Raw genomic sequence first — 56584 nt, 5'->3', positions numbered from 1 at the left:
TCCTTCTTGTAGGCGTCCAGCACGATGAGGTCGTAGGTCCGGTTGGTCTCGCGGAGGTACTTGCGGCCGTCGGCGTTGTGGATACGCAACTGGTCGGACTCCTCGACCTCGAAGTACTCCTTCGAGACGCGGATGACTTCGGGATCGATCTCGACGACGTCGACGGTCGCGTCGTACTCCTCGGCGAACCGTTTGGGGCCGGTGAAGCCGCCGCCGCCGACGAACAGGACGCGGTCGATATCGTCGGGGTCCTCGGCGTAGAGGTAAGGCAGGTGGAAATACCGGGTGTACTCGAAGACGTGGCGGGTCGGGTCGGACTTGTCCATGGCGCTGTGGCGCTGGCCGTCCAGGAACAGCGTCCGGGTGCCGCCCGCGTCGGCGACTTCGAGTTCCTGGTAGGGCGTCTGGGTCTGGTAGACGACGTTGCCGCCGGTCGAGACGCCGACGAAGCCGCTCCCGAACGCACCGACGAGCAACAGCGTGACGCCGGCACAGGCGTACAGGGGCTCCCGGGGCATCGCCGGCACCAGGAGGCTCACCGCCGTTCCGACGAGCAACAGGCCGAAGACGAAGCCGATCTGTTCGATGCTGAGCGACGGAATGAGCAGGAACGTCGTCCCGAACGCGCCGAGGATGCTCCCGACCGTGCCGACCGCGTAGACCCGGCCGGAGGCCTGCCCGACGGCGTCGGTCGGCGAGAGTTCCGCGGCGTAGGGGCTGATGAACCCGAGCAGGTACGTCGGCGGGCCGAAGAGCAGCGTCACCGCGGGCAGCGACGCGAACCGGCTCGGGAGGGGAACGGCCGTCGCCGCCGAGAGTAACAGGTCGCTCGCGAAGATCAGGACCGCGACGTACGCCGCCGTCCCCAGCAGCAACCAGACGAGCCGTTCCGTCGTCGCCCGCTCTGCGGCCCGTTTCCCGCCGTAGTGATAGCCCAGCGAGAGCGCCGCGAGGAAGACGCCGATGATGCTCCCCCACGTGTAGATGCTGCTGCCGAACTGCGGGGCCACCATTCGACCCGCGAGGATCTCCAGGCCCATGCTCGCGACGCCGGAGACGAACACCGCGAACTCGACCCCGTTCACCCGGCCGACCGATCGGTCTGCCAGTGCTCCCATCTACCACTCCCTTCCGTGTGTTCGGACTTTACGTTGACGGGCCCCTCTCCGCCGCCGATCGCCTCCTCGCCACTCCTGTTTTCATTCGTGATATTACGACGCGTAACTTTATACCGGGAATTCGCCAATCGATGGGTAACAGGGATCTTCGCGCTATGTCGACCTCACGAGCCGGAATCGAGTTCGGGAACGGGTTCTTCGGGGCTCAGCGGCTGGGCTACGCCGAGTTGGTCTTCGCCCAGATGTTCGTCTGGGGTCTCGGGGACGCGGCCTCGACGCTGCTGGCGTTCTCGATCTCGGGCAATCTCGCACTGGAGGCCAACCCCATCGCGCGGACGGTGTTGCTCCACGAGCCGCTGCTTCTGCTGGTGTTGAAGGGGGCCGTCGCCGCGGTCGTCGGCATCACGCTCATCGAGTTCCGGGACACCGTCACGGGGGTCCCGCTCTGGCGGGCCTGGATGTTCGGCGTCCTCGCGCTGGGGACTGCCGTCGTCTTCTCGAACTTCTACGTCGGCTTCTCGATGCTGGCCTGATGCGGGCCGTTCTCACTGTACGGCGACGATCTCCTGTCTGAACCGCTCGCCCGTCCAGCGCCAGGACCCGACGTAGGGGGCGGTTCCGTCGAGGACGACGATAACGTAGCTGTACCCCTCCCAGGTCGCCCGCGCCCGGTCCGTCGGACTCGGTTCCGATGGTCCCGACGGATGCGAGTGGTAGAACCCGACGACCTCCCGACCGTCGTCCTCGATGCGATTCATGACCGCGAACTGCTCCTCGGGGTCGACGGCGTACTCGGTTCGGGGGTCGCTGGCCGCGTTTTCGGTCGGGTGGCTCCGGACGGCAGTGCTCTCTTCGGCGTCGAACTCCCCGCCAAGAATCCCGCACGCCTCGTCGGGGCTCCCCTCGCGGGCGTGGTCGACGACCTCGTCGTAGACTGACTGGGACAGGACCAGCATCTACGCGACGAGTTCGGCCAGCGGCCGGGCAGTGTCGGTCGGCGGTGCCTCGAACAGGTCGGGGTGGATCAGCGCCGCCAGGTACTCCAGGGTCTCGACCAGCCGCGGCCCCGGCCGGTTGACGTAGTGGTGGCCGTCGAGCGCGTAGGCCCGTCCCTCCCGGACGGCCGTCAGGTCCGCCCAGCCCGGGCGGTCGGTCAGGTCGGCGAGGTTCTCGACGGTCTGGTCGAGTTCGAAGCCACAGGGTGCGGCGACGAGCACCTCAGGGTCGTATTCGCGGATCTCGGCCCACTCGCGGGGTTCTGACCGGTCGCCCGGAGCGGCCAGGCCGTACTGCCCGCCGGCCAGTTCGACCATCTCGGGGATCCAGTGGCCCGCGACCATCACGGGGTCGAGCCAGTCGAGCACGGCGACACGGGGCCGCTGGTCGACGCGGTCCTCGACGGTCCGCTCGACGGCCGTGACCCGCTCTCGCAGGTCGGCGACGAGGGACGCAGCCTGGTCGGTGTGTCCGATCGCGTCCCCGATGCGACGGATGTCGGCGAACACGTCGTCGAGACTATGGGGGTCGGTCGTCAGCACGGCGGCGTCGATGCCCGTCCGCTCGATGGCGTCCTCGACGAGCACCTCGTCGACGGCACAGACGTCACAGATGCCCTGGGAGACGACCAGATCGGGGTCCAACGTTGCGAGCGTCTCCGTGTCGATCTCGTAGACGCCGTCGTCGTCCTCGGCTTCGGCGACCTGTTCGTTGATCTCTTTGCTGGCGGCCTCGGCGTCGACTCGCGAGCGGTTGACGGCCGGTTTCTCGGCGGCCTCGGGCGGATAGTCGCACTCGTGGGAGACGCCGACGGGCTCGGCCCCGAGCGCGTAGACGATCTCGGTCGCCGAGGGGAGCAAACTGACCACGTCGGGTGCGTTGTCAAGTGACATTGTCGGAGCTCGGTCGTATGCACGTCCGGGCGCTCGGGGCATGAATCTGCTGGGGGCGCGCCGACGTGACGGGGGCCTTCGGGGGTCACCAACCCATGCGTATTTATCGTCCCCATCTGTACCCATGCTATCGTGTCGTGGCAATTCACGGTCTATGCCTACCCGCTCGTGTTTGCCACGGTCGTTTCCGCCGCGCTCGGTGGGTACACTGTCCGATACATCGCCAGACACGGCCGGGACGACACGACCGTCGTCTTCCTCGCCGTGAACGTGGGGCTCGTCCTCTGGTCCGGCTTCTCGACCCTCAAACTGCTGAGCACCGACCCGACGATCAAACTCCTCACGTACAGGCTGCTGTACTTCGGCGTCTCGCCGCTCGGTGCGCTGGCTCTCCTGTTCGCGCTCGCGTACACCGACCGCAGGCAGTGGCTTCGCCCCTCGGTCGTCGCGGGCCTGTTTCTCGCCCCGGTCGCCTACTGGGTGCTTCTGTTCACCAATCCCGCTGATCTCGCCATCGAGGCGACACGGTTCGTCGAGGTCGACGGGCTCACCGTGCTCCGGGTCGACACCGGCCCTGCCCATCTGCTGTTGCAGTACGGGTACAGCGCAGTGCTCGCCGCGCTCGCGCTCGGACTCATCGGCACCGAGGCCGCTCGCCTCGGGCGGACGTACCACTCGCAAGCGGTCCTGCTGGGTCTCGGCGTCGCGGCACCGATACTCTTCGAGTTCCTCTCCGGCGCAGCGGTCCCGCCGTTCGATCCCGATGGGGTGAACCTGATCCCGAGTTCGGCCGCCGTCACGTCGATCACGCTCGGCCTCGCGATATTCAGGTACCGACTGCTGGACCTGCCGCCGATCGCTTACACGACGGCGATGGCGGACTCGCCCGACGGGGTACTGGTCCTCGACTCGGCACACGGGATCGTTCACACGAACCGGAGCGGCCGTGAGATACTGGACCTGCATGGCGAGTCCGATCCGTTCGACGTCTCGTCACTCGGCATCGACCTCGAGGCCGAAGCGAACGACGTCGTCGCCGTCGACGCGGCTGATGGGTCGCGACTGTTCTACAGCGTCCGGTCCCAGCCCCTCGAACGGCATCGGCGACTCGACGGCTGGGTCCTCGTCTTCAGGGAGGTCACCGCACAGCAAGAGCGCAAGCAGGAACTCGAAGCCAAAACCCGGAAACTCGAACTGCTCAACCGGATCGTCCGGCACGACATCCGCAACGACATGAGCGTCGTCCTCGGGTACGCCCCCTCGATCGCCGAGGAGATCGAGGACGAGACCGCCCGTGAGCGATTCGACAGCCTGGTGACGCACGGCGAACACGTCGTCGAACTCACCGAAATCATCCGGGACCTGATGCAGACGATGCTCGACGACGACGAGACGGTCAAACCGATCCAACTCGCGCCGGTGTTGGGGCGCGAACTCGACTCCATCCGCGGAATGGACGGGGCAGTCACCGTGCACTCGCCGGCGGAACTCCCGACGGTGACGGTCCAGGCCGACGAGATGCTCGGGACGGTGTTCCGGAACCTGTTGACCAACGCCGTCCGCCATACCGACACCGAGTGCCCGGCGGTGACGATATCCGTGACCGAACACGAGGACGACGTGGTCGTCGACGTCGCTGACGACGGGCCTGGCGTTCCCGACGAGCACAAGGAGCGGGTCTTCGGTCGCGGTGAGAAAGGGCTCGAGAGTCCGGGGACCGGCGTCGGTCTGTATCTCGTGGACACGCTCGTCGAAAGCTACGGCGGCGACGTCTGGGTGGCCGACAATACGCCGCGCGGAGCCGTCTTCTCCGTTCGACTCCAGAAACCCGACGCCGTCGACTCTCCCTGGGGCGAGTACTGACCGGGCGCACGCTCCGCGACGGCTGTCGTATCCACGGGGCTTTAGGTACCGCCCGTCTACGTGTCGGGCATGGCAGCGACAGAGTCCGGGACCTACCGGGTGTTCGAGAGCGACCGCGGGGGTGAGGGTGAGGAGCTCCTCCTCGTCGAGAAGGGCGACGAAGAACCGATCTACGTACAGAGGTCGGGGTACTACGAACCGCTTCAGTCGACGGTCCAGGAGCTCGAGCCGGGCTATCTCGTCGACGCGACCCTGGCCTGGAGCGGCGAAGGGGACCCGTCCTTCGCCGAACTGGACATCGAGACCCGCACGCTCTTCGAGTTCGTCGACGGCGTCCCGGACATCTTCGAGCAGGCCAAAGAGACCTTCGAGCAGGGGAAACGCGAGGGGATGCCCATTTACTCGAACGTCACCTACGGCACCGACAGCGAGGCCAACGGCGTCATCTACACGTTCGCCAAACAGGGCGACGAGAAGGACATCTTCGCCGAGTTCAAGGACGGCCGGATGACCCTGGAACCGATGATCGACAAACTGGGCGACGGGGACGAGGAGCCACCCTTCGAGGTGTTCGTCATCCGCCCCGAGTCGACGCAGTTCCTCGTGGTGTACCTCACCCTGGAGAAAGACGGCCTGCTCGCAAACACCATCCGCGACGAGTACGACTGTCCGCGTCCCGAGTGAACAGTACATAAGACACAAACGGTCGCCGATTCTATTGCGTTCCATGTCCGTCCCGGACGACCAGTACGAGCGCATCGAGAACCGGCTGATGAGCCACGGCATCTACGTCACGGCCCTGGACCGGGACGAGGCCGCCGTCGAGATTACATACGAGACGGTCCACGCGACCGACGGAGTGCCACACCGCGACATCGGCCGGGTCGTGAACGTGCTCCGGGACTTCCGCGAAGAGGGCTGGGAGCCCGTCGACGTCCGGGGCGTCGTGACCGACCTGGACGGCGAGCAACTGGGCTCGTGGCACGCCGAGGCCGAGTGGTTCCACGAACTGGCCGCCGGGGAGATCACCGAGACGGAGTTCTCAGGGCGGGTCCTCGACACCATCGAGGAGCGGTGAGCGACACGAACGGTTAACTCCCCTGCCCGCGCCTTCCCGGCATGGACGAACTGCCAGTCGTCTGGGAGAACCGCGTTCGCTTCGAGGAGACCGACCAACAGGGCGTCGTGTTCTACGGCAACTACGTCACCTTCCAGGACGAGACCGTCTCGGCGTTCTTCCGCGAGATCGGCTACGACTACGAGGCCATCGCCGACGCCGGGTGGGACATCCACGTCGTCAACGTCGACCTCGACTACCGCGGCCAGGCGACCTTCCAGGACGAACTCGAACACGGCTTTCGCGTCGCGACCATCGGCGAGTCCAGCATGACCTCCGAGTATGCCGCCTTCCGCGCCGACGACGGCGAACTCCTCGCCGAAGGCACCGTCACTCACGTCGCCGTCGACGACGAGACTGGCGAGCCGACCCGGATCCCCGACGAGTTCCGCGAGGCGGTCTCCGAGTTCCAGGAGCGACCGCCCGAAGGGTCCCAGCCGTAGCCACGCGCCTCAACAGACCGGCTTCGGGTCGATCCCCATCTCGCCCAATCGCTCGACGTACTCGCCGTAGGCGGCTTCGACCACGTCCGCGATAGCGGTCTCGGCGCGCCCCCAGTCCTCGTCGGTCTCACAGAGCGAGGTGAGGAGGACTGCGCCGTCGTTGATGCGGTTGTTGACGTCCGTCCGAACGTCCCGGAGGACGTCGGCCTGTCGCTCCGCCCCCTCGTTGACGAAGAAGTTGATGCCCTGGAGCAGCGTGCCGTCGAGGACGAGCGACTGCCCGATGAGACCGCCCGCGACCGCCTCGACGGTCTCATCGAACGCCACTGTCGTCGTGATCGGCGCGCCGGTCGCCTCGTCGTCGAGGTCCGCGGCGAGTCGGTCGGCGTTGCCCCTCGCCGTGTCGGCCGCTGTCGTGAACGTCGCCATCGCGTCCTCGATCGCCGTCTGCTCGCCCCACTCGGCGTACAGCGTACCCACCGCTCGCTCGCTCTCGGCGATGATCCCGAGGACGGCGCTCGCTTCGAGCGTCGCCTCGGTCGCCGCGATGAGTGCCTTGTCCGAGGCGAGGCGGTCCAGTTCAGTCCGTTTTTGCTCTCGCACGCGCTCGACGAGTGTCTGGCCGTTCATGGGGTCCGCTTGGGACGCGGCGGGTATATCGGTTGCCGTGGCGATGGCCCCGGCGGACGCTTTATTCGCCCGCCGGTCCTACCGGCGTCCATGAGCGACGATCCTGATTCCGGGACCGGGGCGGACGCGCTCTCGCCGGCCGGCCTCGCCGACCGCCTGGCCGCCGGGGAGTCCGTCCGCCTGCTCGACGTGCGCAACCGCGACGAGTTCGAGACCTGGCACGTCGACGGCCCCTCCGTCGAGGCGACGCTGATTCCCCACATGAACTGGATCCAGGCCGACGTCCGGGACTCGGTGGCCGACCTCGCCAGCGATATCGACGGCGAGGGACCGATCACCGTGGTCTGTGGCCGGGGCGAGGCCAGCGCCGCCGTCGCCGAGATGCTCACGGAGGCCGGCATCGAGGCCCACAACCTCGCCGAGGGGATGGAGGGCTGGGCGCGCGTCTATCGCGCCCGCGAGATCACGGACGCCGACCCGACCGTCGTCCAGTACCAGCGCCCGGCGAGCGGCTGTCTGGGCTACATGGTCGTCTCGGACGGCGAGGCCCTGGTGGTCGACCCGCTGCGTGCCTTTGTGGACCGATATATCGAGGACGCCGCAGAACGGGACGCCGAGATCACGACGGTCGTGGACACGCACGTCCACGCCGACCACGTGAGCGGCCTTCGTGACCTTGCCGGGGCGACCGGTGCGACTGCGGTGATGCCCCGGATGTCCGTCCAGCGCGGCGTGACCTACGACGTGGAGACGGTCATCCACGGCGAGGAACTGACCGTCGGGGACGCGACCCTCGACGTGTTCCACCTCCCGGGCCATACGACCGGGATGACCGCCTTCCGGGTCGGTGACGTACTCCTGTCGGGCGACAGCCTCTTCGTCGAGAGCGTCGCCAGACCCGATCTGCAGCAGGGCGACAACGGCGCGGAGATGCTGGCCGGCCAACTCTACGAATCGCTGACCGACCGCACCGCCGACCTGCCCGACGAGACGGTCGTGGCCCCCGGCCACTACAGCGAGGGCGTGCAGCCGGCCGACGACGGAACCTACACCGCACGGCTGGGCGAGTTGCGCGAGCGCCTGCCGGTCTACGACATGAGCAACGCCGAGTTCCGCGCGCGCATCCTCCGGGACATACCGCCCCGCCCCGCGAACTTCGAGCGCATCATCGCCGCGAACCTCGGTCGCGAGGACCTCGCCGACGAGGACGCCTTCGAACTCGAACTCGGGCCGAACAACTGCGCGGCCAGCCCCTCGTTGGCCGACTGACCCTGCTCCTTTTCGAGTCGCTGCAGAAGACATTTATCAGGGCCAACAATTCCTTTGCCTGTTAACGGTCGCTGTCCGGCGGTTCCACTACAGCGGACATCGGCCGTCGCCCTGAATCCATGACTTGGACACGCGCTGCTATCCGTCGGCTCGCACTGCTGGGGGTATTGGTCGCTCTCGCCGTCGGGTTGTTCGTCCCGACGGGCGGTGCCACCGCTCCGGACACGGTGAATCAATCGGCAAACGAATCGGCGAACGAGTCCGTCGAGATGACTGCCTGGGTCGCGCCGGCGGCGCAGTTCGACTCGTTCGACACGTCGCGCGACGTTCACGCGGCGATGGAGAACGGGACGCTGACGCGGACGCGGACCCGATCGACGCGGTATCTCGATGGCCCGGTGATAGCTGATCAGGACGTCCTCGTCCTCGCCCTGGAGTCTCCGGGTGCCGTCGAGACGGTCCGCCACGCACGCGAAGGGAATCAGACCGCAACCGGAGCGTTCGCGGATCTCGTGACCGACTCGAACGGCTCCGAGTTCACGATGGTCCAGACGAATCCGACGGCGTCCTTCCACGCGAAACGAATGAACCGCTCCGGAACTGCGGCCGCGGACGCGCTGCGCGTCGTCCCGGACGAACGCAACGGGACACTGTACCTCTTCGTGGCGACCGAGCGCGCCGTGTTCGAGCGTGAATCCGACCCCGAGATGACTGCGGACCGAGGGGACGTGTTCAACGCGACGCTCGTCCTCGACGATCCGGGTCTTGGCGCCAGCACGGAGTGGGGCGTCGTCGAGCGGACGCTCGAATTCGAGGAGCCAGTCCACGGCGACCGACTGGTCTTCGGCGTCAATGCACCGTGTCACCGACTCGCCGGCCGGACCTCGGTCGCACCCGGGACGGAACTCGCGATTCGAATGGTCGCGTCGGCCGAGTACCGCCCGCTCGAAACCACGGCCGTCGTCGACCCCGATGGGACCTTCGCGACGACGCTCGATACCTCCGAACCGTACCCCTCCAACGAGTCCGTCGACGTGACCGTTTCCGGCGTCCAGCCCGACATCACTGAGGGGGTTTTCGGCCACGACGGCGGGCCGGTCGGTCTCACGTCGGTATGGGTCGACGACCAGCAGTCCAACGGGAGTGCCGTCGTGGTCGAACGCACGACCATCGGCTCGGGGAAGGGTGGCTTCGTCGCGCTCTATCCGGCGTCGGTCGCGGACGATATCGCGACTACGAAGGAATCCAGGGGCTGTGGACTGACGCAAATCAATCGCAGTCTGGCCTCCGAGCACATACTGGGCGTCAGCGAGTACCTGGTGCCCGGCGAACACGAGGACGTGACGATCCGCCTCGATGCTCCCCTCGACGAGAACCGGACGCTGGTCGCGGTTCCCCATCTGGACACGAACGGGAATGAGACGTTCGACTTCCCGGTATCCGACTCGGACGTTCGGCAGTCGGCCCTCGTGACGACCGACAGGCCGGCGACGCTGAACGGATCGCTCGTCCGGAATCGGGCTTCGGTGACGGTGGACTCGCACAACGAGACCACGACACTGGAACCGACCGCGACGGCGACAGTCACACCGAATACTTCGACCGCGACGACCGAATCGAACACCACGACTGCACCGACGACCGGAACGACAACTGGGGACGGCCCCGGCTTCACTCCGGTAGTCGCGACCCTCGCCGTCCTGGCGGTCGCGCTCCTGTGCTCCCGACAGCGACGTCAACGTCGGTAGCACCTGGGGCTAGCTTTGCTAATTCTGGAAAGTATAGCACTGATCTAGCTAATACTGGTAGATTTATTGTGCTGGCGTGTCACGGTCTTCCCATGCGACTGGAAGACAAGACAGTGTTCATCACGGGCGCGGGGTCGGGGATCGGTCGCGCGACCAGCATCCGATGTGCGGAGGAGGGTGCCTACGTCATCGTCACCGATATCGACGAGAGCGGTGCCGAGGAGACCGTCGAGCAGATCGAGGACCTCGACACCGGCGGGGCCGAGTCCCACCGGCTGGACGTGACCGAGGCCGACGAGTTCGACGCGATGGTCGAGGCCACGGCCGAGGAGCACGGCCTCGACGTCGTCATCAACAACGCTGGGACCGGCCACCCGCCCCAGAGCATGGAAGACGTCGACGACGCGATGCGGGATTTCGTCATCGACGTGAACATCAAGGGCGTCTGGAACGGGTGCCACGCCGCGCTGCCGATCATGAAAGAGCAGGGCCACGGGGCGATCGTCAACGTCGGCTCGCTGGCGTCGATCTTCGGACTCCCGAAACAGGCTGCCTACTCGCTGACGAAGGGCGCGGTCCTGAACTTCACGCGAGCCATCGCGGCCGAGGCCGGCCCCTACGGGGTCCGCGCGAACACGGTGTGTCCTGGCTTTACCGACACGCCGATGGTCCAGCAGATGCTCGCCAGCTACGACGACCCCGAGGCCGCTCGCGAGAAGATGGAGGAAGGGTATCCGCTCAAGCGCCTGGGCGAAGCCGAGGAGATCGCCGACGCGATTCTGTTCCTCGCGTCCGAGGAATCCTCCTGGGTCACCGGCCACGGGCTGGTCGTCGACGGTGGGTTCCGGACGGCCGGCGGCGGGTAAGCCGCGATCCCGGTCGTACTCGGGGTACGGACAACTGTCTCATCACTCTGGGTCTCCAGAATCACCGTCAGTAGTCGTGGTCCGTCTCGTCCGTTCGCTCGTTCGTAATCATCGCCCGGTTTCATGCCGTACTGACGTGTTCAACGGTTGGTATAAGTGCAGCCGCTGCCCACTATGCACGACATGGACACGGAGATGGACGGTGATTCGGTCGCGGCGGTCGAGTTCCTGGCTCGGTCGAAAACGCGGATTCGCCTCCTGACGGTCCTTGCGCGGGAGCAGGAACTCTCGAAAGACGAACTGCACGAGCGATTCGACGCGTCACGGACGACAATCCAACGGAATCTGTCCGCGCTCGCAGATCGCGGGTGGATTACCAGCTCGAACAGCGACTACGCGATCACGACGGCTGGCGAGTGGGTCGCTGAAGACTTCGCGGCGCTCCTCGAGACGGTCGAGGAAGCGACGCGACTCGGTCCCGTTCTGGGATCGATCGATACGACGACGTTCGACTTCGATCCCCGCCAGGTCGGGTTCGAGGTTACGACGCCGGACCCGGGCAACCCGCTGAAGATGGTTCACGAACACACTCGGGCGATTCAACAGGCGGACGACATTCGCACCCTGCTCCCGGAGACCGGTGTCCGTGCGATGAAAGCTGGACACGAGCGCACCACCGATGCGGGCGTTCCACTGCGGATGGTCGTCTCGGAACCGGTCCTTGACGTGTTCCGTTCGGACCCGGAGTTCCGCGACTACTTCGAGGACGAGATGGCCGCCGACACGTTCAGTCTCTTCGTCACCGAAACAGCGATCCCGTACTATCTGGGGATTCTCGACGACGAGGTCCAGATCGGCGTCAGCGAGGATGGCAAACCACGTGCACTCCTGTCGACGAAGTCCCCGCAGGTGTTCGAGTGGGCCGAACACACGTTCGCGGAGTACAGATCCGACGCGAGACTCGTGGATGAAGTGTAGGCGTCCGTCCCTTTCTCGTGGCTGTTCACGGTGTGCACACTGTGCAACGGGTAGCCTGATTTGGGATCTGAGCCTACGACGAGTCACATGGACGGCCGTGTTCGAACGATGATGGGAACGCGTTTGGCAGGAGGCGACCACGCATCATGACGTGTTCGCGGGCTGACGCTGCTGGTTCCTGTGTCCGGTCGGAATCTGTAGACCTCGAGACTTTGCTCACACTACTGGCCCCTGACCGTCGTCGGCAGGCCGTACTGACGCTTCTGGATTGCGAGCGTGACGTGTCTCTCGACGAGTTGTCGCGCAGGGTGGCTTGCAGACCGCTGGAATCGACGACCTGTGAGCCACCACAGTCACTGATCGACCGGATCAGAATCTCGCTGCATCATTCACACCTTCCAAAACTACACGATGCTGGCATCGTCGAATACGATGCCGGTCGCAGAACGGTCACGCTCACGACAGAATCCGCACAACTGGAACGACTGTTGGACGACGTGCAGTTCGTCAAGCAGTGAATGGCCAGGTATCGGAGTAGGCATTGATGCTATCACCCCGTCAGTAGCCACACCTGTCGGCTGGCAGTCCGGAAACGGACGTAAGTACGTCAGTGGCGTTGGTCTTCCCATGGCTGCTGACGATTCCCCCAGCACTGCGAACATCGAGGTCCGTATCTCGAAGGTGGGACGCTACTCCCGCATCGTCAAACTCGGGTTCGGAGTCATCGTCGGTGCCTTCCTCCTCGCTGTCGTCGGGCGATTGCCCGCCAACCTCGACAGCGTTCCGAGCGCCGTCGACGCCATCCTGCTCCCGCTGATCTTCGTCGGTATGGGACTCTTACTGTTCGGCATCGGCATGCATCTCCATCTGATGCACCTCAATCTCGTGAAACAGCTCCGGATGGCCGACTCCACGGAGGGTCAGTCCGCCAGTGAGGGTCCGGACTCCTGATCGCGGGACCACAGTTTGAGAGCCCGTCGCTGACTGCCCGTCTCCTACGTCGTCTCGCCGTTCACGTCCCCGGCGCTGAACCCACGGCCGAACACCAGGAAGAGTCCAGTCCCGACCAGTCCGACGACCGTCGCCAGCCCGAAGGCCAGTTCCGGCGAGTAGGCGTCGTAGAGCCAGCCCCCGACGAGCGCGCTCGGGATGGTGACGGTGTTGCGAACGAGGTAGTACGCGCCGGTGACGCGCCCGCCCGTGTTTTGCTCGGCAGGGCCGACGATGAGCGCCTTGTGCGCCGGCAATCCGGCGAAGCGCAGCCCCGAGAACGCGAAGAGCAGACCCACGATCCAGGGGTTCGCCGGCGCGTTGATGAGCAAGACGGGAAAGATCGCGTACACCGCGAAGCCGAGCGCGACCACGGGTTTGAGGCCGACGCGGTCGGCCACCCGAGCGACGGGGACCATGCTCACCAGCGCGACGACCATCTCGACGGCCAGCAGGACCCCGAACAGGGCGTCGGGCGAGAGATAGCCGACGACGGGGAGTGTGACGCTCACCGCGAGGAACTCCGTGACGACGATGACGAAGAAGACGTACACCATGCCGTTGGCGAAGCGGACGAGTGTATCGCCGAGCAACAGCGGCGGCAACGCCTCGGGCATCGCCCGCAGGTCGTCGCGGACCTGCGAGAGACCCTCGAAGGACTTGCCCAGCGTGTCGCCGCTCGCGTCGTAGAGGCGGTGCTGGACGACTGTCGCGACCAGCCCGAACGCGGCGGCGACCGCGAGCACGGCCCGAAAGCCCAGGTCGAACCCGTAAGTCGCGATGAGCGCCGCCGCCAGCAACGGCCCGACGAGGAACGCCGTCCGGCGCACGGTCTCGGTGCTGGCGAAGCCCGTCGCCAGCTGCTCGGGGGGGACGCTCTGCTTGACGATGGCGAAGGTCGCTCCAAGCCCGAAGGACTTCCAGGTCTGTGCGAGAAAGAGGCCGAGGAACACCCCGATCGGGAGGACGACGGCCTCCACATCCAGCGGGCCGAGACTTGCGGGGCCGAGCGTGACCGTCCCGAACAGCGGGGCGGCCAGCCAGACGAGGAAGCCGACGGTCGAGGCCAGGCCGAAGGCCGTCAGCGCAGCGCGCGAGCCGACCCGATCCGAGAGCGCGCCGCCGGGATAGGGGTATACCGCGCTGATGAGGTTGCCGACGCTCCCGTACAGGCCGATTGCGATGCCGCCGGCCCCGAGCAGGCTCATGTAGCGGGGCAGGTACCGACTGGTCATCTGGAAGCCGAGGCTGAAGGCGAACATCGCGGCGGAGAGGACGAGCACGTCGCGTTCGAGCGCGAAGAACTGCCGGACCGTCGCCAGCGCACTCGGTCTCTCGTCAGACTCGACGTTCGCGCCCGCCTCGGCGTCCGTCATGGGTAGTCGGTTGGTCGGCGTTCGTGTTAAATCGGGCTTCCGACGGCTCCGCGGTCTCTGTTTCACAGGGGACTCCGAGCGGCGAAAACAGGGGAGTTACCGTCGCGACATGAGGGCGACGGCCAGCAGTGCGCCAAGCAGCGCCAGCGCCGGCGTGAATCCGGGACCGTCACCGCTGCTCCCGGTCGTCGTGTTGCTCGTCGCCGTCTCGCTTCCGTTGCCGGACTCGTTGGACGGATCGATGCCGTCGATGGTCGCGGTGTCCTGGAGGCCGTCGGCCGTCACCTCGACGGCGTGCTCGCCCTCGCTATCGATGGAGAACCTGAGCTCTCCGTTCTCGTCCGTCTCGCCGACGCTCTGGCCGTCGACGGTGACCGACGCGTTCGCGACCGGCGTGCCGTACTCGTCGGTGACGTCGATGCTCACGTTCTCACCCACGACGACCCGGTCGGCCAGCGAGTCGATGCTGATGGCGGCCGTTCGCCGGATGCTGAGGTCCATGCTCGTCGACTCCTCGTCGACGTCGAGCGTCCGCATCGTCTCGTTGTATCCGTCTTTCGTCACCGTCACCTCGTACTCGTCGTTGACGGGCACGCTGGTCGTCGCTTCCCCGCTCTGGAGCGTCGACTGACTGAACTCCGTCTCCGCGATGGAGACGGTTGCACCCTGGACCGGTTTCGGGGTGCCGAAGTGATGGTCGTTGACCTGGAACGTCACCGTGACCGAATCGCTCTCGATGCCGAGCTCCTGGCTTACGTCACCGTCGACCGTGAGTTCGGTGTCGTTCCTGCGGTACCCCTCCTTGAAGACGAACAGGTTGTACTCGCCCTGTTCGATGGCTTTCGTCCGGTGGACGCCGTCGTCACCGGTCCGCTCGCTGACGACCCGGTTCCCGTCCTGCCAGAGGCGCACCCAGGCGTTCGAGACCGGGTTCCCGTCCGCGTCGGTCACTTCGACTGTCGCCGTGCCCCGCTCGGCGACGGTGATCTCGACGTCTTCGGCGCTCGCGCTCTCGACGACGTAGTTCGTGTTCCGGATGTACTCGTCGTGTGTCACGTCGATTTCGACGTCTGCTCCCGGCGGGGCGTCGACGAACGTCTTCCCGTTCGAACTCGTTTCTTCGGTCGCGTTCCCGCCGTCCCAGGTGGCCCGAACCGTCGCGTCGTCGACGGGGTTCCCGTTCCTGTCGACCACCGAGACTGTTAGTGTCACTTCCTGTGACGTCGCTGCGGTCGCGGACATGGGGATGCCCGACAGCAGGACGACTGCCGTGAGGAGTAACACGGTCGTGCGCGTCATACCCACACCGTCGGATGGCTGTCATAAACCTCTATCGGCCTCACGGTACGTTCCGGGCGAAAATAGTTTGCTGGCCGCTGCTCCGGGCCGGTGACAGCCGCTATCGACGCGTCCCGCCGGAACCCCCGGGACTGCCACCACCGAGGTCCTCGACGATACGTTCGACTTCGTCGGGCGTGACTGTCGGGACCGGCCCGGCGATCGTCCGAGTCAGCGCCGCTGTCGCGACGCCGTAGGCCAGGGCGTCACTGATGGACGCACCAGCTACCCGGCGGCTGAGGAAGCCACCGGTGAAGGCGTCGTGCTCCCCCGTCGCTTCGACGGCCGTCGTCTCGACAGTGTCGCTCTCGTGGATGGTCGCGTCGTGCCAGACCAGCGCTCCCTGTTCGCTCCGGGTGACGACGACGGTCTGGAAGTCGTACTCCGAGGCGATCTGATGCGCCATCTGCGGGGCGTCCCCGGTCTTTCCCAGGACCGTCCCCGCGTGCGCCTCGTTCGTGACTAACACGTCGACCGCGGGGAACAGCGCCGTCAGCGTCTCGCGCGCCTCTTCGACCGTCCACAGGTCCGGGCGGTAATCCAGTCCGAGAACCGACGTTCCGCCGGCGGCACGCAAGACCGCCTGTGCCGTCTCCGCGACCGTTTGCGAGAGCGCGACCGTCTCGCCGCTGACGAACACCGCCCCGGCGTTCTGGACCGCGTCCATCGGCAACTCGCCCGGTTCGGCGGTCTCGATCGGCGTCCCCTGCCGGTCGTTCCGCACGTAACTGTCCCGCGGCGTGCTCCCCGCCTCGAAGAAGGTGAGCCCCTGTCTGGCCCCGCTCGCGTCGACCCACGTCACGTCGGTCGTGATGCCGTGCCCGCGCAGGTCCGAGACGGTCCGCCGACCCAGCGGCGTGTCCGCGAGTTTCGAGGTCCAGACGCTGTCGGTCCCGAGCCGGCTCGCCGCGACCGCGACGTTGCTCGCCGCACCCGTCGTCCACACGTCCAACTGGTCTGCCGTCTCCAGGCGCGCGTCGGCCGGCGGCGACAACCGCAGCGCCGCCTCCCCGAACGTCACCAGTTCTGTCATACCGCACACATCGGATGCCGAGGGCTTAGTTGGTGGGGTGTCACTTTTTCCGCTCGGTCGCGCTGCTACGCAGTGTTCGCATCGTAAACCATCGAACGCTGCCGTCTAGTTCGGCTGACACCCGGGGAACACGGGTTTTTTATACGACTACTCGGATACGCTATGTGGATTTATGACACACGGACGAGGTCGACCTGTCGTGACGGATTCGGAGGGAGAGTGCCTGTGAACTACGTGGTGTGGGCTCTGGTGGCGATGGTCTGTTACTCGTTCGCGTTCCTGTTTATGAAAATAGCGATGCGTGGCCTGCCCACGTTCACCGTGATGCCGATCGCGGTTCTCACACTGGCTGTCGGTGCGACGACCGTCGCGGCACTGTTCGGCGAGTGGTCGGTCCCGTCGGTGACGAGTCGGTCCGTGGGGTTCGCAGTTGCGGCCGGCGTCTGTCTCGCTGGTGCCGTCGTCGGCTACTTTCGCGCGCTCTCGACTGGCCCTGTCAGCGTCGTCGTGCCGATCTTCGGGATGTTTCTCGTCGGCGGTGCGCTCCTCGGTGTCGTCGTTCTCGGTGAGGGAATAACGGTGAAGAAGGCCCTCGGTATCGGGTTCGGCGCGGTCGCTATCGTTCTTATTGCCACGTGACAACTCGTCTCCGCTCGTGGTCTGTGAAACTGTGGTACACACGTAGGCAAAATCGCACCGACTGGTTCTGTCGCCGAGCACCCCCTCACCCGCCGTGGCCGGGATAGTCCCGCTCGAACCGGTCTTCGATCTCCTCGCTGTCGAGTTCGATGAGCACCGGTCGCCCGTGGGGACAGGCCCAGGGGTTCTCGCAGTCGTCCAGCGCCTCCAGCAAGGCCAGCACCGATCCCTCGGTCAGTGACGTGTTGCCCGTGATCGAGGGGTAACACGCCAGGTCCGAGACGAGTTCGTCCGCGACGGCGTCGACCGTCTCTGCGGCCGCCGCCTCGCCCGTCACGAAGGCCGACAGCACCTCCCGGACGAGTTCCGGGCCGGCGGCCTCGGCGACCAGTTCCGGCATCGTCCGAACCTCGACGGTGCGGTCGTCGACCCGTTCGGCCCGGAAGCCAAGGCGAGCGAGCGCGTCCTCGTACTCGGCGAACAGTTCGGCTTCCCGGGCGGTCAGCGAGAGTTCGACCGGGTCCGCCAGCGCCTGGGTCGCCGTCTCGCCGGCGAAGCGCTCGCGCAACCGCTCGTAGTTGACCCGCTCGTCGGCCGCGTGCTGGTCGATCAGCACCACGCCGTCGGGCGTCTCGGCGACGATGTACGTCTCGTGGGCCTGTCCGAGCACGCGCATCGACGGCAACCGGTCGAACGCCGCGCGCTCGCCGGCCGCCTCGACCGGGTCGCCCGAGCCGAGGCGGGTCTGTTCGGTCCCCGGCCGGAAGCGTCCGCTGTGATCGTGCGGTCCCGCGTCCGGCGAACCCGTCGCCGTCTCGGCCTGCTGGTCGGTCGTTCGCTGGCCGGTCGTCGGTTCTTCGGTTTTCTCGGGACCGGTGGCCGTGCCGTCGGCCGCCGAGCGACTCTCGCCCTCGGTACTGCCCCCGGTTTCCCGTCGAGCGTCCGCGGCCCCGGTCTCGTCACCGACCGAACCGTCCCCCGCAGCACCGCCTGACTCCCGGATATCGTTCGGCCCGATGGGGTCACCCCGTCTCGTCGGCGGGTCCGGTGGTGAGGGGTCGTCGCCGTCGTCCGTGACTACGTCGGCCTCTGCTGTCTCTCCCTGGGGCGTCTCCGCTTCGGATGTCTCTGCCGGCTGATCGCCGTCGGCGGTCTCTCCCTCGCGCTCCGGGACGATCTCGGCCTGGTCCGGCGCGGATCGACCCCGCGGCGCCGACGAGCGAACGATTCCCTCCCGAAGCAGGGCGTTCTCGACGGCCGTCTCCACCTGCTCGCGGACGCCCTCGCTGTCGGCGAAGCGGACCTCCATCTTCCGGGGATGGACGTTCACGTCGACGGTGTCGCCGGGCAGGTCCAGAAAGAGGACGGCGAAGGGGTAGCGGTCGGGAGCCAACTGGTTGCCGTAGGCGTCGACGATTGCGTCCCTGACGGTTCCCGATCGGACGTACCGGCCGTTGACGTACGTCGTCACGTAGTCGTTGCTCGCCCGGGTCGTTTCGGGGTGGCTGACCAGCCCGGACACGCCGTCGAGCGGGCCCTCCGGCAGGGCGGCATCGTCTTCGCCGGCCTCGTTTGGTCCGTCGGGATCGACTTCGACCATTCCTTTGGCGACTTCCCGACCGTAGACGGACATCACGGTGCTCTGGAGGTCGTTTCGTCCCGTGGTGGCGAACGTCTCCCGGCCGTCGTGGGTGAGCGACACCCGCACCTCGGGGTTGGCCAGCGCGTAGCTGGTCACCACGTCGTTGACGTGGGCGAACTCCGTCCCGTCCTGTTTGAGGTACTTCCGCCGCGCCGGGACGTTGTAGAAGAGGTCCTCGATCTCGATGGTCGTCCCCTCCGGACAACCCGCGGGCCGGACCTCGGTCACGTCGCCGCCCTCGACGCGGAGTTCGGTGCCCTCGTCGCCGCCCCGGGGGCGCGTCTTGATGGTCAGCCGCGACACCGCGCCGATGGCGTGGAGCGCCTCTCCGCGAAAGCCCAGCGTGGCGACGCCCGATTCCAGATCCTCGATGTCGCGAATCTTCGAGGTGGTGTGTTTCTCGACGGCGCGGCGGACCTCGGATTCGGACATGCCGAGTCCGTCGTCGGTCACGCGGATGCCGTCCTTGCCGCCGGCCTCGACGGCGACTTCGACGCGGCTGGCGTCGGCGTCGAGGCTGTTCTCGACGAGTTCCTTCACCACGGAGGCCGGGCGCTCGACCACCTCGCCGGCCGCGATGCGCTCGACCGTCTTCGGGTCGAGTTCCCGTATCTCCCCGTCCTCGTGCATGCCGACGACGAGGGGACTCGGCCACTTGATACTGCCGGACAGAAGCACGTAAACACCGGATCGACGCTCGGGCTGAAATATCGCAGATTACTGCCCGCTCGACAGACATCGATTGTGAAAATTTCTGTCCGACAGTATGAGTATACTGCTGGAGCCCCGCGGTCAGGCCGCCCGCATCGCGACGCCGGCGGCCATCGCGACGAGGCCACCGCCTGCAAGCACGGCCAGCCCCGGGACGTACGAGCCGGTCGCGTCGTGGAGCGTCCCGATCACGACCGGGCCGAGGAACCCCCCGACCTCGCCGACGGCGAAGACGAGGCCGACGGCCGCCCCCGTCAGTCGCTCCCCGATGCCGTCGAGGCTCGGCGGGATCGCTCGCACCAGCGGCGAGAGGCCCCCGACGCCCAGGCCCGCGGCGACGATGCCGGCCGCCGCCAGCGGCGTCGCTCCGCCGGTGATGATCCCGACGACGCCGAGCCCGGCGACCAGTCCGCTACCGGCGATGGCGCTCCGGCGGGCGTCGAACCGGTCGGCGAGGCCGGGCACCACGAGAATGCCGACGACGTTGGCCCCGACGAGCAGCGTGGTGGTCTGGCCCGCCCGCGCGGCCGAGAGGCCCCGGGACTCCAGCACGGTCGGGAGCCACCCCTGGAGGCCGTGGATGATCAGCAGGTAGGTCACGCCGACGAGCACCACCAGTCGGAGTTCGCGGTGGCCGAGCACGGCCCGGATGTCCCGTCCGAGCGAGCCCGGCGTGAACGCCGACTCGTCCCCGGTCGCCCCGCCGGGCAATCCCGACAGCCGGATGATGGCCAGCCAGACCGCGGCGTAGCCAAGAGTAACGACGCCGCTCCAGAGAAAGAGCGGTCGCCAGCCCCCAAGCGCGGGGCCGATGATCGGCCGACCGAGGCCGAAGGCCGCCGCCGTCCCCGCCGAGGAGCCGACGAGGTACAGGGACGACGGTAGCCCGGTCCGGTCGGGCGGGAAGAGCACGGAGACGAGTTTGGGCAGGCCGAAGGTGATGGCGGTCGCGCCGACGCCGATCAGGAGCGTGGTCGCCAGCAACCCCGGGAACCCCCGGGCGACGCTCCGCGCGATCTGAGCGAGGCCGAACACTATCAGGCCCGCGGCCAGACTCCTGGCTGGTCCGATGCGGTCGACGGCCAGCCCCGAAAACAGCGCCAGGGGGATGTACGTCAGCGGGACCGCGCCGGCCAGCAGCCCCGCTTCGGTTCCGGAGAGTCCCACCTCGGCGATGATCGTCGAGAGATACGCGGGTAGCGAGAACCAGACGAACAGCAGACAGGTGTAACTCAGCGCGCCGGCGACGACCAGCCCGTACGACCGCCAGGTCACCGTTCGGTCGCTCACTCGACGAGCGTCGAACCCGCGAGCCAAAAAGCCGCTGATGAGCCCCGAACTCCTGTACCCACCGGTAGAATCATGACCCTCGCGTCCGCCCTTCGTGTCGATGCACACACCTGACTTCGGCGTGGCGGGCGAGACCGCCATCGTCACCGGTGCGAGCCAGGGAATCGGCAAATCGATCGCGGAGACACTCGCGGCGGGCGGCGCGAACGTCGCCATCTGTTCGCGGGAGATGGACCGCGTCGGCCCGGTCGCCGAGGCGATCAACGACAGCGACGAGGCCGAGGGCGAGGCCCTCGCCGTCGAATGCAACGTCCGCGACCGGGAGGCCGTCGAGGAGTTCGTCGAGGAAACGGTCGAGGAGTTCGGCGGCCTCGACATCCTCGTCAACAACGCCGGCGGGGAGTTCGTCGCGCCCTTCGAGGACATCTCGGCCAACGGGTTCGAGGCCATCCTCGAACTCAACGTCATGGGAACGGTCCACGGCATGCAGGCTGCCGGCGAGGTCATGCGGGAGAACGGCGGCGGGCGGATCGTCAACATGGCCAGCGTCAACGGCCAGCACCCCGCGCCGGGGGAGAGCCACTACGGCACGGCCAAGGCGGGGATCATCCGACTGACCGAGACCGTCGCGACCGAGTGGGCCGACGACGGCATCCGGGTCAACTGCGTCGCGCCCGGCCTCGTCCAGACCCCCGGCGTCGCCGAGACGCTGGGCATCGACAGCGAGGACATGCCCCCGCGCGAGCAGGTCGACCGCCGCATCGGTCACGGCGAGGACATCGCCGACCTGGTCCAGTTCCTCGTGTCTCCCGCCGCGGCGTTCATGACCGGCGAGACCGTGACCGCCAAGGGCGTCCCCCGCCCCGGTAACTCGATGGAACACGACCTCGGGCTGCAGAACTAGCCGTCGAGTTCCGACTCCAGGTAGTCGAACTGGCCGGTCAGTTCCTTCGTGCGCTGGCGTTTGATGACCGTCGCGTCCAGGATCGCGCCCACGCCGGCGACGTCCAGTGCGAACTCAGTGGTCACCGTGAGCTCGCTTCCCTCGTCGGTTTCCTCCAGGTAGTAGCCGGTCCACATCTCCTCGAAGATCCCCTCGTGTTGCTCGTAGGCCAGGACCGTCTCCGGGTCGTCGACGAGGTCGAGATCGAGTTCGATGCTCGCCATGGCGAAGCCCTTGCCGATGGTCATGCGGTCACCCTCGTCGCCGGACTCCGTCCGGCTTCCCGAGGCGTCGGTCGACGCCTCGCTGACCTCGACCGTGCTGAACCCGGCCGCGCGCATGAACGGTTCGAGGTCGTCGATCAGTTCCCGGACCGCGTCGGGCGGCGCGGACAGCGTCCGCGAGAGCGTTATCGATTCCATGTCGGCTTCTGGCACCGCGAGCCGTTTATATTCTCCCTCGAAGATGTCCGCCGTGCCATCCGTCGAGGGCGCGGACCGTGTCGATACTGCCGAATTCCCCACGCGCTGTCTACTATCATCGATGCCGTGCTCAACGATCGTCGAACTCCACCGTGACGAAAAAGCATGAATTAAACGAGAGAAGTCCTGAGGGTGAGACGTACTCACTACCACACCATGTCTGGAACATACGACCTCGTCATCGTCGGGGGTGGCATCAGCGGTGCGTCGCTCCTGTACACGACCGCGAAGTTCACCGACATCGACTCGATCGCGCTCGTCGAGAAGGAGTCGGAGATCGCGGCGATCAACTCCGATCACACGAACAACTCACAGACCCTGCACTTCGGGGACATCGAGACCAACTACACCCTCGAAAAGGCCGAGAAAGTGAAGGAAGGGGCCGAAATGCTCGCGGGCTACCTCGAGAACGCCGACCCCGACCGGGAGATGCACTCCAAACGCAGCAAGATGGTGCTCGCGGTCGGCGACGAGGAAGTCGAGCAACTCGAAGCACGATACCACGAGGAAGGATTCGGGGACCTCTACCCGAAACTCCGGGCCATCGAACGCGAGGAGATCGCTGAACTGGAGCCGAAGGTCGTCGAGGGCCGCGACCCCTCGAAGGACCTGCTGGCGCTCCAGACGCCCGACGGGTACGTCGTCGACTACGGCGAGACCTCCAAATCGTTCGTCGAGCAGGCCACCGAGGAACCGAACGTGGACGTCTACACCGGGACCGAAGTCGAGGACATCACCGAGACCGCCAACGGCTACACCCTCGATACGACGGCCGGGAAGTTCGACTGCGACACGACCGTCGTCGCGGCCGGCTCCCACAGCCTCCAGATCGCCAAGAACATGGGCTACGGGCAGGACAAGGTCCTGCTCCCGATCGCGGGCAGCTTCTTCCTCGCCGACGACTTCCTGAACGGCAAGGTGTACACGCTCCAGATGAAGAAGCTCCCCTTCGCGGCCGTCCACGGCGACGCCGACGTCCACGACGACTCGATCACGCGCTTCGGCCCGACCGCCAAACTCGTCCCGACGCTCGAACGCGGGCGCATCTCGACGGTCCGTGACTTCCTCGACGTGTTCGGACTGAACGCCGCGGCGATGCTCAGCTACGCGAACATCCTCTCGGACCGCATCCTTCTGCCGTACGTCCTCCGGAACCTCGTCTACGACCTCCCATCTGTCGGCCGGAAGGCGTTCCTGCCGCACGTCCAGAAGGTCGTCCCGAGCGCGGAACTCGAAGACATCGAGCGCGCGAAGGGCTACGGCGGCGTTCGACCGCAGATCGTCGACACGTCGGCCAAATCCCTCGACATGGGCGAGGCCAAGATCGTCGGCGACGACATCATCTTCAACATCACGCCGTCGCCGGGCGCGTCGACCAGCCTGAAAAACGCCATGCGGGACACGCACACCCTCGTCGACTTCCTCGACGACGACTACGAGTTCGACGAGGCGGCGTTCCGCGAGGAGACCATCGGCCACTTCCCCCGCGAGGACGACACCGAAGCGGAACCGCAGCCCATCTCGCAATAACCGCTCTTCCTCCGTTCCCCGTTCCGTTACTCGTCCAAGCGCTCCTGCCACTCCTGGACTGTCGCCATCAACTCGACCGGCGGCGTCTCGTTCACGTCGAGACTTTCCAGTGCATCCAGGACGGCTTCCGTCTCGGGGTCCAGCTCCGGCTCGCCCGCCTCGGCGTGCTTTGCCTGTCGTTCCTGCCGAGCGGCGCCGCCGTCCGCGCTGGCCGCCTGCTGGAAACTCCCGCTGTCGAGATCGAAGACGGCCTGGACGGGTTCGCTGCTGCCGCCCCCTTTCGCTTCGATGGCCTTCTCCTCGCGGAGTCGCTCCAGGACCGTCCGCGAGCGGTCGACGACGGGGTCGGGGACCCCCGCTAGGTCGGCGACGTGAATCCCGTAGGACCTGTCCGTGGGGCCGTCACGCACCGTCCGCAGGAAGGTCACGTCGCCGTCTGTCTCGTCCGCCGCCACGTGGACGTTGGCCACTCGATCGAGGTGGTCGCCCAGCGCGGTCAACTCGTGGTAGTGGGTCGCAAAGAGCGTCCGCGCGTCGATGTTGTTGTGAATGTACTCCGTGGCCGCCCACGCGATGGAGATGCCGTCGTACGTCGCGGTCCCCCGGCCCACCTCGTCCAGAATCACGAGCGACTCGTCGCTCGCCGAGTGGAGGATGTTCGAGAGTTCCTGCATCTCGACCATGAACGTCGAGCGTCCCTGCGCCAACTCGTCGAGTGCGCCGACGCGCGTGTAGATGCCGTCGACCAGGCCGACCCGTGCCGACGACGCCGGGACGAAACTGCCCACCTGGGCAAGTAACGTAATGAGCGCCGCCTGGCGCATGTACGTCGACTTCCCGCTCATGTTCGGGCCGGTGACGATCAGGAAGCGCCGCTCCTCGTCCATCCGGAGGTCGTTGGGGACGAACTCCGTGGTCTGCTCGACGACCGGGTGGCGACCCTGGCGAACGTCGAGCTCGCGCGAGTCGGCCAGCTCCGGCCGGGTCCAGTCGTTGCGGACGGCGTGGGTCGCTAAACTCGCCAGTGCGTCAAGTTCGGCCAGCGCCCGCCCCACGTCCTGGAGTAGTTCCGCACGCTCGGCCACGCGCTCGCGGAGGGCCTCGAACAGTTCGTACTCCAGGTCGCCGCGCTGCTCTTCGAGACGCAGTATCTCCCGTTCTTTCTCCTCTAGCTCGGGGATCGTGTACCGCTCGGAGTTCTTGAGCGTCTTGATGGGCTCGTAGTCCTCCGGCACCGCGTCGGTCTCGCTCTTGCCGACCTGGATGTAGTAGCCGTCCGTCTTGTTGCGGTCGACCTGGAGGTGCGTGATCCCGTACTTCCCCTTCTCGCGGTCGTCCAGCGTCGCGATCCACTCCTTTGCGTCCTCGTGTCGCTCGATGATCTCGTCCAATTCCTCGTCGTACCCCATTCGGAACAGGCCACCCTGGGTGACCGTCGAGGGCGGCTCCTCGACCAGCGCCTCGTCGAGTTCCGCGGCGAGTTCGGCCGCGACTTCCTGATCCGGTCGCTCGATCACCGACGCGAGCGGGGAGTCGGCCAGTCGCGGCGTTTCGGCGACGAGGTCGGCAGCCTGGGGGAGCAAGGAGAGGGTCCCTGCGACCCGGAGGAGGTCGCCCGCGTCGGCGCTGCCGGAGGCCGCCCGGCTGGCGAGGCGTTCGAGGTCGTAGCCACCGTCGAGTGTCTCGCGGAGTTCCTCGCGGGCCATCGCCGCCTCGGCGAGGGCGGCGACCGCCGACTGGCGACGCTGTAGCTCCGTCCGCGACCGGCGGGGTCGCTGGAGCCACTCCTTGAGGAGGCGACCGCCCGCACTCGTGACCGTGTGGTCGATGGTCGAAAACAGCGACCCCTCGGTGCCGCCCTGCATCGTCTCGGTCAGTTCGAGGTTGCGCTGGGTGGTCGCGTCCAGGTCCACGTGGTCGCCCGACCCGTACCCCTGGAGGCGGGTCACGGCCGCCAGCGCGCCCTGACCGGTCTCCTCGACGTAGGAGAGCACTGCACCGGCCGCCCGGATCGCACCCTCGTCGTCGGCGATGCCCACGGAATCGACCGTTTCGTCGCCGAACTGCTCGCGGACGGTGTGACGCGCCCGCCCCGGCGCGAAGTCGTTGGCCGCGTGCAGCGTCAGCGTCGCGTCCGTCCGCTCGCGAATCCGGTCGAGCAGGGCGTCGTCGGTCCGCACGTCCGGGCCCGGGAGTATCTCTACGGGGTCGAACTTGTACAGTTCCGTCACGAGTTCGGCCGTTGCGTCGGTCCCCGCCAGACTCGACACGAGGAACTGCCCCGTCGTCACGTCGGCGAAGGCGACGCCGTAGGACTCGTCGTCTCCCGACCCCTCGCGGACCACGGCCGCGAGGTACTGGGCGTCGTCGCCCCCCGTTTCGACGAACGTTCCGGGCGTGACGATGCGCTCGATCTCGCGTGCGTGGCCGTCGTCGGTCTCGTACTGGTCGGCAACGGCGACGCGATATCCGCGTTCGACCAGCGCCTTCAGGTACGGCGTCAGGTCGTCGATCGGGACGCCCGCCATCGGGTACGACGAGCCGTGACTCGACTTCTTCGAGACCGTGAGATCCAGCTCCTCGGCGACCGTCTCGGCGTCCGAATCGAAGAACTCGTAGAAGTCCCCACATTGCATCGCCAGCAGGTCCGCGTCCGTCTCCGCCTTGAGCGAGAGGAACTCGCCGACGATGCCCGTCGCCTCTGTCATACTCCCCGGTGTGTGCGACACCGGGTAAAACGCTACGGGTCCGCCCCGGCGGCGGTGGCATATTTATATTTCCGTGGATATGGGGCAGTTAAAATACCCGTTCTGGTAGGGAATTCGCATCCGTTGGGGGAGTATCATGACACACGATTCCAACGGACGAGGCGGGGGTATCGACAGACGTGAACTACTGCGGTCGGCGGGGGTAGCCGTCGCGGGCCTGTCGCTCGGCGTCGGGACGGCCTCGGGTTCCCGGTCGGGTTTCGGCGTCTCGACGACCGACCACACGATCAGTTCCTGGGACGGCACCGAACTGGAAGCGACGCTGTACGTGCCCAACGACAGCGGTCCGCATCCGGCCGTCCTGATGACCCACGGCTGGGGCGCGTTCAGGCAGTCGCCACTCACGGCACCGAAAGCGCTCAACTACGCGAAAAACGGCTACACCGTGCTGACCTACGACTCGCGGGGCTTCGGCAGTTCCGACGGTACCGTCGGTCTCGACGGACCGAAAGAGACCAGGGACGCAGTCGCGCTGGTCGACTGGCTGGCCGGCCGCGACGAAGTAGCCCTCGAAGGCACCGGGAACCCGAAGGTCGGGATGGACGGCGTCTCCTACGCCGGTGGTATCCAGTTCCAGGCTGCGGCGGCCGACGACCGGATCGACGCCATCGTCCCCCGCATCACGTGGAACGACCTCACGTACTCGCTGGCACCCAACGGCGTCATCAAGAGCGGCTGGCTGACGATCCTGCTGGGTCTGGGAACGATCGGGACCGTCGACGGCGACTCCGAGTCACAGGTCACCGATGACCTCTACGAGTGGTACGAGGACGCGACGTGGAACAACGAGATTCCGGACGACGCCGTCCAGGCGTTCAGGGATCGGTCGGTCGCTTACAAGAACGATTTCGACACCCCAGCCTTCCTCGTCCAGGGCTGGGACGACACGCTGTTCAAGCCCAACGAGGCCCTGCGGACCTACCGGCAGTTGCAGGACGCCGGGGTCGACACCCGGCTGGCCTTCTACGAGGGCGGCCACGCCGTCGAGGAGATCGCGGTGCCGCTCGACGCCCGCGAGCGCATGAACGACCTCGGCGTGCGCTGGATGGATCGTCACGTGCGCGGCGCGGACGCGGACGTGCCACAGACCTCGACGTACCTCAAACAGCGCGAGGAGTGGCGCACCGCCTCGTCGTGGCCGCCGGACGGCGTCTCGATGCGTCCCTACGATCTCGCGTCGGCAAGCGAGGACGGCGACGCCACGATCGAGCAGTGGAGCTGGTGGCACGACACCGACGTCACCTACACCTGGACCGTCGAGGAGGACAGCGAGATCGTCGGGACGCCCGAACTCGACCTCTCCGTCGACGTCCACGGCCCGGAGGCGCGCCTGTTTTTCAACCTCCAGCACGACGGCGAGAACATCAACGACGTGGGTGAGGCCTATCGTATCGGCGATTCCGGGACCAACCGCGTCCGCGTGTCCTATCCGACGCTCCAGCGATTCGTCTCGGCCGGTGACGAACTCGGGCTCCGGGTCAGCGTCTCCAATCCCTTCTATCTGAACTCGCGGGACTCCGACGGTGTGACCGTCAATCCGAGCGAGTCGCAGATCCGCCTGCCACAGCGCTAACCCGCTGTGACCTCGTCGGTCGACCCCGAACATTGACCACTCCGGGCTTCGAGTGGTCGGTCGAGAGATGTTCGAGTTGGGTTCGGGGTCGACGCTGCCGCTGATGGTCAGCCTGCTCGCCGCGCTCGGTGTTGGGGGTCTGATCGGGTTGGAACGCGAGCAGAGCGAGTCCGCGGGCATCTTCGCCGGGAGCCGGACGTTCCCGTTGGTCGCGCTGTACGGCGCGCTCGTCCAGGCGTTTTTTCCCGACCTGCTCGCCGTCGCGGTCGCGGTGCTGGTCGTCCCGCTGACCGCGGCCTACGTGGCGAAAGCCGTCACCGCGAGTGATATCGGACTGACGACGGTGATGGCGGCACTCGTGACGGTCCTCCTGGGCGCGCTGACGACCCACTCCGAGCAGGGGCTCCTGGTCGCCGTCGTCGTGGGTGGCGTGGTGACGGTCCTGCTCTCGGCGAAAGACGCCATCCACTCGGTGGCCGATCGGGTCGAGGAGCGCGAGCGGCGCGCGGCGTCGAAGTTCGTCCTGGTGACGCTCGTCGTCCTGCCGGTGCTCCCGGACCGGGACCTGGCCGCCATCGGCGGTCTCAACCCCCGGTTCATCTGGCTGATGGTCGTGTTCGTCTCCGGGCTGGGCTTCGGGGCCTACCTCCTGACGCTCGCCGTGGGCACCGAGCGCGGGATCCTCCTGACGGGGGTCCTCGGCGGGTTCGTCTCCTCGACGGCGACCACGGTGTCGATGGCCGAACGCACTGCCGAGAACCCGGGCCTCTACGGCGTCGCCGGCGTCGCTGCAGTTATCGCCGCGACCGTCATGTTCCCCCGGGCGCTCGTCGAGATCGCCGTCGTCAACCCCGCCCTGCTCCCCGCCGCCGCGGTCCCGATGCTCGTGATGACCGCGGTCGCCGCGGTGGCCGCCGTCGTCGTCTACTGGCGCGCCGAGAACCGCGGGGGAGTCGAGGCCGAGATGTCCAACCCCTTCCGCCTCCGACCGGCGCTGTTTTTCGGCGCGCTGTTCGCCGGTGTCCTCCTGATTTCGGAGTACGCCAACGACTTTTTCGGCGCTCAGGGCATCTACGCGACGGCCTTCCTCTCCGGACTGGCCGACGTCGACGCCATGACGCTCACCCTCAGCAAACTCGCGGCCGAGGGCGCCGTCTCGTCGGAGGTGGCGACGACCGGCATCGTCATCGCCGCGGTCGCCAACACCCTCGTGAAGGCGGGCCTGACCTGGGTCCTCGGCACCCGGCGCCTCGCAAAGCGCGTCACCGCCGTCCTTGGCGTCGCGGCGCTCTCCGGCCTGGTCGTCGTCGCGCTCTGACCGCTCAGCGTTCGAGTTCTTCCAGGACGGTCCACACCCGCTCGACGAGGGCCCCAGCGTCGGTCGCGAGCAGCTTCACGATGGCTTCCTTCCCGACTTCGCCCCGGTCGATGACGGCGACGGGCCGTCCTTCGGCCGTCTCGAACGCCTGCCGTGCGCCCCACTGCATCGTCGATCCTTCCTCGGCTTTCACCGCGTCGGGTTCGGCGCTCCGGTCGTACTCGGCGACCGGGCCGTCGAGTGCACCCAGGGCCGCTTCGACCCCGTCGTCGAACCGGCAGTTGACCGCAAAGCGCAGGTCGCCGTCGAACTCCCGCGTCGCGAGCAGGAACCGCGCGACGTGACTCGACGCGCCGAACCTGACGCCCCGGTTCGGCGCGACGCCCGACAGCGTCTTCGCGATTCTGCCCTCGACGGCAACAGTCTCGCCCGGGGTCTCCGCGTAGGGCGTCGCGCCGACGACGTTCATCCCGACCTCCGGGACCAGGCGGGTCACGTCCCAGTCGACGAACTGCTCGACGACGCCCGCGACGGCTTCTGCGGTCGCGTTCCTGGCCGCGTCGTTGCGCACCTCGACCAGGTGATGGACGCTGCCCGGTCCCTCGCCCACGTCGAGGGGGTAGCGGACGGCCCGGGACAGCAGGTCGACGCCTGCCCCGACGGCCTCCGGGAGGGCCTCGCCGGCCGCCAATCTGGCGGCGATGGCACTGGAGAGCGTACAGCCCGACCCGTGGGTCGCCTCGGTGTCGACGCGCGGGTGCCGGAACGTCTCGACGGTGTCGTCGGTGACGAGCACGTCGACCACCTCGTCGCCGGGGACGTGGCCGCCCTTGACGAGTGCCCCGTCGGCACCCGTCTCGACGAGCGCCTCGCCCGCCGCGCGGCAGTCGTCCTCGTCGTCCGGGTCGATGCCGGTCAGGACCGCCGCCTCGTCGGCGTTGGGCGTCACCAGCGTCGCCTCGGCGACGAGGTCCTCGTAGGCGTCTTCTGCCGCCGGGTCGAGCAATCGGTCGCCCGACGCCGCGACCATCACCGGGTCGACCACGAGCGCCGGGAGCCGGTCCGCGTACTCGCAGACGAGGTCGACGATCTCGCCCGTCGCGAGCATGCCGGTCTTGACCGCCCGCACGTCGAAGTCGTCGAGGACGGCCTCGATCTGTGCCCTGATTTCCGACGTGGGCAGGTGATGTGTGCTCTCGACGCCTCGGGTGTTCTGAGCCGTGACGCTCGTGATAGCGTTAGTACCGAACGCGCCGCAGGCCTCCATCGTCTTGACGTCGGCCTGGACGCCCGCACCGCCGCCGGAGTCGCTGCCGGCGATGGTCAGCGCGACCGGCGGTCGGTCGGGGACTGGTCGTCTGGTCATGTCCGAATCTGCGCGGCCCGCCGGTAAGTCGCTGGTGGTACCACTCGGTTTTACTGCAGTCGCCGCTCTACTGCCGGTCCTTAAACTCCCTAATATGGTACTGCCACTCAATACAACATTCAACACAATGCTTATGTTTGTGAATCTTTCTCATACAGGTAACAGCGTCACGGCCCCGGTAGCCGCGACGCACACGACAGATCATGGAAGAACAGAGAGTCGATGCAGCCCCCGAACAGCAGGGATCGTTCGCGAGTTTCGAGACCGCCGACGGTGATCTCGTCATCTACGACCGAGGCGATCCGACCTCGTGGTTCCAGTCCGACACGGTTTCCGAGATACAGGACTGGCGCTGATCGCACGATCCGACGACGAGTGACTGCTCGCCACGCCGCCCGACGCGTCGGGGATCACTCACCCGCGTCCGCCAGCTTTTCGCCGTACTCCTCCATCGCCGCCCAGAAGGGGTCGGTCCCCGGGTGCTCGGTCTTCTCGCCGTCGACGACCAGTCCCGAGCCCTCGCGGACTTCGCCGGCATCGGCCGCCGGAATCCCCTCGTCGGCGAGCGCCCCGAGCACGTCGTCGACGCCCGACGGGTCGACGGTCAACAGGAGCGTCCCCTCGCTGATGGCAATCCACGGGTCGATCCCGAAAAAGTCGCAGGCCTCGATCACGCCGGGCTGGACCGGGACCCGCTCTCGCTCGATGGCGATCCTGACGCCCGCGGCCCGGCCCATCTCGAAGAGCCCGCCGTAGATGCCACACTCCGTGGCGTCGTGCATCGCCGTCACCGGCCCCGCGGCGGCCGCGGTGAGCGCGTCCTTGACCGGACTCATGTCGAAAAAGCGGTCTTTGGCGTCCCCGATGGTTTCGGGATCGAGGTCGGTCTCCATGAGTGGTTCGTACTGGATCGAGAGCAGACCGGTCGCCTCGATGGCTGGTCCCTTGGTGACGACGACGCGGTCGCCGACCCGTGCGCCGTCCGGGCGGACCACCTCGTCGGGGTCGCCGACGGCGATGGGCGTCGCCCCGCCGACCATCGGGTAGTTACACCCGGCGTACCGGGCGGTGTGCCCCGTCACGACCGAGACGCCCAGGTTCCGGGCCTCCGCGTCGAAGGTCTGCCAGACGGTCTCGAAGGCCTCGTCGGTGATCTCGGGCGGGAGGTTGAAATCGACCGAGAGGTGCGTCGGCGGCAGGCCCGAGACGGCCACGTCGCTCATCAGAATGTGGAAGGCGAACCAGGCCGCCCGCTCGAAACCCAGCGATGGCATGATGAAGACGGGATCGGTCGCCATCACGACCGCGCTGTCCCCGACCTCGATCGCTCCGAAGTCGACGCCGTGCTGGGGGCCGAGGGTCACGTCGTCGCGGTCGGCTCCCAGATGGGGATAGATGTACTCGTCGAAGAAGTCCCGGTCGACCTTGCCCAGTTCGGCCATGAACGAGTGGTACCGTCGAGTGGCACTTAGCGGTGCCGCCTCCACCCGGATCTTTCTTTCATGGTGCTGGAGCAGGATTTATACCGGGTGGCGGCGAAGCAACGACTGTCTTGCTGACACGAGCGCATTCATGAGTTTCGACCTACTGAAGCGGGCGAACGGCTGGTTGATTCTGGCAGGGTTCGTCTCGACGGTGACGGTCGTACCGTGGCTAAAAACCAAGGAGCATGGGCTGGCTGGGCTGGGGGTGTCGCTGGCTTGTTTCGCCCTCGGCGCACTCGGGGCGAGAGCCAAACTCCGCGACGTCGAGCGGAAACTCCGCCGGGCCAGGGAGCCGAACTCGGCGACCTGATCGCTTCTCAGGCAGCGCAGTTGTTCGGCCCGAGTTCGAGTTCCGTCGCCTCGGTCTCGTCCGCGGGCGCTTCGCGTCCCGTGTTGATAGCGATCACCCGCTCGTAGTTCGGCGGCTTTTCCGGTGTCTGGTCCGTGAGTCGGGCGACGAACGTCTCCCTGTCGAGGCCGAGCAGGTCGAGATCGGACCGGAGGTCGCCGAGCCGTGCGGCGATGGGTTCGCCCGGTGACGCCACCTCGTAGCGACCGTCGGTCGTGACTGAGACGTGACCCGGGAGAATCCGCGTCTCCTCGGGGAGTTCGAGGATGGTATCGTGCAGCGACTCGTACAGCAGTTCCGCGCCCGTCGCCGCCTCGGCGTCGCCGAACTGGAGTTCCGTGCGTCCGACCGATTCGACGAACAGCGTGTCGGCCGACAGCAGCACCTCGTCGTCGACGAGATAGGTCACGATCTCCGAGGTGTGGCCGGGGGTGTGCAGGGCTGTCAGTTCCACGTCGCCGAGTTCGATGGTGTCCCCGTCGGCGACCGGTTCGTACTCGTAGGCCACGTCACGCTCGGCCGCTGCCTCGCCCAGGTGGTAGGGGACGTCGAGCGTGTCCGCGAGTTCCCGACCGCCGGAGATGTGGTCCGCGTGGACGTGCGTGTCGAGAACGTGTTCGATGGTTAGCCCCGCCTCGGCCGCGACGATCTCGAACTGGTCGGCGTGTCTGGTCGCGTCGACGACGGCCGCCTCGCCGGTCGCGGCCGAGCCGATTACGTACCCCAGACAGCCCTTCGCCCGGCGCTGTAACTGGACGACGACGAGGTTCTCGCTGTCGGTCTCGATGGGGACCACCTCGTACACGCCGCTCCAGTCTTCCATGCCACCCTTGACGACGGCGACGTCCTCGAAGCCGTGCCGTTCGAGTTCGAACCCGAACCCGGTCGAGGTCAGTCCTTTCCCGCAGATGGTGACGATCGACTGGCCGTTCGTCTTCCGCCGGATGTCGTCGGCCTCGTCGTCGGTTAGTTCCTCGCCCGGGCCGAAGGGCACGTTCTCGGCTCCCTGGATGTGCCAGGCCTCGTAGCTGTCTTCCGGCCGGGTGTCGAAGAGGGTGAACGAGTCGTCGGTGTCGAGTTTTTGTGCGAGTTGCTCGGCCGTGAGTTGGTCGATCATCCCGCCGGCAGTTCAACGTCGACCTGCTTCGTGGTTCGCTCCCGGTGGAGAAAGCCGCAAGCAGGTGGTCCGCACGACGCGTCCGAACTTGCCCCGGCCGGCCGATCACCGGGAACTCAGACGCCCTCGACCAGTCGCTGGAGCTGCTCGGGCGGAACGGCGCCCCTGGCCGCGTGCTCGCCGTAGACGAACGTCGGAACGCCGGTGATCCCCGTCTCCTGAGAGGCGGCGAACTGTTCGCGGAGTTGGCTCTCCCACTCCTCGCTCTCGACGGCGGCGCGGATCGACGCGCCGTCGACGTCGACCGACTCGGCGATCGATTCCAGCACGTCCGGATCGCCGATGTCCCGCCCCTCCTGCCACATCGCGTCGAAGACGGCGTCGTGGAACCGGGCGAAGGCGTCCCCGTCCAGTTCAGCCTGGACGAACAGCGCGGCCTGCTGTGCGTTCCACGAGTCGACGTCCATCGAGAGGTCGAGTTCCATCTCCACGTCGTACTGTGCTTTGAGCTGCTGAACGTTCTCCCTGGCCTGCTCGAAGTAGCTCTCGTCTTTCCCGTCGTCGACTTCGTGGTCGATAGAGCCGTCCGGGCGGCGCTTGTACCCGCGCAGGTCGAACTGTCGCCATTCTACGTCGAGGGGTTCCTCGCGGTTCGTGCGGTACTGGTCCAGTGACGCCTTCCCGAGATAACAGAACGGGCAGACGTAATCCGAGTAGACGACGAGTTGCTGGCTCGTTTCCGGTCGGTCGGGTGTGCTCATGGCCCTCACCAGGGGCTCCGAACGGAAAAGTCCGCCTCAGTCGTGCGCGCCGGGACCACGGTCCCGAGACGGGAGCCGCGACACCACCATTCGGAGGGCATATGCCGCCGGGCGTATTGCCCCTCGTCTATGGACGCGGCGCTTGGCGCACCCGAGAAGATGGCCGACCGGGCCGACGAGTTGACGCCGATGATGCGCCAGTATTTCGAGCTGTGTGACGCCTACGACGACTCGCTCGTCCTCTTCCAGGTGGGCGATTTCTACGAGGCCTTCTGCGACGCCGCCGAACGCGTCTCCCGGCTCTGTGAGATCACGCTCACCAAACGCGAGGACTCGACCGGCCAGTACCCGATGGCTGGCATCCCCATCGACAACGCCGAGAGCTACATCGAGACGCTGCTGGACGCCGGTTACCGGGTGGCCGTCGCCGACCAGGTACAGGAACCCGAGGAGGCCTCGGGCGTCGTCGACCGCGCGGTCACCCGGGTCGTCACGCCAGGGACGCTCACCGAAGACGAACTCCTGCGGACCGACGACAACAACTTCGTCGCCTGTCTTGCTAGCGAGGGACGAAGTCCCTCGACCAGTCGGCCGGAGTCCGACGACGGCGAGACGTACGGACTGGCACTGCTCGACGTGTCGACGGGCGATTTCTACGCGACCAGTACCGACCGCCAGTCGGCCGTCGCGGACGAACTCGGTCGGTTCGGTCCCGCCGAGGCGGTCGTCGGTCCGGACGCTCCCACGGAGCCGTTCGCCGACGACTGCATGGTCACGCCCCACGACCAGTCAGTCTTCGCCGTCGAACCGGCCCGCGAACTGGTCGAATCGTACTTCGGGTCGCCCGAGGGCCTGCTGGCGACCGACGCCGAAATCCGGGCCTGCGGGGCGCTGCTGGATTACGCCGAGTACACGCGGGGTGGCGAGAGCGAGGGCGAGGGTGAGCGCGGCCGGCTCGACTACCTCAACCACCTCACGCGGTACGATCCTCGCGAGTACATGCTGCTGGACGCCGTCGCACTGGAGAGCCTCGAACTGTTCGAGCGCCGCGCGGTCCACGGCCGGGCCGGCGCGACCCTCGTCGAGGTGCTCGACGAAACGGCCTGTGCGCTCGGCAGCCGCGAACTCAAAGACTGGCTGCGTCGCCCGCTGATCGAGCGCGACCGCATCGAGGCCCGCCACGACGCCGTCGGCGAACTCGCCGGCCACGTGCGCACGCGCGAACGACTCCACGACCGACTGCGGGACGTCTACGACATCGAGCGCCTCATCTCCCGGGTCTCGCGGGGTCGGGCCAACGCCCGGGACCTCCGATCGCTGAAGGCGACCCTCGACGTGGTTCCTGACATTGCCGAGGCGATGGCCGACTGCGACTGCGGGAAACTCCGGGCGCTCCGGGACGACCTCGACGACCTCGCCGAAGTTAGGGACCTGATCGGCCGAGCGATACGGGCGGAACCACCCATCGAGATCACCGAGGGTGGCGTCATCGCCGAGGGGTACAGCGCGGAACTCGACGAGCTACGGGAGACCGAACGCTCCGGGAAAGCCTGGATCGACTCGCTGGAAGCCCAGGAGCGCGAGCGGACGGGCATCGACTCGCTGAAGGTCGGCCAGAACTCCGTCCACGGCTACTACATCGAGGTGACCAACGCCAACCTCGATGCGGTGCCCGACGACTACACCCGCCGGCAGACCCTGAAAAACTCCGAACGGTTCTACACGCCCGAACTGAAGGCCCGGGAAGACGAGATCATCCAGGCCGAACAGCGGGCCGACGACCTCGAATACCGCCTGTTCAGGGAGGTCCGAGAGACCGTCGCCGCCGAGTCCGAGCGAGTCCAGGCGCTGGCCGAGACGCTGGCGGAACTGGACGTGCTCGTGTCGCTGGCGACCGTCGCCGCCAAGTACGACTACGCTCGCCCGGCGTTCACCGACGAGTCGAAGGTCACCCGCATCGACGGCGGTCGCCACCCCGTCGTCGAGCGCACCCAGGCGTCGTTCGTGCCCAACGACACTCACCTGGACGCCGACGACTTCTTCGCGGTCATCACCGGCCCGAACATGAGCGGGAAGTCGACGTACATGCGCCAGGTCGCGCTGATCCAGCTCATGGCCCAGGCCGGCAGCTTCGTCCCCGCCGCCGACGCCGAACTGTCGCTGGTCGATCGGGTGTTCACCCGCGTCGGGGCCAGCGACGACATCGCCGGCGGGAAGTCGACGTTCATGGTCGAGATGACCGAACTCGCCGACATCCTCGCGGACGCGACCGACCGCTCGCTCGTCTTGCTCGACGAGGTCGGCCGCGGCACGAGCACCACTGACGGCCTCGCCATCGCCCGCGCCGTCACCGAGTACGTCCACGACGAACTCGGTTCGCGCACCCTCTTTGCGACCCACCACCACGAACTCACCGACGCCGCCGACGCGCTGGCGGGCGTGTTCAACCTGCACTTCGCGGCGGATCAGCGAGAGACTGAGGTGAGCTTCGACCACGATGTCCGCCCCGGTCCGGCTGCGGCCTCTTACGGCGTCGAGGTCGCCAGCGAAGCCGGCGTGCCCGACGCCGTCGTCGAACGCTCTCGGGAACTGCTCGACGCCGGGGATTCGAGTGATACCTACGAAGGAATAAACGCGACGAACGGTCACCGGCCGGGGGCGAAAACGAACGAGGACGCGCCGGCGGGAGACGCGACGAACGGCGACGAACCCGACGCCGACCTCGCCGTAACGATCCGCGAGCAGAACCTCGCGACGACGACGCCGATGGAGGCGCTGACGCTCCTGCAGGAACTCCAGGCCGAGCTCGAAGAGTGAGCGAACCCGCCGCTCGCGTTCGCTTCCGGACGGTTTCGTGGCGCATGCCCCGTCGAGCCCTTCGAGTAACGACGTGATGTCCGTACCGCGGTGAGCGTGAAGTGTTCGGCACGGAGCGTACCGTATTCGGCCGCCCCACCGAAGTCAGTCTGTTGTCGTGCCGTCGCGTCGGGCGTGTCGATCCGGACCGGAATCTCGTCTTTCGATTGGTGCATTGTGACTCACGCTAGCGACGCGCTCGACGGATCTAACCAGTGTTCTCGGTGTGGGAGACAGTCCGGGCGATCGACCGGTCACCGATGACGGCGCCTGAAACCGGCGTAATGACGTGTTACGCGGACTGGATTCTCGGTATCGAGCGTATAACTAAGCCGATACCGTTCTCGGCTCCACTCGTTGGAGGTCGACGGGTCCTCCGGCACACGGGATTGGGAACGACACATGAGCGAACATCTTACGGCTGATCGGTCTGGCACAGGTGCGGACGAGTGCGAACTCGTCTCGGTCGTCGTCGAGTACGACGAGCGGCCGGATCAGTGTACTATCTATCCAGGGGACTCTGAGGGGATCACGCGGATGTCGAGCTGGATCTCCGCCGATATCGACTGCTTCGTCGACTGTCGCGCCATGCGGTGAGCCGTCTCTCATACGTCGGGCTCCAGCGCGACGAACTCGAGGCCCTTTTCGGCGAGTAGCTCTCGCGCCCGGTCGGTGACCGAGGGTGCAACGAGGATGCCACGGACCGCCGCGTCGGCGTGGAGGTCGCGACTCAGCGCGTCGACGTAGCGCGTCAACTGGCCGACAGCGTCCGGACCGACGCGCCGGCGTTTTAGCTCGACGACCACCCGCCGTCCGTCGGCGTCCTCGCCGAAGATGTCCACTGCACCAGCGCTGGTCTCACGCTCCGTCGCCAGCGGTGTGAACCCCGCTTCGAGCAGGGAGGGCTCGGCCAGGATCCGATCACGGAGGTCCTCTTCGGTACCCACGAGGGAAAGGTCGCGCTCGTCGGTGAGGTTGTACCCGGTCACCTGGAGTACCTCCTCGAAGGCGACGAGGAGTTCCTCTTCCGGGGTCGACCGCCGGCTGTACAGCTCGAACTGGCCGTCGGTGAGTCTGGCCGCCTGGGTACAGCCAGGGGGTTGCCAGTTGACCGGCTGGTGGCCCTCGTCGGTGTGGACGAGCGTCGTTCCGTCGGGTTTGCAGACGACCAGCCGATCGCCCGGGCCGAGGTGGCTGGACGCCCGCCCCTCGTACTCGACGGTACACCGGCCGAACACCGTCACGAGATCGTTTCGCTCGAAGGCATTGGCCACTCGGTCTCTCGCCTGGGCCGGCGTCGGACTGGCGACGTGGTCGACCGGTTGGCCGGCCTCTCCCTGGTGGCCGTCGTTCGCTGTCACTGGCCGGACGTAGCGCCCCCGGGCGGAATAAGCCCGTCGGGACCGGCCTGCCCGACCGCTGGCTCACCGGCCGAGGGCGGCCCGGGTCGTTGGCCCGAGATGGACTGGCCGGTCGTTCCCGCCCCACGACTCGACCGCCCTTGCCAGGGACGCACGGGCCGTCTCCGGGTCGATGTCCCCGCGGTCGACCATTGCCCCGACTGTCTCTTTCGCGCCGGCGAACCTGCTTCGGAGCCGTTCGCCGTCGAGCCTGACAGCCCCGGTGTCGACCGACACGATAGCGCCGTCACGTGGTCGGTCGCTGTCGACGCCCGGGAGGCCGAACCAGCAGACCAGCCACGATGTCACCTCGAAGGACTCGGAGACGGAAACGAACGCCTCGTACCCCTGGAAATCGAGGTGTTCGTCGAGGACGGCGTCGAACGAACAGTCGGTCGCGAGCGGCGCCGGATCGACGGCCGTTGTCTCGCCACGGTGTTCGCTCTCGGGCCGGCCGAAGGGCTGATCGGGCCTGATGGCGGTCGCGAGTCGCCAGTCGTGTGCCCCCCAGTGTGAGTAATGCAGGTCGTAGCGGTCGCGGTCGCGTTCGTAGGCGACGAGTGCTCTGTGTCCCACGTCGGTCACACGTGCACCTGCTCCGGTCTTCGGACAAAAACGTCGGGCACGGTCGACGGGTCGATCGGTGGCTGGTGGCCCGGTTCACGCGACGTCGACGAGTTCGGCGTCGGCGACGGCGTCGCGGGCGCGTTCGCGGAGGTCGTCGGGTTCGATCCTGCGGAGACGGTCGAGATGGGCGTTCGTCTCTGCCTGTGCGGGGGCAAAGCGGTTACAGCCGGCGGGAATCGTCGAGTCGTGGAAGGTCCCGATCTCCTTTGCGCGTTCGGTGATGACGTTCTTGTCCGTCGTCAGGAGCGGCCGGTAGACCGGCAGGTCCGTGACGGGGCTGGTGACGCTGATGTTCTGGGCCGTCTGGCTCGACTTCTGGCCGATGGACTCGCCGGTGACGATACCCCGGGCGTCCGCGTCCAGGGCGATCTCCTCGGCGACGAGCAGGCAGAACCGACGGAAGACGAGCATACGTCCCGTACCGAGGTCCGCGGCCAGTCGCGAGACGGTGTCGCCGCCCGGCACGACGCGGAGCGGCATCTCGAAGTTGGGGGCGTACTGCTGGAGGGTTCGGACCGTTTCGGCTGCGCGCGCCCGGTGGTCGGGGCCGCCGTACTCGCCGAGGTCGACGTACACTGGCAGGATCGGGCACCCCGTCCGCATGATCTCGTAGGCCGCGACCGGTGAGTCGATGCCGCCGCTCACCAGGGCGACGACCGCTCGCTGGCTCCCCAGGGGCATTCCGCCCGGGCCATCGACCGCCTCGAAAAAGAGGAACGCCTCGTCCTCGCGGATCTCGACGCTGAACGTGATGTCCGGGTCTTCCAGGTCGACCTCGGGCTCGAAGTCGTCTTCGACCGCTTCCCAGACGGCCTGGCCGCCGGCCTCCTCGATGTCGACGCTGGTGAACGGGTAGTCCGTTCCGGACCGCCGGGCGTCGACGGCGAAACTCCCCCCGTCGTAGCAGGCCCGAGCGGTTTCGGCCAGTGCGTCCAGGATTGGCCCCTTTTCGGACGGGAGCGAGCGTGCGGGACTGGTCGAGACGACGCCGAAGGCGTCGGCCGCTGTCGCTGCTGCGTCCTCGACTGCGTCTGTGGTCGTCCTGACCAGCGGTCGCGTCGAGTGGCGTTCGACATCGCCCGGGATCCCGCGGTCGATGAGCAAGGCGTCGATGTTCTCGACGAGCTGGCGCTCCATGTCCCGGCGGACCCGACTGCTCTTCGTGCTCATGTCTCCGTAGCGGACCACGACGGTCTCGGCCCCCGGCGGCTTCATGCACGGTACCAGACGAGTCGAGGGTAAAGCCCCTTTGTTGGCGAGTCGTCGGCGGAAGGGGTGCCGTGGTCCCGACTGATCAGCGCGTGATGGCGTACACGCCACCGAGGACGGCACCGTAGACGGCGTGCCACAGGAGGCTCGGCACCGCGAAGTTCGGGAACGGCGGCGCGCCGGCGAACCCGACGGTCGCGAGCCAGACCGGCATGACGAGCGCTGCGAGCGCCACCCAGACGAGAACGCCCCACAGGATACCCGCGCCGAGCACTCGACCTGGTGAGGGTCGGCCCACGAAGCCGGACTGAACGACGGCCGCGAACGCGACGCCCAGCACCGCGCCGTGTGCGAGGTGGATGGTGACGCCGGCGATACCCCCGGAGAACCCGTAGAGCGCGGGAATCGCCATCGTTAGCACCGGCGAACTCATCGCTGCCATCAGGACGGCCATGACGGCGGCTCCGAGCAGGCCACCGACGACACCTGCCTGCCAGGCCGCGAGCTGTACTCCCCGTTCGAAAACTGTGTCTGTCTGTGTGGACATGACGTTTGAACTGACCACGCCCCGAGACGTACCCGTAGTTGTGTATTGCGTTCATCGCACACGGTCGCGTAAACTTGATTCTGCCATGCCGACTCATCGGTCGAATTGGCCCCGCCTCTGTCGGTAATGTGTCCGTAAAGTGGACTGATGCTGGCACTAGTAATTCCGGAATAAGAACTGTGAAACCGACTAGACCACTCGATCGCGTTATTAATATTTTCGTCCAATGACAGTTATGTGGTTCCCATCCTATGTCTCGATGGACTATGGTCCAACCAGGAACGGAAAGCGTCTGGCTGTGGATCGGTACGGCACTAATGGCACTCGGGGCGCTGGCGTTTATCGGGATGGGGTGGCGCGAGGACGACCCGGAGCGGCAGGCCTTTTTCATCGTGACAATCTTCATCCCGGTCATCGCCGCGCTGTCGTATTTCTCGATGGCGATGGGGTTCGGGCTGGTAGAGCTCGCGGTCCCGTGGCAGGAGGCGGCGCTCGACATCTACTGGGCGCGATACGCCGACTGGCTGTTCACGACGCCGCTCCTACTGCTCGATCTGGCCCTGCTGGCGGGTGCGAATCGGAACACGATCGGGACGCTCATCGGGCTCGACGTGGGGATGATCGTCACGGGGTTCATCGCGACGATCATCACGACGAGTCAGGCCATGCGGATCACCTGGTGGGGGATCAGCTCCGCGTTCTTCCTCGTCTTGCTGTACGTGCTGGTGAGTCGCCTCTCCGCGCAGGCGGCGACACAGCCGGGGGACGTCGGGGACCTGTTCGGCACGCTCCGGAACCTGACGATCCTGCTGTGGACGGCCTATCCCATCGTCTGGCTCATCGGTACCGAGGGACTGGCGCTCGTCCCGCTGTACTGGGAGACGGCCGCGTTCATGGTGCTCGACGTGACTGCGAAGGTCGGCTTCGGCTTCCTGTTGTTGCGGAGCCGCGGCACGCTCGAAGCCTCCCGCGTCGAAACCCCGGAGGCTGCTACGACCACGACCGACTGACTCGCGTCGCTTCGCTGGCGGCTCCGGCCCCGTTTCCGGGCCGAGACCGTCCCAGTGAGTGACAGGTCGACACAAACGACATGACAGTCCCCCCCGAACGCCGTCGTATGTCGAGTGCAGGAACCGATCTGTGGCGAATAGGGTTCCGGCAGTCGGGAGCGTGGTGATCGCCGTGTTCGCCACCACACCGCTGGTGACGCTCACCTACGTACAGTTCCATCTGGTGTTCGTCCTCCCACCACTGGTTGCGCTGGCGCTGACGACGCCGTTTCCGACGCCCGGCCGACGGTACGCCGCCCCCGCCGGTCTCGGCCTGCTCGTCGCCATCGCCGTCGTCTACACGACCCCCTGGGACAACCACCTCATCGCGACCGGCGTCTGGTCCTACGGTGAAGGCACCGTCCTCGCGCGGATCTGGTACGCGCCGGTCGAGGAGTACCTCTTTTTCGTCCTCCAGCCGCTGCTGACCGGCCTCTGGCTGTGTCGGCTCCCGACCCGCGCCGAGCGGCCGTTCGGTATCGGCCTCGGACAGCGCGCCCTCGGACTGCTCGGCGGCGGCCTCGTCGCCGGCCTCGGCCTGTGGCTGTTCGCGGACTCGACCTACTACCTCGGAACCCTCCTCGTGTGGGCCGCCCCCGTTCTGGCCATCCAGTGGGGCTTTGGCTGGCCGGTGCTCTGGGATCTGCGTCGCACGCTCGCCGTCGGCGTGCTCGTCCCCAGCGCCTACCTCTGGATCGCCGATCGGATCGCCATCGAACTGGGTATCTGGACCTTCGACGAGGCGTTCATGACCGGTATCGAACTCCTCGGACTCCCGATCGAGGAACTGCTCTTTTTCTTCCTCACCAACCTCTTCCTCGTCCAGGGTCTGCTCCTGTTCTGGTGGGTGACCGACCGCTGGCCCCAGGTCCAGACCATGTACGCCGACCTCCGCGAGTCCGTCGGGGTGTGACCAGTGTCTGAATCCGTCCCCGGTGTCGACCTCGCGGTCCGCGCACGCGCCACGCTCACCAGGGCGGTCTGCTGGCCCGCCTGGCTGCTGACCGGTGCGCTCGTCGTCCCGTTCCTCGTCGGCCTCACCGTCCCGCTCCGGGTGCAGCTCGTCCCCCTCGTCGCCAGCGTCGTCGTTCTGGGGCTCCCCCACGGTGCCGTCGACCACCTGGCGGCTCCGCGTGTGCGTGGACAGCCGGCGACCTGGCGCGCGATGGCCGCGGTCGGCCTGCTCTATCTCGTTCTCGGAGTTGCCTACGCCGCGCTCTGGTTTCTCGCCCCTGAATTTGCCTTCGTGAGTTTCATCCTGTTGACCTGGTTCCACTGGGGGCAGGGCGACCTGTACGCGTTGCGAACCGTCTCCCGGGTCGATTATCTCGACGACAGATACCGGCGCTGGCTCGCCGTCGCCGTTCGCGGCGGCCTGCCGATGCTCGTGCCCCTGCTCTCTTTCCCCGGCTGGTATCGCCGGGTCGCCCGCGCGCTCGTCTCCCCCTTCGAGGTCGGATCGGTCGCGGGACTGGCGTGGCTGTTTCGGGTCGAGACGCGACTCGCCCTCGGCGTCGGGTTCGGTCTGCTCGTCGCCGGCTATCTCACACTGGGATACGTCCGGACCGAGGACCGCTCGGCCTGGGCGGTCGACGCCGGCGAGACCCTGTTGCTCGCCGCCTACTTCCTCGTCGTCCCGCCCCTGCTGGCGGTCGGCGTCTACTTCTGCGTCTGGCACTCGCTGCGACACATCGCCCGCCTCGTCGTGCTCGACGAGCGGACGCGGGATACGGTCCGGTCCGGCCGGTTCGGCTCGGCGCTCGGCCGCTTCGCCGTCGAGGCGACGCCGCTGACACTCGCGGCGCTGGCGCTGCTCGGCGGGCTCTGGCTGGTCGTGCCGCGCCAGCCCGGGGACCTGCTGGGGCTGGTCGCGCTGTACCTGGTGCTCATCGCCGCGTTGACGCTTCCGCACGTCGCCGTCGTCACCTTGATGGACCGCGAACAGGGCGTCTGGCGGTGATCTGGCCGTCGCCGGGCGACGGCTCCTGCCTCAGCTCTCGACTCCCTCTGACCGGTCGGACGAGCTGTCGTCGCTCTCCCAGCGGACGGAGACGGCCCACTCCTCGCTGTCACCGTTCCGCGTTGTCTGTTCGATCAGTTTGACGCGGCCGTCCGGGCCGAGGTGCCGGTCCCCGGGGTCGGAACTGGCGAACGGCTCCGTCCCCGCGTCGCGACTGGTCAGTTCCGCCCGGAGTTCCGTGAGGTACTCGGCGATCTCGTCGCGGTCGAGCGTCTCCTCCCGGTTCGTCTGGTAGCCGGTCGCACCCTGGCCGATACCGCCGGCCTTGCCCGAGGCGTGACCGCCCAGGACCGCGTTGATGACCGCGCCGAGCAACAGGACCAGCCCGGAGAAGTACAGCCACGTGATGACGACGAGGACGCCGCCGAAGAAACTCCCCGTCCCGCCGCCGGAAAAGGAGAGATACACCTGAAACAGCGACTGTAACGCCACCCAGCCGACCGCGGCGAACACCGTGCCAGGCAGGACCTGTCGCCACTCCAGATCCGCGTCCGGGAACCGGTAGTACATCGGGAGGAACGCGGCGACCAGCCCGACGAGGAGGACGACCGGCGTCAGGTAGCTGACGGCCGGGATCACGTCCGCCAGCGCGGCGACCGCGGCAGTGGCTCCGACTGTCGCGACGAGCGCGACGAGCAACGCCACCAGCACGACCAGCCCGTCGACCAACTGGTCGAGAAAGGAGTTCTGGGCCTCTGTCTCGTAGATCTCCGAGAACGCGGTGTCGAGCCCGCGGAAGATCTTCAACGTCCCCCAGAGCAAGACGACGAACCCGACGAGCGACGCGCCCGCGACGCCGCCCTCGCCCTGGAACACGCTCGTAATCACGTCGGCGATCGGCGTCGGCAGCGACCCCTCCGCGGTTTCGACGATTCGGGATTCGAGGTTCCCGCCGACGACTGTCGTGACGAACAGGACGAGCAAGAGGAGCGGGACCAGCGAGACGAACGCGTTGTAGGCGATGCCCGCCGCCAGGAGCGTCACGTTCTTCGCGGAGAACTCGGCGGCGATTTGCTTTCCAGTCCGAGTAACCGTGGCAAGACCCACCATGCGTACGCTCCGCCGGGGACACTGAAAACCCATACGTCCCACGTCCATGCGACGTGGTCACCGCTCGTGCCACCGCACATCTCCGACGCCGACCGCCGGGGACGCTACTGACTGATCGCTTCCCACTCCTCTTCGGGCGGCAACTCCTCACCGCATCGCCGACAGTACTTCATCGGCGCTCGCGACTCCTGTCCCTCCCGGTTGACTGTGACTTTCCGCCCGCAGTTCTCACATGCTATCTTCATCGTTGGCTCCCGCCCGAGGTTCCCGACACGTCGCCGACACGCTCGGACGAATACCAACAGTACGACCTCCAGTGTGATAAATTATAGCACGGACTCTCCGCTACGCGGCGACCCCGTTCAGGGCAGTCGCTTCAGCACGCGCAGGAAGCCGGTCATGAGCCGGGCGTACCAGTCGTTCGGGAGCGATGCCGGGGGAGCCATGGGGCCGGTCCGCTGCTCGGCGATCGTCTGGGATTCGGTGTACTTCAGCAGGCCGCCGCTCCCGTGGCGGCGGCCGACGCCGGACTGTTTCCGTCCGCCCATCGGCGCGTCGATGGACCCGTAGCTGGCCGCGTACGCGTCGTTGACGCCCACCGTCCCGGCCTCGATCCGTCGGGCGACCGCGCGGCCCCGCTCGCCGTCCCCCGTGAACACGCTCGCGTTCAGCCCGTACTCGGTGTCGTTGGCCTTCTCGATGGCTTCCTCGGTCGAGGACACCTCGTAGATCGAAACCACTGGGCCGAACGTCTCCTCCCGGCAGCAGTCGGCCGACTCGGGCACGTCCGTCAGGACGGTCGGCTCGTAGACGTACGGCCCCACGTCGGGCCGGGCCTCCCCGCCGGCGAGCACCGTCGCCCCGGCCTCGCGGGCGTCCTCGACGTGGGCCTCCACCTTCGCCAGGTGGTCGGCGGAGACGAGCGACCCCACGTCGATGTCCCAGTCGTCGCCGACGCCCAGGGAGAGGTCCTCGGTCGCGGCGACGAACCGCTCGGTGAAGGCCTCGGCGACCGTCTCGTGGACGTAGATCCGCTCGGCCGCCAGACAGAGTTGCCCGGCGTTCGTAAAGGAGCCGTTGACGGCTCCCCGGACCGCCTGATCGATGTCAGCATCGTCCAGAATCAGCATCGGGTTCTTCCCGCCCAGTTCCAGCGAGCAGTCGATGAGGTTCCGCCCCGCCTGCTCGGCCACCGCCCGGCCGGTTTCGGTGCTCCCCGTGAAGGTGAGGTAGTCCACGCGGTCGATCAGCGGTGGCCCGACCTCGTCCCCGCGACCGGTGACGATCTGACAGAGCCCCTCGGGGAGACCGGCTTCCACCAGCAGTTCCAGCGCCTTGAGCGCGATGAAGGAGGTGTGCTCGTCGGGTTTGAACACGACGCCGTTGCCCGCGAGGAGCGCGGGGATGGCGTCGGAGATGCTGAGTGCGAGGGGGTAGTTCCACGGGCTGATGATGCCGACGACGCCGACCGGATGGTGGTGTTCCTCCGCCCGCGTCGCCAGCGGGATCGCACCCTCGCGGCGACTGGGCGCCAGCAGTCCGGGGCCGCGCTCGGCGTAGTACTGAGCCGTCGACGCCACGTCCAGGATCTCCTCGAAGGCGTGGAGGCGGGACTTTCCAGTCTCGGTCTGGATCACGTCGAGCAACTCGGCCTGGCGGTCGAGCACCAGCTCGTGGAACGCCTCGAAGACGGCCGCCCGCTGCTCGGGCGAGCGCTCGGCCCATCGTTCCCCGGCCGCCCGAGCGCGTTCGACGGCGTCCGCGACGTCGGCCTCGGTGCCGGCCGGAATCGTCCCCACCTGTTCACCCGTGAACGGCGCGACGACCGAGATCGCCTCGCGGTCGTCGTCGGCGAGCGTGACCCGTTCGCGTAGCCGTTCGAACTCGTCGGTCTCGCGACGCGTCTCGCCGGTGTTTGCCATGCCCGACAGTTCGGCGGGCTAATATCTGTAGCTGTCGGTGTACCTTTTTTCGCCTCGGGTGTGCTGCGCACACCACTCGGCCAAAAAATCTACGCTAAAAAGGCTGCTGGCTCAGCCTTCGGCTTCGCCAGCAGTATTTGTGCGAGTCCCTTATTTGCCGCGACCCTGGCCGCCGTGGACGCTCGGGCGGGTGTGCTCGGTGCCTTTGCCCTTCCCGTCGAGACCACGGTTGGACTGCCCCGCGCTGGTCAGGCCACGGTAGGCCCGTCCGCGGTGGGAGTCGTCACAGATCCAGTTGAGGTCGTCGTCGTTCTCGATGGCGGGGTGGTTCGGGTCGATGAGGATGACTTCGAACCACTTCTGCCGGCCGTCCTGACCGACTGGGTAGGAGTTGAGCACGCGCAGGTTGCGGTACTTCCGGGTGGTGCGCTCCTCGGCGACCCGCTGGAGGTTCTTCCGGCGGGTGATCCGGGTCACGCCCTGGCGCTTCGAGCGCCGGCCGGCCGTGAACCGCTCTTTGCGTGCGCCGCCCTTGCGGATGCTCGCGCGGACGACGACGACGCCCTGTTTCGCCTTGTAGCCCAGCGAACGGGCCTTGTCGAGGCGAGTGGGGTGCTCGACGCGTTCGAGTGCACCCTGGTCGCGCCAGTCCTGCTGTCGCTGCCACTGGAGTTCGGCGAGTTTGCCGTCGTCCGGGTCCGCCCATGCCTCTCGGATGTGCGAATAGAAGCTTCGTGTCATGTTGTCACCACGGGCGTTGCGTGGTTCAACCCTCCGGCGACCGTCTCCGACGGCCGCCTGCCCGAGGTCAGAGACCTCGACGGTCACATCCCGACCTGTGATCCCGCCACGCTGGCGGCGACAGGTGCCCGCTGGTGCCCGTCGACCAGCGAGTTACGGACTACTTTCGCCGTTCCCCGGTTAAGCGCTTCGAACTCGAATACCCCTGATCGGCCTCGTTTGCCACGACAACCGGTGTGCCGATCAGTCCCAGTCGAGGACCTGCAGCGGTCCCTCGCCGATTCTCGTCTCCTGCTCGTGACGAGTGAATTTGCAGAGCCAGCAAATCGCCGGATGCATTTTATGGCTCACGCTATGACCCTGCCGTATGGATTTTCCAGGCTCCCCGACGACACGCAGGGCCCTGCTGGGTGGCGTCGGAACCCTCGCCGCGGGCGGCGGCGTCGTTTTCGGCGCGTCACGGCTCGACTCGTCGCCGTCGGCCGAATCGACGCCGTCGAAATCCGCGGAGTTGCCCTTTCACAGCAGTTCGGAAACGACCGCCGTCGGGATCGACCTCTCGGGCCACCCCATCATGGGGAACCGGTCGGCGGGGATCGATATGTACTACTGGAGCGATTACCAGTGCCCGTTCTGTCGCCGCTTCGAGGCGAACGCGTTCCCGAAACTCATCGACGAGCACGTCCGGTCGGGGGACGTCCGCGTCGTCTTCATCGAGTATCCCTATCTCACCGAGGGGTCGATGACGGCGGCCGTCATGGACCGGTGTGTCTGGCGGCAGGTGCGCGATGACCGGCCGGGCCGCTACTGGGCCTGGCACTCGAAGCTGTTCGACGAACAGGGGGAGAAAAACTCCGGCTGGCTCGCCCGGGAGAACCTCCTCGAAATCACGCGGGGCGTCGACGGCGTCGACGCCGACGCCGTCGAGACGTGCATGGACGACCGCGGTGCCGAGATCGAATCGGCCATCGACGACGACGTCGCCACGGCCCAGGAGTTTGGCATCCGCGGGTCACCGGCGTTCGTGCTGTTCAACCGCGAATCCGAGAAGGCCGGCAAAATCGTCGGTGCACAGCCCTACGACCAGTTCGACGAGGCCATCTCGAAGATTCAGAACGCATGAGTGGGGCCGCTCCCGACACGCACGGCGGCCGGTTCATCGCGGCGCTCGCGTATCCGTTCACGTCCACCCGACGCACGCTCGCGACCGCCGCCTTCGCCGTCGCGACCTACTGCTTGCTCATCTTGAGCACGTTCCCGACCTACTCGATGCAGATGCTCGGTGCTGGTCCGGGCTTCCTCGACGACGCGGTCCTCGCGCTCACTGCGAACACATACGAGACCGTCGGGGCGCTCGGGCTGGGACTGACTGTGGTCTACGCCGCCGTGACCGGTGTCGCGCTCACCATCGCCCTCGGGCGGCTCCGCGTGGTCGGGCTCTCCAGCGCTCGCGGCCTCTCGGCGCTGCTCCCTGGACTCCTCGCGTCCGGCTGTGCGACCTGCGGCGCGGGTCTGATCGGTCTGTTCGGATTCGTCGGTGCGCTCGCGATGTTGCCGTTCCAGGGGAACCTGCTTCGACTCGCCGGCCTCGTCCTCCTCGTGGGGTACCTCTCCCGCGTCGGTGACCCGCGCCACTGCGCGGTCGGATCGACTACGGACCCGTCGTGACTTGCCGCTTCCGGGATCGCAGTGACCGGTCGGGCTCATTTCTCACTGGCGCACGAACACGACCCGGCGCGATACCGGAGCCACACGCCGACGACGCCGACCGTCAGCGCCGCGACGAGCACACGCACGAGTCCGCCGCCGGCGGCTGCCGTCGCCGTCCCCGCGGTTGTCGCTCCTGCAGCGGCGGCCCCGGCCGGTGACACGACGAGACAACAGAGGCTCGCCAGCCCACCGAGACCGACCAGCGACCAGCGAGTGGCCCCGTCCGATCCGGTATCCGCATCGTCGGCGTCGTCGGTCTCGGCGTGTTCGGTTACTTCCCCAGTCGGTGTGGAATCGTTCCCCGTCATTTCACTCGGTCGCCGTCGCGGTGTCGGCACAGGTCTCGCACTCGCGCTGGGAGCGCACGTACAGCAGTCGGACGAAGAGTGCGACGCTTACCACGCCTAGCAGGGGGCGGAGTGGATCGAAGTACGTCATCAGCGCGGAGTTGCTAAACAGCGCGAGTAGGATGGCGTTACAGGTCGGACAGCCGAACGCGAGAAAGCCGACGACGGTACTCGCCGTCGCAGCCCCGTCGTCGTGCCCGCCCGGCGTTCGCTGCAACGTATAGAGGGCGAGGAAACCGGCGGTGAGGCCGAGAAACAGGTAGTCGACCGCCGTCCGTGGCACGTCGCGGATGTACAGCGGATTCGGAATCAACCCGGTGACGACGCCGAAGAGGACGATCGAGCCAGCGCCGACGCCGACCGACTTGGCGACCCGTTTTCGGGAGAGAGCCATATCTGCACCAGCACCCCCGTCGAATAAAGCGCGGTGGCTCTTTGCAGTGTTGTATTAAATGAACAATAATGGTGGCCACTCGTGACGGCGGCAACCTGGATCGGGGGACGAACCGTCGAACCTTTGAGGGCAACTCCCCTAGAGGGTTCTATGGGACGGGGTGCGGACGCCACGACTATTTTCGACCTCCTGGCCGACGACTACTCGCGGCAGATTCTGGTCGCAGCCGATACACAGCCACGGACGGCGAAAGACCTCAGTGACGTCTGCGACTCGTCGCTCGCGACGATCTACCGACGCGTCTCGACGCTCCAGGAGCACAACCTCCTCGAAGAGTATTCGACAGTGGACGCGGACGGGTCCCACCGCCGCAAGTTCGAGACGACACTCGAAGAGCTACACGTCGAGATCACTGACGGCGAACTCGAACTGTCGCTCACGACACGGGACGACCTCGCCGACAACTTCACCGCACTCTGGTCGAACCTCCGGGACTCCACATGATCGGTCCGCCGATCCTTCTCGTCAAACTGATTACGCTCGTGTTGAGCCTGGTCATCGCGTCACTGGCGTACCACGGCTACCGCCGCAGCGACAGTCCGCCGATGCTCTACGTCTCGGCCGGGTTCGTGTTCATCGGTGTCGGCGCTATCTGTGAGGGACTCATCTATCGCGCCTTCGATACGTCGCTGCTGTCTGCCGCACTCGTCCAGGCCCTCATCGTTTCCTGTGGGATGCTGTTGATCCTGGCGTCCCTGACGTTCGGCGACGACTGACGACGTTTCGCCCCCTGACGCTGGCGTCCGTGAACCACCCGTGAGCTGCTGGTTCGTCTCCACCGATGCCAATTTGATATAGCGATATGTGATTTATCACGCCGTTCGTTGCCGTCAGTCGGGGCCGTTCTGGGCCGCTTCCGCTGTCGGGACCGACGGGTACTGGAAAATGGCCAATAAAAACTGGACACCGGCCCTGATCGAAGTACGACACCCGTTTCAGGCCACTCACGTGCCGGTCGACGGCAGCTTTCGCATCCGGCTATGGCGTTGTCTCGACGGACTCGAACTCGCCGTCGGCGATCGTCCGGGCCACTACGTCGGTGTCGATCTCGGGAATCTCGTGCGGGTATTTGCGTCGGAAGTACCCAACCAGGTTCTCGACGTCGCGGGCCAGCAACTCGTCGCTGTTCTCGTGTTCCGTCGGGACGGCCTGGGGCCAGTCGAAGATCGTGGCTCCCTCGGTGTTGACGAAGACGTTGTACTCGCTCATGTCCGCGTGCACGTACCCCTCGTCGTAGGCGGTCTGTAACTCGACGAGAATCAGATCGAGGATCGGGACGACCTGCTCGTCTTCGAGTTTGGTCCGACACAGCTCCGTCCCGTCGATCTTCTCCATGACGATGGCGTGACGGTTCTGGTCGATGGGGCGAGGCACGCTCACGTCAGGGTACAGTGCCTCCAGGGCGTCGTACTCCCGCTCGGCGGCTTTGCGGGCGGTGTACTGCCAGGAGACGTGATCCTTGTCCGACGTGTACTCGCGTTCTTTCATGACCTCCCGGAAGTTCGTGTAGCCTTCCCGGTGGAACTTCAGTGCGAGCGGTTTGTACGATTTCACCTCGAAGACGTCGCTTTCCTTGCCCACGCCCAGGGGTGCGCCGAAGGCTTCGATGGTGTCGCGCTCGATAAGCGCGTGCAGAGCCAGGGCGTCGTACCCCTCGAAGGTGAGTTTGAACCCCTGGTACTGGATGGTCTTGCGTTCGATCAGCCCGCGGTCCTCACAGCGGTCCAGCCGGTAGTCGACGTTCTCCGGAGTGAGCCGCGAGAACTCGGGAATCTTCTCCGTTGCCACCCACTCGGAAAACCGCATCCCCTGCTCGATCCCCGAGAGCAGATAGAAGTCCTCGGGTTCGAGTTCGGTCATTAGCGGCGCGACGTTCTGGACCATTAGCCGTCCGTACTCGGTCGCTGCGTAAAAGCCCGACGCGTCCATCACGACTCACAATATATCGAATACCGCTATACGAAATCTCCTGGGCCACCGTAGCGAATCGAGATCTGGCCAGCGATCAATCGTGCCGTTGCGTGGCACTCCGGAGTCAGAGGGTGCTCGTGGACTGGCTGCTCGATCGAAGCTCCGCCTCCCGTCTCGACGTATTTGATCGGCTCGAGGGGACTCGGATCGCCCGCACTACGATATCACTCGTCGATGGGGGGAATCGAACGGTATTGCCGACCGAGCCGGTCCAGGAGCTCCGGCATTCGAGACTACATCCCTGGGAAATTACTTTCTATTATTTTTTCATTGCACGCTCGCGCCCGCGAGTGAGGGCCCTGTGGACAGCCGAGACGCCCCGCCGAACCTGTTCATACGTGGGCAAAGCAGTGTTCTCACCGCTGGATGAAACAGGACCACTGGTTCCAGTGGACGTACTCTCGGCTATGTATCATATATACCACGTGGTAGAAATATGCCGCCGTGCCGTGGTTTCGTTTCGCATACTGGAGGCTCTATCGACGGGTATTTACGTATCACCCTCATCGGAGGTAATGTACGCGGCAGAAGGCGGATGGCGGCCTCAGGCCGTCTCCGTTTTCGACACTCTAGACGAGGTCGGCTCGTCGATGATGACGACGTGACAGAGGGGCTGCTCTGCAGCGCCTCGAAAGATGAGGATTCCACCCCTGCGGCGCTGCCGTACAGATGGACTCTGATGTGAGCCCTGACAGTTCGGTGATGTTCTGTCGATTCGTTCGACGGACTGTCGCCGAATGACGGACAGAGACATAGCGTGTCTCCGCCAGCCCCCCATGATTGGGGAACCATTCCGGTTGATCCTGCCGGAGGCCATTGCTATCGGAGTCCGACTTAGCCATGCTAGTTGCACGAGTTTAGACTCGTAGCGAATAGCTCAGTAACACGTGGCCAAACTACCCTACAGATCGGCATAACCTCGGGAAACTGAGGCTAATACCGAATACGGCTTTCATGCTGGAGTTGCAGAGAGCTGGAAACGCTTCGGTGCTGTAGGATGTGGCTGCGGCCGATTAGGTAGACGGTGGGGTAATGGCCCACCGTGCCGATAATCGGTACGGGTCGTGAGAGCGAGAACCCGGAGACGGTATCTGAGACAAGATACCGGGCCCTACGGGGCGCAGCAGGCGCGAAACCTTTACACTGCACGACAGTGCGATAGGGGGACTCCGAGTGCGAGGGCATATAGTCCTCGCTTTTGTACACCGTAAGGTGGTGTACGAATAAGAACTGGGCAAGACCGGTGCCAGCCGCCGCGGTAATACCGGCAGTTCGAGTGATGGCCGATTTTATTGGGCCTAAAGCGTTCGTAGCTGGCCAGTCAAGTCTGTCGGGAAATCCAGTGGCTTAACCACTGGACGTCCGGCGGAAACTGATTGGCTTGGGACCGGGAGACTCGAGGAGTACGTTCGGGGTAGGAGTGAAATCCCATAATCCTGAACGGACTACCGATGGCGAAAGCACCTCGAGAGCACGGATCCGACAGTGAGGAACGAAAGCTGGGGTCTCGAACCGGATTAGATACCCGGGTAGTCCCAGCCGTTAACGATGCTCGCTAGGTATGGCACAGGCTACGAGCCTGTGTTATGCCGCAGCGAAGGCGCTAAGCGAGCCGCCTGGGAAGTACGTCCGCAAGGATGAAACTTAAAGGAATTGGCGGGGGAGCACTACAACCGGAGGAGCCTGCGGTTTAATTGGACTCAACGCCGGACATCTCACCAGCACCGACAATGTGCAGTGAAGATCAGGTTGATGACCTTATTGGAGCCATTGAGAGGAGGTGCATGGCCGCCGTCAGCTCGTACCGTGAGGCATCCTGTTAAGTCAGGCAACGAGCGAGACCCGCGTCCCTAGTTGCCAGCAACACCCATGTGGTGGTTGGGTACACTAGGGAGACCGCCACGGCTAACGTGGAGGAAGGAACGGGCAACGGTAGGTCAGCATGCCCCGAATGTGCTGGGCAACACGCGGGCTACAATGGCCGGGACAGAGGGTCGCCACCCCGAGAGGGGAAGCTAATCTCCAACCCCGGTCGTAGTTCGGATTGCGGACTGAAACTCGTCCGCATGAAGCTGGATTCGGTAGTAATCGCGTGTCAGAAGCGCGCGGTGAATACGTCCCTGCTCCTTGCACACACCGCCCGTCAAAGCACCCGAGTGAGGTCCGGATGAGGCCATCATGCGATGGTCGAATCTGGGCTTCGCAAGGGGGCTTAAGTCGTAACAAGGTAGGCCTAGGGGAATCTGGGCCTGGATCACCTCCTAACGACCGGGACTGGACTCACACTCCAGCCCACAAGTCCTGTCTTCGGACAGGCACACGGTGACTGCCAGCCGTATTGGCTGGCCGCTGAACTGTCAGGGTTCACTCCCCTCTCGCGAGGGGCGACCGATAGCTCAGTGGCAGAGCACTGCTTCGGCAGTATCCCCGGTTCGATTCCGGGTCGGTCACTACCGCGGACGGATTGACCGTCTGCACTAACCGATGCACCATCCCGCGAAAGCGTGGTTGGGAAGGGTACGATGTCGCACGCAATACCGCCGCGTGTGAACGATGACGACCGTGTGTACGTGCAATCCAGACGTCAACTGGACCCGTTTCATCGTGGAACGTGTGTCCGACTATGGAACTGAGCCTTCGGGCTCGGTTCCGCATCGAATGGCTACTATGCCGTTTGGTGGATGGCTCGGCTCGAGCGCCGACGAAGGACGTGCCAAGCTGCGAAAAGCCTGAGGGAGCCGCACGGAGGCGAAGAACTCAGGATTTCCGAATAGGAATCCTCATCGCAATTGCTTCGCGCAATGGGGAACGCCCCGAATTGAAACATCTCAGTAGGGGCAGGAAGAGAAAACGAATGTGATGTCGTTAGTAACCGCGAGTGAACGCGACACAGCCCAAACCGAAGCGCGCGAGGTTTCAACCTCGTTGCGCAATGTGGTGTTTGGACTGACTTTCAGCGTCTGACCGTCTTCACGAAGTCTCCTGGAACGGAGCGTGAAACAGGGTGACAACCCCGTACTGAAGACCAGTAAGACGTGCGTCAGCTCCGGAGTATCGGGGGTTGGAAATCCCTCGTGAACATGGCAGGCATCGATCTGCTAAGGCTAAATACGACTCGAGACCGATAGTGAACAAGTAGTGTGAACGAACGCTGAAAAGCACCCTCAGAAGGGAGGTGCAATAGGGCCTGAAATCAAGCGGCGATGGAGCGACGGGGCATACAAGGTCCCGTAACAAACGACCGAGGAGCGATCCTCCAGTAGGGGTTACGGGAAGCCGATGTTCCGTCGTACGTTTTGAAAAACGAACCAGGGAGTGTGTTTACGAGGCGAGTCTAACCCGTTCATCGGGGAAGGCATAGGGAAACCGACATGGCCGCAGCGCTTTGCGCCAGGGCCGCCGTGTTCAAGCGCGGGGAGTCTCGTGGACACGACCCGAAACCGAGTGATCTACGCGTGGGCAAGGTGAAGCGTGGCGAAAGCTGCGTGGAGGCCTGTTAGGGTTGGTGTTTTACAATACCCTCCCGTGACCTACGTGTAGGGGTGAAAGGCCCATCGAACTCGGCAACAGCTGGTTCCGACCGAAACATGTCGAAGCATGACCTCCGCTGAGGTAGTCCGTGAGGTAGAGAGACTGATTACCGTGTCCGCCCTCGAGAGAGGTCGGCTCGGTTGTCAAACTCCGAACTTACGGACGCTGTCGACGCGGGGAGTCCGGTGTGCGGGGTAAGCCTGTGCACCGTGAGGGAGACAACCCAGAGTTAGGTTAAGGTCCCCAAGTGTAGACTAAGTGCGATCGAAGGTGGTCTCAAGCCCTAAACAGCCGGGAGGTGAGCTTAGAAGCAGCTACCCTCTAAGAAAAGCGTAACAGCTTACCGGCCGAGGTTTGAGGCGCCCAAAATGATCGGGGCTCAAGTCTACCACCGAGACCTGACCGCACCCGTTACAGGGTGACCGCGTAGGTCGGCGATCCGATTGGGTGGAAGCAGGGCCGAGAGTTCCTGTGGACCGATTGGTTACGAAAATCCTGGTCATAGTAGCAGCGATAGTC

General features: G+C 66.1%; 53 protein-coding genes, 1 tRNA gene and 2 rRNA genes (1 of these 56 cut by a window edge). 30 read left to right on the top strand and 26 right to left on the bottom strand.

Going from position 1 to position 56584, the window contains the following annotated elements:
* Positions 1–1118 carry the 5' portion of a spermidine synthase gene (locus E2481_RS07390; protein ID WP_136716504.1) on the bottom strand. The gene continues 448 nt to the left of window position 1, outside the view, so 1118 of the gene's 1566 nt are visible here — the first part of the coding sequence; it begins with the start codon at positions 1116–1118; its stop codon lies off the left edge, out of view.
* A gap of 155 nt (positions 1119–1273) precedes the next feature.
* Between E2481_RS07390 and E2481_RS07385 the strand changes: the two genes are divergently transcribed.
* The gene (locus E2481_RS07385; RefSeq protein WP_136716503.1) at positions 1274–1651 is read left to right on the top strand and encodes a DUF5658 family protein; all 378 of its coding nucleotides are present in this window, start codon (positions 1274–1276) and stop codon (positions 1649–1651) included.
* 12 nt (positions 1652–1663) lie between these two features.
* Here the strand turns inward: E2481_RS07385 and E2481_RS07380 are convergent, their stop codons facing one another.
* Together E2481_RS07380 and E2481_RS07375 are read right to left on the bottom strand one after the other, a co-directional pair.
* On the bottom strand, positions 1664–2074 hold the full coding sequence (locus E2481_RS07380) for a desampylase (protein ID WP_136716502.1): 411 nt from the start codon (positions 2072–2074) through the stop codon (positions 1664–1666).
* Positions 2075–3007 carry a cobalamin-binding protein gene (locus tag E2481_RS07375; protein ID WP_136716501.1) on the bottom strand — a complete coding sequence of 311 codons (933 nt, stop codon included), beginning with the start codon at positions 3005–3007 and terminating at the stop codon, positions 2075–2077. It lies immediately after the preceding gene.
* A 132-nt stretch (positions 3008–3139) separates the two neighbouring features.
* Here E2481_RS07375 and E2481_RS07370 point away from each other — a divergent pair, with 132 nt between their 5' ends.
* The 4 genes from E2481_RS07370 (at position 3140) to E2481_RS07355 (ending at position 6430) form a co-directional block, all read left to right on the top strand.
* Positions 3140–4870: a sensor histidine kinase gene (locus E2481_RS07370; protein WP_136716500.1), complete on the top strand. Its 1731-nt coding sequence runs from the start codon at positions 3140–3142 to the stop codon at positions 4868–4870.
* 69 nt (positions 4871–4939) lie between these two features.
* Positions 4940–5554: a DUF6663 family protein gene (locus E2481_RS07365; protein ID WP_136716499.1), complete on the top strand. Its 615-nt coding sequence runs from the start codon at positions 4940–4942 to the stop codon at positions 5552–5554.
* A 43-nt stretch (positions 5555–5597) separates the two neighbouring features.
* Positions 5598–5948 (top strand): hypothetical protein, encoded by a 351-nt coding sequence (locus E2481_RS07360; protein WP_136716498.1) that lies wholly within the window; start codon positions 5598–5600, stop codon positions 5946–5948.
* A 41-nt stretch (positions 5949–5989) separates the two neighbouring features.
* Positions 5990–6430, top strand: a complete 441-nt coding sequence (locus E2481_RS07355; protein WP_136716497.1) for an acyl-CoA thioesterase — start codon at positions 5990–5992, stop codon at positions 6428–6430.
* Between the two features lie 9 nt (positions 6431–6439).
* Here E2481_RS07355 and E2481_RS07350 read toward each other — a convergent pair whose 3' ends face one another.
* Positions 6440–7060 carry a hypothetical protein gene (locus E2481_RS07350; protein ID WP_136716496.1) on the bottom strand — a complete coding sequence of 207 codons (621 nt, stop codon included), beginning with the start codon at positions 7058–7060 and terminating at the stop codon, positions 6440–6442.
* 90 nt (positions 7061–7150) lie between these two features.
* Here E2481_RS07350 and E2481_RS07345 point away from each other — a divergent pair, with 90 nt between their 5' ends.
* The 6 genes from E2481_RS07345 to E2481_RS07325 all read left to right on the top strand — a co-directional run bounded on the left by E2481_RS07345 (position 7151) and on the right by E2481_RS07325 (position 12872).
* Complete coding sequence (locus tag E2481_RS07345) at positions 7151–8329, top strand: MBL fold metallo-hydrolase (RefSeq protein ID WP_136716495.1); 1179 nt, start codon at positions 7151–7153, stop codon at positions 8327–8329.
* Positions 8330–8448: 119 nt separating this feature from the next.
* Positions 8449–10077 carry a DUF7282 domain-containing protein gene (locus tag E2481_RS07340; protein WP_136716494.1) on the top strand — a complete coding sequence of 543 codons (1629 nt, stop codon included), beginning with the start codon at positions 8449–8451 and terminating at the stop codon, positions 10075–10077.
* Between the two features lie 92 nt (positions 10078–10169).
* On the top strand, positions 10170–10943 hold the full coding sequence (locus tag E2481_RS07335; RefSeq protein ID WP_136716493.1) for an SDR family NAD(P)-dependent oxidoreductase: 774 nt from the start codon (positions 10170–10172) through the stop codon (positions 10941–10943).
* 174 nt (positions 10944–11117) lie between these two features.
* On the top strand, positions 11118–11921 hold the full coding sequence (locus tag E2481_RS07330; protein ID WP_136716492.1) for a helix-turn-helix transcriptional regulator: 804 nt from the start codon (positions 11118–11120) through the stop codon (positions 11919–11921).
* A gap of 146 nt (positions 11922–12067) precedes the next feature.
* Positions 12068–12439 carry a DUF7344 domain-containing protein gene (locus E2481_RS19290; protein WP_443670009.1) on the top strand — a complete coding sequence of 124 codons (372 nt, stop codon included), beginning with the start codon at positions 12068–12070 and terminating at the stop codon, positions 12437–12439.
* Between the two features lie 109 nt (positions 12440–12548).
* Positions 12549–12872 carry a hypothetical protein gene (locus tag E2481_RS07325; protein WP_136716491.1) on the top strand — a complete coding sequence of 108 codons (324 nt, stop codon included), beginning with the start codon at positions 12549–12551 and terminating at the stop codon, positions 12870–12872.
* A gap of 44 nt (positions 12873–12916) precedes the next feature.
* Here E2481_RS07325 and E2481_RS07320 read toward each other — a convergent pair whose 3' ends face one another.
* The 3 genes from E2481_RS07320 to E2481_RS07310 all read right to left on the bottom strand — a co-directional run bounded on the left by E2481_RS07320 (position 12917) and on the right by E2481_RS07310 (position 16658).
* The gene (locus E2481_RS07320; protein ID WP_136716490.1) at positions 12917–14287 is read right to left on the bottom strand and encodes an MFS transporter; all 1371 of its coding nucleotides are present in this window, start codon (positions 14285–14287) and stop codon (positions 12917–12919) included.
* 96 nt (positions 14288–14383) lie between these two features.
* On the bottom strand, positions 14384–15586 hold the full coding sequence (locus E2481_RS07315; protein WP_136716489.1) for a carboxypeptidase-like regulatory domain-containing protein: 1203 nt from the start codon (positions 15584–15586) through the stop codon (positions 14384–14386).
* Between the two features lie 100 nt (positions 15587–15686).
* The gene (locus E2481_RS07310; protein ID WP_136716488.1) at positions 15687–16658 is read right to left on the bottom strand and encodes a sugar kinase; all 972 of its coding nucleotides are present in this window, start codon (positions 16656–16658) and stop codon (positions 15687–15689) included.
* 225 nt (positions 16659–16883) lie between these two features.
* Between E2481_RS07310 and E2481_RS07305 the strand changes: the two genes are divergently transcribed.
* Positions 16884–17297, top strand: a complete 414-nt coding sequence (locus tag E2481_RS07305; RefSeq protein ID WP_169302394.1) for an EamA family transporter — start codon at positions 16884–16886, stop codon at positions 17295–17297.
* Positions 17298–17382: 85 nt separating this feature from the next.
* On the opposite strand, the gene mutL is transcribed toward E2481_RS07305, so the two are convergent.
* Together mutL and E2481_RS07295 are read right to left on the bottom strand one after the other, a co-directional pair.
* Positions 17383–19569 (bottom strand): DNA mismatch repair endonuclease MutL, encoded by a 2187-nt coding sequence (gene mutL, locus E2481_RS07300; protein WP_136716486.1) that lies wholly within the window; start codon positions 19567–19569, stop codon positions 17383–17385.
* A 162-nt stretch (positions 19570–19731) separates the two neighbouring features.
* Complete coding sequence (locus E2481_RS07295) at positions 19732–20940, bottom strand: MFS transporter (RefSeq protein ID WP_250137753.1); 1209 nt, start codon at positions 20938–20940, stop codon at positions 19732–19734.
* Between the two features lie 100 nt (positions 20941–21040).
* Here E2481_RS07295 and E2481_RS07290 point away from each other — a divergent pair, with 100 nt between their 5' ends.
* Positions 21041–21844, top strand: coding sequence for an SDR family NAD(P)-dependent oxidoreductase (locus E2481_RS07290; protein WP_136716484.1), 804 nt, complete (start codon positions 21041–21043; stop codon positions 21842–21844).
* On the opposite strand, the gene E2481_RS07285 is transcribed toward E2481_RS07290, so the two are convergent.
* Positions 21841–22305, bottom strand: coding sequence for an SRPBCC family protein (locus E2481_RS07285; RefSeq protein WP_136716483.1), 465 nt, complete (start codon positions 22303–22305; stop codon positions 21841–21843). The genes E2481_RS07290 and E2481_RS07285 overlap by 4 nt on opposite strands.
* 216 nt (positions 22306–22521) lie before the next feature.
* Between E2481_RS07285 and E2481_RS07280 the strand changes: the two genes are divergently transcribed.
* The gene (locus E2481_RS07280) at positions 22522–23895 is read left to right on the top strand and encodes an FAD-dependent oxidoreductase (RefSeq protein ID WP_136716482.1); all 1374 of its coding nucleotides are present in this window, start codon (positions 22522–22524) and stop codon (positions 23893–23895) included.
* A gap of 26 nt (positions 23896–23921) precedes the next feature.
* On the opposite strand, the gene mutS (E2481_RS07275) is transcribed toward E2481_RS07280, so the two are convergent.
* Complete coding sequence (mutS, locus tag E2481_RS07275) at positions 23922–26603, bottom strand: DNA mismatch repair protein MutS (RefSeq protein WP_136716481.1); 2682 nt, start codon at positions 26601–26603, stop codon at positions 23922–23924.
* 136 nt (positions 26604–26739) lie between these two features.
* Here mutS (E2481_RS07275) and E2481_RS07270 point away from each other — a divergent pair, with 136 nt between their 5' ends.
* Both E2481_RS07270 and E2481_RS07265 read left to right on the top strand, forming a co-directional pair.
* Complete coding sequence (locus E2481_RS07270; RefSeq protein ID WP_136716480.1) at positions 26740–28236, top strand: CocE/NonD family hydrolase; 1497 nt, start codon at positions 26740–26742, stop codon at positions 28234–28236.
* 67 nt (positions 28237–28303) lie between these two features.
* A complete protein-coding gene (locus E2481_RS07265; protein ID WP_136716479.1) occupies positions 28304–29554 on the top strand; it encodes an MgtC/SapB family protein in 1251 nt (416 codons plus the stop codon).
* A gap of 4 nt (positions 29555–29558) precedes the next feature.
* Here E2481_RS07265 and thiD read toward each other — a convergent pair whose 3' ends face one another.
* The gene (gene thiD / locus E2481_RS07260; RefSeq protein ID WP_136716478.1) at positions 29559–30920 is read right to left on the bottom strand and encodes a bifunctional hydroxymethylpyrimidine kinase/phosphomethylpyrimidine kinase; all 1362 of its coding nucleotides are present in this window, start codon (positions 30918–30920) and stop codon (positions 29559–29561) included.
* 203 nt (positions 30921–31123) lie between these two features.
* On the opposite strand from thiD, the gene E2481_RS18645 reads away from it, so the two are divergent.
* Complete coding sequence (locus E2481_RS18645) at positions 31124–31276, top strand: DUF7331 family protein (protein WP_169302393.1); 153 nt, start codon at positions 31124–31126, stop codon at positions 31274–31276.
* A 54-nt stretch (positions 31277–31330) separates the two neighbouring features.
* Here E2481_RS18645 and E2481_RS07255 read toward each other — a convergent pair whose 3' ends face one another.
* Positions 31331–32362 (bottom strand): AIR synthase family protein, encoded by a 1032-nt coding sequence (locus E2481_RS07255; protein WP_136716477.1) that lies wholly within the window; start codon positions 32360–32362, stop codon positions 31331–31333.
* Positions 32363–32492: 130 nt separating this feature from the next.
* On the opposite strand from E2481_RS07255, the gene E2481_RS07250 reads away from it, so the two are divergent.
* Complete coding sequence (locus E2481_RS07250; protein ID WP_136716476.1) at positions 32493–32714, top strand: hypothetical protein; 222 nt, start codon at positions 32493–32495, stop codon at positions 32712–32714.
* 7 nt (positions 32715–32721) lie between these two features.
* Here E2481_RS07250 and E2481_RS07245 read toward each other — a convergent pair whose 3' ends face one another.
* Positions 32722–33870, bottom strand: coding sequence for an MBL fold metallo-hydrolase (locus E2481_RS07245; RefSeq protein WP_136716475.1), 1149 nt, complete (start codon positions 33868–33870; stop codon positions 32722–32724).
* A gap of 116 nt (positions 33871–33986) precedes the next feature.
* On the bottom strand, positions 33987–34631 hold the full coding sequence (locus E2481_RS07240; RefSeq protein WP_136716474.1) for a DsbA family oxidoreductase: 645 nt from the start codon (positions 34629–34631) through the stop codon (positions 33987–33989).
* A 129-nt stretch (positions 34632–34760) separates the two neighbouring features.
* Between E2481_RS07240 and mutS (E2481_RS07235) the strand changes: the two genes are divergently transcribed.
* Both mutS (E2481_RS07235) and E2481_RS07230 read left to right on the top strand, forming a co-directional pair.
* Positions 34761–37448, top strand: a complete 2688-nt coding sequence (mutS, locus tag E2481_RS07235) for a DNA mismatch repair protein MutS (protein WP_136716473.1) — start codon at positions 34761–34763, stop codon at positions 37446–37448.
* A gap of 441 nt (positions 37449–37889) precedes the next feature.
* The gene (locus E2481_RS07230) at positions 37890–38084 is read left to right on the top strand and encodes a DUF7511 domain-containing protein (RefSeq protein ID WP_136716472.1); all 195 of its coding nucleotides are present in this window, start codon (positions 37890–37892) and stop codon (positions 38082–38084) included.
* A gap of 8 nt (positions 38085–38092) precedes the next feature.
* On the opposite strand, the gene nucS is transcribed toward E2481_RS07230, so the two are convergent.
* The 4 genes from nucS to E2481_RS07210 form a co-directional block, all read right to left on the bottom strand.
* The gene (nucS, locus tag E2481_RS07225; RefSeq protein ID WP_136716471.1) at positions 38093–38848 is read right to left on the bottom strand and encodes an endonuclease NucS; all 756 of its coding nucleotides are present in this window, start codon (positions 38846–38848) and stop codon (positions 38093–38095) included.
* A gap of 63 nt (positions 38849–38911) precedes the next feature.
* Positions 38912–39472, bottom strand: a complete 561-nt coding sequence (locus E2481_RS07220; protein ID WP_136716470.1) for a DUF6735 family protein — start codon at positions 39470–39472, stop codon at positions 38912–38914.
* 75 nt (positions 39473–39547) lie between these two features.
* On the bottom strand, positions 39548–40729 hold the full coding sequence (locus E2481_RS07215; protein WP_136716469.1) for a tRNA sulfurtransferase: 1182 nt from the start codon (positions 40727–40729) through the stop codon (positions 39548–39550).
* A 79-nt stretch (positions 40730–40808) separates the two neighbouring features.
* Entirely contained in the window at positions 40809–41270 is a 462-nt protein-coding gene (locus tag E2481_RS07210) for a histidine kinase (protein WP_136716468.1), read from the bottom strand.
* A gap of 266 nt (positions 41271–41536) precedes the next feature.
* Here E2481_RS07210 and E2481_RS07205 point away from each other — a divergent pair, with 266 nt between their 5' ends.
* The 3 genes from E2481_RS07205 to E2481_RS07195 all read left to right on the top strand — a co-directional run bounded on the left by E2481_RS07205 (position 41537) and on the right by E2481_RS07195 (position 44279).
* Positions 41537–42280 carry a bacteriorhodopsin gene (locus E2481_RS07205; protein ID WP_136716467.1) on the top strand — a complete coding sequence of 248 codons (744 nt, stop codon included), beginning with the start codon at positions 41537–41539 and terminating at the stop codon, positions 42278–42280.
* Positions 42281–42410: 130 nt separating this feature from the next.
* Positions 42411–43232: a lycopene cyclase domain-containing protein gene (locus E2481_RS07200; protein WP_306293922.1), complete on the top strand. Its 822-nt coding sequence runs from the start codon at positions 42411–42413 to the stop codon at positions 43230–43232.
* A gap of 3 nt (positions 43233–43235) precedes the next feature.
* Positions 43236–44279 (top strand): Brp/Blh family beta-carotene 15,15'-dioxygenase, encoded by a 1044-nt coding sequence (locus E2481_RS07195; RefSeq protein WP_136716466.1) that lies wholly within the window; start codon positions 43236–43238, stop codon positions 44277–44279.
* Between the two features lie 30 nt (positions 44280–44309).
* On the opposite strand, the gene E2481_RS07190 is transcribed toward E2481_RS07195, so the two are convergent.
* From E2481_RS07190 to E2481_RS07180, 4 genes are all read right to left on the bottom strand, one after another.
* Complete coding sequence (locus E2481_RS07190; RefSeq protein ID WP_136716465.1) at positions 44310–45389, bottom strand: YihY/virulence factor BrkB family protein; 1080 nt, start codon at positions 45387–45389, stop codon at positions 44310–44312.
* A gap of 104 nt (positions 45390–45493) precedes the next feature.
* Positions 45494–45634, bottom strand: a complete 141-nt coding sequence (locus E2481_RS18640) for a hypothetical protein (protein ID WP_169302392.1) — start codon at positions 45632–45634, stop codon at positions 45494–45496.
* Between the two features lie 117 nt (positions 45635–45751).
* Positions 45752–47311, bottom strand: coding sequence for a succinic semialdehyde dehydrogenase (locus E2481_RS07185; RefSeq protein ID WP_136716464.1), 1560 nt, complete (start codon positions 47309–47311; stop codon positions 45752–45754).
* Positions 47312–47461: 150 nt separating this feature from the next.
* Positions 47462–48052: a 50S ribosomal protein L15e gene (locus E2481_RS07180; protein WP_136716463.1), complete on the bottom strand. Its 591-nt coding sequence runs from the start codon at positions 48050–48052 to the stop codon at positions 47462–47464.
* Between the two features lie 367 nt (positions 48053–48419).
* Between E2481_RS07180 and E2481_RS07175 the strand changes: the two genes are divergently transcribed.
* Entirely contained in the window at positions 48420–49175 is a 756-nt protein-coding gene (locus tag E2481_RS07175) for a DsbA family protein (protein ID WP_136716462.1), read from the top strand.
* A complete protein-coding gene (locus E2481_RS07170) occupies positions 49172–49720 on the top strand; it encodes a hypothetical protein (RefSeq protein ID WP_136716461.1) in 549 nt (182 codons plus the stop codon). The genes E2481_RS07175 and E2481_RS07170 overlap by 4 nt, the downstream gene beginning before the upstream one ends.
* A gap of 35 nt (positions 49721–49755) precedes the next feature.
* Here E2481_RS07170 and E2481_RS07165 read toward each other — a convergent pair whose 3' ends face one another.
* Entirely contained in the window at positions 49756–50070 is a 315-nt protein-coding gene (locus E2481_RS07165) for a hypothetical protein (protein WP_136716460.1), read from the bottom strand.
* Between the two features lies 1 nt (position 50071).
* Positions 50072–50503, bottom strand: coding sequence for a hypothetical protein (locus E2481_RS07160; protein ID WP_136716459.1), 432 nt, complete (start codon positions 50501–50503; stop codon positions 50072–50074).
* Positions 50504–50653: 150 nt separating this feature from the next.
* Here E2481_RS07160 and E2481_RS07155 point away from each other — a divergent pair, with 150 nt between their 5' ends.
* Together E2481_RS07155 and E2481_RS07150 are read left to right on the top strand one after the other, a co-directional pair.
* Positions 50654–51007, top strand: a complete 354-nt coding sequence (locus E2481_RS07155) for a helix-turn-helix domain-containing protein (protein WP_136716458.1) — start codon at positions 50654–50656, stop codon at positions 51005–51007.
* Entirely contained in the window at positions 51004–51279 is a 276-nt protein-coding gene (locus tag E2481_RS07150) for a DUF7521 family protein (protein ID WP_136716457.1), read from the top strand. The genes E2481_RS07155 and E2481_RS07150 overlap by 4 nt, the downstream gene beginning before the upstream one ends.
* A 262-nt stretch (positions 51280–51541) precedes the next feature.
* Here the strand turns inward: E2481_RS07150 and E2481_RS07145 are convergent, their stop codons facing one another.
* A complete protein-coding gene (locus E2481_RS07145) occupies positions 51542–52447 on the bottom strand; it encodes a serine/threonine-protein kinase RIO2 (protein WP_136716456.1) in 906 nt (301 codons plus the stop codon).
* 877 nt (positions 52448–53324) lie between these two features.
* On the opposite strand from E2481_RS07145, the gene E2481_RS07140 reads away from it, so the two are divergent.
* From E2481_RS07140 to E2481_RS18945, 3 genes are all read left to right on the top strand, one after another.
* A 16S ribosomal RNA gene (locus E2481_RS07140) occupies positions 53325–54797 on the top strand.
* A 122-nt stretch (positions 54798–54919) separates the two neighbouring features.
* A tRNA-OTHER gene (locus tag E2481_RS07135) sits at positions 54920–54985 on the top strand.
* 202 nt (positions 54986–55187) lie between these two features.
* Positions 55188–56584 (top strand): 23S ribosomal RNA (locus tag E2481_RS18945); the annotation flags it as partial.

It is taken from the genome of Halorientalis salina (assembly GCF_005049285.1).
Taxonomy (GTDB): domain Archaea; phylum Halobacteriota; class Halobacteria; order Halobacteriales; family Haloarculaceae; genus Halorientalis; species Halorientalis salina.
The sequence above is the reverse complement of the archived record's forward strand: the minus strand, read 5'-3'. Positions and strand labels throughout refer to the sequence as shown.

Bases quoted from the DNA above. Each gene is read 5' to 3' on its own strand.
- E2481_RS07340 (WP_136716494.1), top strand. From the start codon at position 8,449: ATGACTTGGACACGCGCTGCTATCCGTCGGCTCGCACTGCTGGGGGTA.
- E2481_RS07255 (WP_136716477.1), bottom strand. From the start codon at position 32,362: ATGGCCGAACTGGGCAAGGTCGACCGGGACTTCTTCGACGAGTACATC.
- E2481_RS07350 (WP_136716496.1), bottom strand. From the start codon at position 7,060: ATGAACGGCCAGACACTCGTCGAGCGCGTGCGAGAGCAAAAACGGACT.
- E2481_RS07270 (WP_136716480.1), top strand. From the start codon at position 26,740: ATGACACACGATTCCAACGGACGAGGCGGGGGTATCGACAGACGTGAA.
- E2481_RS07355 (WP_136716497.1), top strand. From the start codon at position 5,990: ATGGACGAACTGCCAGTCGTCTGGGAGAACCGCGTTCGCTTCGAGGAG.
- E2481_RS07215 (WP_136716469.1), bottom strand. From the start codon at position 40,729: ATGAAGCCGCCGGGGGCCGAGACCGTCGTGGTCCGCTACGGAGACATG.
- E2481_RS07375 (WP_136716501.1), bottom strand. From the start codon at position 3,007: ATGTCACTTGACAACGCACCCGACGTGGTCAGTTTGCTCCCCTCGGCG.
- mutL (WP_136716486.1), bottom strand. From the start codon at position 19,569: ATGCACGAGGACGGGGAGATACGGGAACTCGACCCGAAGACGGTCGAG.
- E2481_RS07380 (WP_136716502.1), bottom strand. From the start codon at position 2,074: ATGCTGGTCCTGTCCCAGTCAGTCTACGACGAGGTCGTCGACCACGCC.
- thiD (WP_136716478.1), bottom strand. From the start codon at position 30,920: ATGACCAGACGACCAGTCCCCGACCGACCGCCGGTCGCGCTGACCATC.
- E2481_RS07230 (WP_136716472.1), top strand. From the start codon at position 37,890: ATGAGCGAACATCTTACGGCTGATCGGTCTGGCACAGGTGCGGACGAG.
- E2481_RS07175 (WP_136716462.1), top strand. From the start codon at position 48,420: ATGGATTTTCCAGGCTCCCCGACGACACGCAGGGCCCTGCTGGGTGGC.
- E2481_RS07285 (WP_136716483.1), bottom strand. From the start codon at position 22,305: ATGGAATCGATAACGCTCTCGCGGACGCTGTCCGCGCCGCCCGACGCG.
- E2481_RS07190 (WP_136716465.1), bottom strand. From the start codon at position 45,389: ATGGTGGGTCTTGCCACGGTTACTCGGACTGGAAAGCAAATCGCCGCC.
- E2481_RS07250 (WP_136716476.1), top strand. From the start codon at position 32,493: ATGAGTTTCGACCTACTGAAGCGGGCGAACGGCTGGTTGATTCTGGCA.
- E2481_RS07240 (WP_136716474.1), bottom strand. From the start codon at position 34,631: ATGAGCACACCCGACCGACCGGAAACGAGCCAGCAACTCGTCGTCTAC.
- E2481_RS07145 (WP_136716456.1), bottom strand. From the start codon at position 52,447: ATGGTCCAGAACGTCGCGCCGCTAATGACCGAACTCGAACCCGAGGAC.
- E2481_RS07315 (WP_136716489.1), bottom strand. From the start codon at position 15,586: ATGACGCGCACGACCGTGTTACTCCTCACGGCAGTCGTCCTGCTGTCG.
- E2481_RS07160 (WP_136716459.1), bottom strand. From the start codon at position 50,503: ATGGCTCTCTCCCGAAAACGGGTCGCCAAGTCGGTCGGCGTCGGCGCT.
- mutS (WP_136716473.1), top strand. From the start codon at position 34,761: ATGGACGCGGCGCTTGGCGCACCCGAGAAGATGGCCGACCGGGCCGAC.
- E2481_RS07180 (WP_136716463.1), bottom strand. From the start codon at position 48,052: ATGACACGAAGCTTCTATTCGCACATCCGAGAGGCATGGGCGGACCCG.
- E2481_RS07205 (WP_136716467.1), top strand. From the start codon at position 41,537: ATGGTCCAACCAGGAACGGAAAGCGTCTGGCTGTGGATCGGTACGGCA.
- E2481_RS07325 (WP_136716491.1), top strand. From the start codon at position 12,549: ATGGCTGCTGACGATTCCCCCAGCACTGCGAACATCGAGGTCCGTATC.
- E2481_RS07335 (WP_136716493.1), top strand. From the start codon at position 10,170: ATGCGACTGGAAGACAAGACAGTGTTCATCACGGGCGCGGGGTCGGGG.
- E2481_RS07310 (WP_136716488.1), bottom strand. From the start codon at position 16,658: ATGACAGAACTGGTGACGTTCGGGGAGGCGGCGCTGCGGTTGTCGCCG.
- E2481_RS07245 (WP_136716475.1), bottom strand. From the start codon at position 33,870: ATGATCGACCAACTCACGGCCGAGCAACTCGCACAAAAACTCGACACC.
- E2481_RS19290 (WP_443670009.1), top strand. From the start codon at position 12,068: ATGACGTGTTCGCGGGCTGACGCTGCTGGTTCCTGTGTCCGGTCGGAA.
- E2481_RS07210 (WP_136716468.1), bottom strand. From the start codon at position 41,270: ATGTCCACACAGACAGACACAGTTTTCGAACGGGGAGTACAGCTCGCG.
- E2481_RS07280 (WP_136716482.1), top strand. From the start codon at position 22,522: ATGTCTGGAACATACGACCTCGTCATCGTCGGGGGTGGCATCAGCGGT.
- mutS (WP_136716481.1), bottom strand. From the start codon at position 26,603: ATGACAGAGGCGACGGGCATCGTCGGCGAGTTCCTCTCGCTCAAGGCG.
- E2481_RS07330 (WP_136716492.1), top strand. From the start codon at position 11,118: ATGCACGACATGGACACGGAGATGGACGGTGATTCGGTCGCGGCGGTC.
- E2481_RS18640 (WP_169302392.1), bottom strand. From the start codon at position 45,634: ATGAAGATAGCATGTGAGAACTGCGGGCGGAAAGTCACAGTCAACCGG.
- E2481_RS07170 (WP_136716461.1), top strand. From the start codon at position 49,172: ATGAGTGGGGCCGCTCCCGACACGCACGGCGGCCGGTTCATCGCGGCG.
- E2481_RS07155 (WP_136716458.1), top strand. From the start codon at position 50,654: ATGGGACGGGGTGCGGACGCCACGACTATTTTCGACCTCCTGGCCGAC.
- E2481_RS07185 (WP_136716464.1), bottom strand. From the start codon at position 47,311: ATGGCAAACACCGGCGAGACGCGTCGCGAGACCGACGAGTTCGAACGG.
- E2481_RS07365 (WP_136716499.1), top strand. From the start codon at position 4,940: ATGGCAGCGACAGAGTCCGGGACCTACCGGGTGTTCGAGAGCGACCGC.
- E2481_RS07150 (WP_136716457.1), top strand. From the start codon at position 51,004: ATGATCGGTCCGCCGATCCTTCTCGTCAAACTGATTACGCTCGTGTTG.
- E2481_RS07360 (WP_136716498.1), top strand. From the start codon at position 5,598: ATGTCCGTCCCGGACGACCAGTACGAGCGCATCGAGAACCGGCTGATG.
- E2481_RS07165 (WP_136716460.1), bottom strand. From the start codon at position 50,070: ATGACGGGGAACGATTCCACACCGACTGGGGAAGTAACCGAACACGCC.
- E2481_RS07320 (WP_136716490.1), bottom strand. From the start codon at position 14,287: ATGACGGACGCCGAGGCGGGCGCGAACGTCGAGTCTGACGAGAGACCG.
- E2481_RS07290 (WP_136716484.1), top strand. From the start codon at position 21,041: ATGCACACACCTGACTTCGGCGTGGCGGGCGAGACCGCCATCGTCACC.
- E2481_RS07345 (WP_136716495.1), top strand. From the start codon at position 7,151: ATGAGCGACGATCCTGATTCCGGGACCGGGGCGGACGCGCTCTCGCCG.
- E2481_RS07385 (WP_136716503.1), top strand. From the start codon at position 1,274: ATGTCGACCTCACGAGCCGGAATCGAGTTCGGGAACGGGTTCTTCGGG.
- E2481_RS07265 (WP_136716479.1), top strand. From the start codon at position 28,304: ATGTTCGAGTTGGGTTCGGGGTCGACGCTGCCGCTGATGGTCAGCCTG.
- E2481_RS18645 (WP_169302393.1), top strand. From the start codon at position 31,124: ATGGAAGAACAGAGAGTCGATGCAGCCCCCGAACAGCAGGGATCGTTC.